General features: G+C 66.6%; 43 protein-coding genes and 1 tRNA gene. 20 read left to right on the plus strand and 24 right to left on the minus strand.

Going from position 1 to position 52,721, the window contains the following annotated elements:
• Positions 1 to 56: 56 nt before the first annotated feature.
• From AB4Y67_RS15895 to AB4Y67_RS15920, 6 genes are all read right to left on the minus strand, one after another.
• A complete protein-coding gene (locus AB4Y67_RS15895) occupies positions 57 to 713 on the minus strand; it encodes a phosphoribosyltransferase (protein WP_441406729.1) in 657 nt (218 codons plus the stop codon).
• A gap of 178 nt (positions 714 to 891) precedes the next feature.
• Entirely contained in the window at positions 892 to 1,719 is an 828-nt protein-coding gene (locus tag AB4Y67_RS15900) for an alpha/beta fold hydrolase (RefSeq protein WP_441406730.1), read from the minus strand.
• A 4-nt stretch (positions 1,720 to 1,723) separates the two neighbouring features.
• The gene (locus tag AB4Y67_RS15905; protein WP_056426240.1) at positions 1,724 to 2,053 is read right to left on the minus strand and encodes a biotin/lipoyl-containing protein; all 330 of its coding nucleotides are present in this window, start codon (positions 2,051 to 2,053) and stop codon (positions 1,724 to 1,726) included.
• Positions 2,046 to 3,134 carry an alpha-ketoacid dehydrogenase subunit beta gene (locus AB4Y67_RS15910; protein WP_441406731.1) on the minus strand — a complete coding sequence of 363 codons (1,089 nt, stop codon included), beginning with the start codon at positions 3,132 to 3,134 and terminating at the stop codon, positions 2,046 to 2,048. The genes AB4Y67_RS15905 and AB4Y67_RS15910 overlap by 8 nt, the downstream gene beginning before the upstream one ends.
• Positions 3,127 to 4,161, minus strand: coding sequence for a thiamine pyrophosphate-dependent dehydrogenase E1 component subunit alpha (locus AB4Y67_RS15915; protein WP_441406732.1), 1,035 nt, complete (start codon positions 4,159 to 4,161; stop codon positions 3,127 to 3,129). Before AB4Y67_RS15915 ends, AB4Y67_RS15910 begins: the two co-directional genes overlap by 8 nt.
• Before the next feature lie 137 nt (positions 4,162 to 4,298).
• The gene (locus tag AB4Y67_RS15920) at positions 4,299 to 5,711 is read right to left on the minus strand and encodes an amino acid permease (RefSeq protein WP_441406733.1); all 1,413 of its coding nucleotides are present in this window, start codon (positions 5,709 to 5,711) and stop codon (positions 4,299 to 4,301) included.
• A 177-nt stretch (positions 5,712 to 5,888) separates the two neighbouring features.
• On the opposite strand from AB4Y67_RS15920, the gene AB4Y67_RS15925 reads away from it, so the two are divergent.
• The 6 genes from AB4Y67_RS15925 (at position 5,889) to AB4Y67_RS15950 (ending at position 12,427) form a co-directional block, all read left to right on the plus strand.
• Entirely contained in the window at positions 5,889 to 6,362 is a 474-nt protein-coding gene (locus AB4Y67_RS15925; RefSeq protein ID WP_441406734.1) for an Lrp/AsnC family transcriptional regulator, read from the plus strand.
• A gap of 186 nt (positions 6,363 to 6,548) precedes the next feature.
• Positions 6,549 to 7,259 carry an NUDIX hydrolase gene (locus tag AB4Y67_RS15930; protein WP_441406735.1) on the plus strand — a complete coding sequence of 237 codons (711 nt, stop codon included), beginning with the start codon at positions 6,549 to 6,551 and terminating at the stop codon, positions 7,257 to 7,259.
• Positions 7,256 to 8,566, plus strand: a complete 1,311-nt coding sequence (gene nadA, locus AB4Y67_RS15935; protein WP_441406736.1) for a quinolinate synthase NadA — start codon at positions 7,256 to 7,258, stop codon at positions 8,564 to 8,566. The genes AB4Y67_RS15930 and nadA overlap by 4 nt, the downstream gene beginning before the upstream one ends.
• Entirely contained in the window at positions 8,563 to 10,317 is a 1,755-nt protein-coding gene (gene nadB / locus AB4Y67_RS15940) for an L-aspartate oxidase (RefSeq protein WP_441406737.1), read from the plus strand. Before nadA ends, nadB begins: the two co-directional genes overlap by 4 nt.
• Positions 10,314 to 11,273, plus strand: a complete 960-nt coding sequence (gene nadC, locus AB4Y67_RS15945) for a carboxylating nicotinate-nucleotide diphosphorylase (RefSeq protein WP_441406738.1) — start codon at positions 10,314 to 10,316, stop codon at positions 11,271 to 11,273. Before nadB ends, nadC begins: the two co-directional genes overlap by 4 nt.
• Entirely contained in the window at positions 11,270 to 12,427 is a 1,158-nt protein-coding gene (locus AB4Y67_RS15950; RefSeq protein WP_441406739.1) for a cysteine desulfurase family protein, read from the plus strand. The genes nadC and AB4Y67_RS15950 overlap by 4 nt, the downstream gene beginning before the upstream one ends.
• 73 nt (positions 12,428 to 12,500) lie before the next feature.
• Here AB4Y67_RS15950 and AB4Y67_RS15955 read toward each other — a convergent pair whose 3' ends face one another.
• Positions 12,501 to 13,004: a GtrA family protein gene (locus AB4Y67_RS15955; RefSeq protein WP_441406740.1), complete on the minus strand. Its 504-nt coding sequence runs from the start codon at positions 13,002 to 13,004 to the stop codon at positions 12,501 to 12,503.
• 4 nt (positions 13,005 to 13,008) lie between these two features.
• Positions 13,009 to 13,683: a DUF1684 domain-containing protein gene (locus AB4Y67_RS15960; RefSeq protein ID WP_441406741.1), complete on the minus strand. Its 675-nt coding sequence runs from the start codon at positions 13,681 to 13,683 to the stop codon at positions 13,009 to 13,011.
• A gap of 85 nt (positions 13,684 to 13,768) precedes the next feature.
• Between AB4Y67_RS15960 and AB4Y67_RS15965 the strand changes: the two genes are divergently transcribed.
• The 3 genes from AB4Y67_RS15965 to AB4Y67_RS15975 all read left to right on the plus strand — a co-directional run bounded on the left by AB4Y67_RS15965 (position 13,769) and on the right by AB4Y67_RS15975 (position 16,859).
• Complete coding sequence (locus AB4Y67_RS15965; RefSeq protein ID WP_441406742.1) at positions 13,769 to 15,118, plus strand: M20/M25/M40 family metallo-hydrolase; 1,350 nt, start codon at positions 13,769 to 13,771, stop codon at positions 15,116 to 15,118.
• Positions 15,119 to 15,147: 29 nt separating this feature from the next.
• Positions 15,148 to 15,969 carry a hypothetical protein gene (locus AB4Y67_RS15970; protein ID WP_441406743.1) on the plus strand — a complete coding sequence of 274 codons (822 nt, stop codon included), beginning with the start codon at positions 15,148 to 15,150 and terminating at the stop codon, positions 15,967 to 15,969.
• An 83-nt stretch (positions 15,970 to 16,052) separates the two neighbouring features.
• Complete coding sequence (locus AB4Y67_RS15975) at positions 16,053 to 16,859, plus strand: transglutaminase-like domain-containing protein (RefSeq protein ID WP_441406744.1); 807 nt, start codon at positions 16,053 to 16,055, stop codon at positions 16,857 to 16,859.
• Positions 16,860 to 16,899: 40 nt separating this feature from the next.
• Here the strand turns inward: AB4Y67_RS15975 and AB4Y67_RS15980 are convergent, their stop codons facing one another.
• Positions 16,900 to 17,841, minus strand: a complete 942-nt coding sequence (locus AB4Y67_RS15980) for an AraC family transcriptional regulator (RefSeq protein ID WP_441406745.1) — start codon at positions 17,839 to 17,841, stop codon at positions 16,900 to 16,902.
• 272 nt (positions 17,842 to 18,113) lie between these two features.
• On the opposite strand from AB4Y67_RS15980, the gene AB4Y67_RS15985 reads away from it, so the two are divergent.
• Genes AB4Y67_RS15985 through AB4Y67_RS16005 form a run of 5 tightly spaced genes read left to right on the plus strand, consistent with a single transcriptional unit; the run spans position 18,114 to position 23,500 of the window.
• Positions 18,114 to 19,463, plus strand: a complete 1,350-nt coding sequence (locus tag AB4Y67_RS15985; RefSeq protein ID WP_441406746.1) for an ABC transporter substrate-binding protein — start codon at positions 18,114 to 18,116, stop codon at positions 19,461 to 19,463.
• A gap of 23 nt (positions 19,464 to 19,486) precedes the next feature.
• Positions 19,487 to 20,455: a carbohydrate ABC transporter permease gene (locus tag AB4Y67_RS15990; protein ID WP_441406747.1), complete on the plus strand. Its 969-nt coding sequence runs from the start codon at positions 19,487 to 19,489 to the stop codon at positions 20,453 to 20,455.
• Positions 20,452 to 21,366 (plus strand): carbohydrate ABC transporter permease, encoded by a 915-nt coding sequence (locus AB4Y67_RS15995; RefSeq protein WP_441406748.1) that lies wholly within the window; start codon positions 20,452 to 20,454, stop codon positions 21,364 to 21,366. Before AB4Y67_RS15990 ends, AB4Y67_RS15995 begins: the two co-directional genes overlap by 4 nt.
• Positions 21,367 to 21,410: 44 nt before the next feature.
• Positions 21,411 to 22,472: an NAD(P)-dependent alcohol dehydrogenase gene (locus AB4Y67_RS16000; RefSeq protein WP_441406749.1), complete on the plus strand. Its 1,062-nt coding sequence runs from the start codon at positions 21,411 to 21,413 to the stop codon at positions 22,470 to 22,472.
• Between the two features lie 29 nt (positions 22,473 to 22,501).
• A complete protein-coding gene (locus tag AB4Y67_RS16005) occupies positions 22,502 to 23,500 on the plus strand; it encodes a carbohydrate kinase family protein (RefSeq protein ID WP_441406750.1) in 999 nt (332 codons plus the stop codon).
• Positions 23,501 to 23,555: 55 nt separating this feature from the next.
• Here the strand turns inward: AB4Y67_RS16005 and AB4Y67_RS16010 are convergent, their stop codons facing one another.
• Both AB4Y67_RS16010 and AB4Y67_RS16015 read right to left on the minus strand, forming a co-directional pair.
• On the minus strand, positions 23,556 to 24,014 hold the full coding sequence (locus AB4Y67_RS16010) for a MarR family winged helix-turn-helix transcriptional regulator (protein WP_441406751.1): 459 nt from the start codon (positions 24,012 to 24,014) through the stop codon (positions 23,556 to 23,558).
• Positions 24,014 to 25,144 (minus strand): LLM class flavin-dependent oxidoreductase, encoded by a 1,131-nt coding sequence (locus tag AB4Y67_RS16015; protein ID WP_441406752.1) that lies wholly within the window; start codon positions 25,142 to 25,144, stop codon positions 24,014 to 24,016. The genes AB4Y67_RS16010 and AB4Y67_RS16015 overlap by 1 nt, the downstream gene beginning before the upstream one ends.
• A 227-nt stretch (positions 25,145 to 25,371) precedes the next feature.
• Between AB4Y67_RS16015 and AB4Y67_RS16020 the strand changes: the two genes are divergently transcribed.
• The gene (locus AB4Y67_RS16020; RefSeq protein ID WP_441406753.1) at positions 25,372 to 26,391 is read left to right on the plus strand and encodes a M20/M25/M40 family metallo-hydrolase; all 1,020 of its coding nucleotides are present in this window, start codon (positions 25,372 to 25,374) and stop codon (positions 26,389 to 26,391) included.
• Positions 26,392 to 26,647: 256 nt separating this feature from the next.
• Here AB4Y67_RS16020 and AB4Y67_RS16025 read toward each other — a convergent pair whose 3' ends face one another.
• The 6 genes from AB4Y67_RS16025 to sbnA are packed head-to-tail and all read right to left on the minus strand — an operon-like array spanning position 26,648 to position 36,691.
• Entirely contained in the window at positions 26,648 to 27,772 is a 1,125-nt protein-coding gene (locus AB4Y67_RS16025; protein ID WP_441406754.1) for a LuxE/PaaK family acyltransferase, read from the minus strand.
• Positions 27,773 to 27,824: 52 nt separating this feature from the next.
• A complete protein-coding gene (sbnB, locus tag AB4Y67_RS16030) occupies positions 27,825 to 28,892 on the minus strand; it encodes a 2,3-diaminopropionate biosynthesis protein SbnB (RefSeq protein WP_441406755.1) in 1,068 nt (355 codons plus the stop codon).
• Positions 28,889 to 29,896, minus strand: coding sequence for a TauD/TfdA family dioxygenase (locus tag AB4Y67_RS16035; protein WP_441406756.1), 1,008 nt, complete (start codon positions 29,894 to 29,896; stop codon positions 28,889 to 28,891). The genes sbnB and AB4Y67_RS16035 overlap by 4 nt, the downstream gene beginning before the upstream one ends.
• A complete protein-coding gene (locus AB4Y67_RS16040) occupies positions 29,896 to 32,508 on the minus strand; it encodes a non-ribosomal peptide synthetase (RefSeq protein ID WP_441406757.1) in 2,613 nt (870 codons plus the stop codon). The genes AB4Y67_RS16035 and AB4Y67_RS16040 overlap by 1 nt, the downstream gene beginning before the upstream one ends.
• Before the next feature lie 2 nt (positions 32,509 to 32,510).
• Positions 32,511 to 35,612, minus strand: coding sequence for a Pls/PosA family non-ribosomal peptide synthetase (locus AB4Y67_RS16045; protein WP_441406768.1), 3,102 nt, complete (start codon positions 35,610 to 35,612; stop codon positions 32,511 to 32,513).
• A gap of 2 nt (positions 35,613 to 35,614) precedes the next feature.
• On the minus strand, positions 35,615 to 36,691 hold the full coding sequence (gene sbnA / locus AB4Y67_RS16050; RefSeq protein WP_441406758.1) for a 2,3-diaminopropionate biosynthesis protein SbnA: 1,077 nt from the start codon (positions 36,689 to 36,691) through the stop codon (positions 35,615 to 35,617).
• 1,363 nt (positions 36,692 to 38,054) lie between these two features.
• Between sbnA and AB4Y67_RS16055 the strand changes: the two genes are divergently transcribed.
• Entirely contained in the window at positions 38,055 to 38,405 is a 351-nt protein-coding gene (locus AB4Y67_RS16055; protein WP_441406759.1) for a hypothetical protein, read from the plus strand.
• A 15-nt stretch (positions 38,406 to 38,420) separates the two neighbouring features.
• Here the strand turns inward: AB4Y67_RS16055 and AB4Y67_RS16060 are convergent, their stop codons facing one another.
• The 7 genes from AB4Y67_RS16060 to bcp all read right to left on the minus strand — a co-directional run bounded on the left by AB4Y67_RS16060 (position 38,421) and on the right by bcp (position 47,748).
• Positions 38,421 to 41,675, minus strand: coding sequence for an efflux RND transporter permease subunit (locus AB4Y67_RS16060; RefSeq protein WP_441406760.1), 3,255 nt, complete (start codon positions 41,673 to 41,675; stop codon positions 38,421 to 38,423).
• 86 nt (positions 41,676 to 41,761) lie between these two features.
• Positions 41,762 to 43,267 (minus strand): malate:quinone oxidoreductase, encoded by a 1,506-nt coding sequence (locus AB4Y67_RS16065; RefSeq protein WP_441406761.1) that lies wholly within the window; start codon positions 43,265 to 43,267, stop codon positions 41,762 to 41,764.
• A gap of 78 nt (positions 43,268 to 43,345) precedes the next feature.
• Positions 43,346 to 45,025 carry an ABC transporter substrate-binding protein gene (locus AB4Y67_RS16070; protein WP_441406769.1) on the minus strand — a complete coding sequence of 560 codons (1,680 nt, stop codon included), beginning with the start codon at positions 45,023 to 45,025 and terminating at the stop codon, positions 43,346 to 43,348.
• A 252-nt stretch (positions 45,026 to 45,277) separates the two neighbouring features.
• Positions 45,278 to 45,952 carry a fasciclin domain-containing protein gene (locus AB4Y67_RS16075; protein WP_441406762.1) on the minus strand — a complete coding sequence of 225 codons (675 nt, stop codon included), beginning with the start codon at positions 45,950 to 45,952 and terminating at the stop codon, positions 45,278 to 45,280.
• Between the two features lie 241 nt (positions 45,953 to 46,193).
• Positions 46,194 to 46,275: transfer RNA gene (locus AB4Y67_RS16080), tRNA-Leu, on the minus strand.
• A gap of 170 nt (positions 46,276 to 46,445) precedes the next feature.
• The gene (locus AB4Y67_RS16085; RefSeq protein WP_441406763.1) at positions 46,446 to 47,111 is read right to left on the minus strand and encodes a GAP family protein; all 666 of its coding nucleotides are present in this window, start codon (positions 47,109 to 47,111) and stop codon (positions 46,446 to 46,448) included.
• Positions 47,112 to 47,274: 163 nt separating this feature from the next.
• Positions 47,275 to 47,748, minus strand: coding sequence for a thioredoxin-dependent thiol peroxidase (gene bcp, locus AB4Y67_RS16090; RefSeq protein WP_441406764.1), 474 nt, complete (start codon positions 47,746 to 47,748; stop codon positions 47,275 to 47,277).
• Between the two features lie 105 nt (positions 47,749 to 47,853).
• Here bcp and AB4Y67_RS16095 point away from each other — a divergent pair, with 105 nt between their 5' ends.
• From AB4Y67_RS16095 to AB4Y67_RS16110, 4 genes are all read left to right on the plus strand, one after another.
• Positions 47,854 to 48,327: a MarR family winged helix-turn-helix transcriptional regulator gene (locus AB4Y67_RS16095; RefSeq protein WP_441406770.1), complete on the plus strand. Its 474-nt coding sequence runs from the start codon at positions 47,854 to 47,856 to the stop codon at positions 48,325 to 48,327.
• Positions 48,328 to 48,484: 157 nt separating this feature from the next.
• Positions 48,485 to 48,625 (plus strand): hypothetical protein, encoded by a 141-nt coding sequence (locus tag AB4Y67_RS16100; protein ID WP_441406765.1) that lies wholly within the window; start codon positions 48,485 to 48,487, stop codon positions 48,623 to 48,625.
• Between the two features lie 831 nt (positions 48,626 to 49,456).
• Complete coding sequence (locus AB4Y67_RS16105; protein WP_441406766.1) at positions 49,457 to 49,777, plus strand: hypothetical protein; 321 nt, start codon at positions 49,457 to 49,459, stop codon at positions 49,775 to 49,777.
• Positions 49,778 to 49,840: 63 nt separating this feature from the next.
• A complete protein-coding gene (locus tag AB4Y67_RS16110; protein WP_441406767.1) occupies positions 49,841 to 52,444 on the plus strand; it encodes an Ig-like domain-containing protein in 2,604 nt (867 codons plus the stop codon).
• Positions 52,445 to 52,721 lie beyond the last annotated feature (277 nt).

Raw genomic sequence — 52,721 nt, forward strand, 5'->3', positions numbered from 1 at the left:
GGCACGGACCGCTCGGTCCGTGCCCTTCTGTCGTTAAGGCGACGCGTCGTTGCTGTTCACGCGGGCCGGGCACCCAGCAGCCGGACGACGTCGTCGTCCCCGACCTGCCGGAAGGCGCGGTAGTAGCTGCCGACGGCGCGGAACTGGCCGGGGATAAACAGGCTGAACACTGCGTCCGCGAGTTGCTGCAGTGACGACTGAGCCTCCAGGGACGCGACGGGAACCCCGACGACGACGGTTGCCGCACCGGCCGCCCGGACGGCCTCGACGGCGGCCCGCATCGTCGCCCCGGTGGCCAGACCGTCGTCGGCCACAATCACGGTTTTGCCGGTCAGGGGATGCCGCGGACCAAGATACGCTGCGGCGCGGCGCCCCAGCTCTGCCCGCTCTGCGCCTTCCACGGCGTCCAGCGCCGACTGGCGGACCCCGATGTCCAGGAGCCGGGCCACCAGGGGACGGTTCAGTACGCGCACCACCCCGCCGCCGGCCGAGGCCAGCGCGCCGAACGCCGTCTCGTCGAGGCCGGGTATCCCCAGTTTTCGGACCGGCAGCACGTCCCAGGGCAGCCGAAGCGATGCCGAGGCCGCGGCCGCCACAGGAACCCCGCCGCACGCGAGGCCCAGCAGCACTGTGTCCGGGCGTCCGCGGAACTGGGGGAGGGCAACGGCCAGAAGCCTGCCGGCCTGCTCGCGGTTTGTAAAGCGCATGCCCATGGCGACCCTCTCCCGGTTTCCGCCCACTCTGCTGCGGCCAGCCTACGTCCGCCGGGGAAAGAGCGCGAGGGAATGGCCGGCCGCGCCCCCGGAAACCAGCGCGGGTTCACTTGACGTCCGTCCGGGTCGATCGGATGGGCTTCAAGTGACCCCGCGTTGCAGGTGAACGGCCGGGAGGCTACACGCCCAGGAAGCTGACGGCCCCCTGCTTGAACGCCCGGCTGGTGATGGCGTTGGTGTGGTTGCGGCCCGGCAGGACCAGCTGCTCCACCATGGCCCCCGCTTTGGCGCCCAGCGCCGCAAGCTCCGGCATGGAGACGGCCCGTTCGTCCTTCTCGCCGGCCACCAGCAGCATCGGCATGTGCGGCACGGCCTCGGCGGGATCGAACGGCTCGCTCTTGATCGCCTCCACGAGGGACAGCAGCGAGAAAATGTTGTTGCTGGGCAGCATCTGGGCCATCTTCAGGAGCCCGGCCGTGGACGCATCGGCAATCGGGGTGCCGTCGGCGAGGTAACGCTGCGCGGCAACGAGGTCGAAGTCGGCCAGCGGATCGGCGACGTTCGGGCCGCCCAGAACCAGCCGGTGCACCAGCTCGTGCTGGGTGGCGCCGAACTCCCAGGCAAGCCTCGAACCGAGGGAATAACCGATCAGGTCGAGTCCGCTGGACGGGTCGCCGTCGCGCAGGGGGCGGACCCCCGAGTCGAACGCGATCTGCAGCAGGTCCGCGCGGATCCTGCTGGGGGCGTAGGAGTCCATGTCCTCGGGGGCGCCGCTGCGGCCGTGGCCGGGCAGGTCCACCGTGATGACACGGCGGCCTGCCTCAAGCAAGGCGGCGATCCAGCCGGTGTCTTCCCAGTTGAGCTTGGACGAGGAGGAGAAGCCGTGCAGCAGCAGCACCGGGCGCAGTCCGGCGTCGGACGCGGGCTCGTGGACACCCACATACAGTTGGGGGTCGGTGCCCTCGACGGTGTGCGAATGCTGTTCGCCGGTGTGTCTGCCGCTCATGGTGTCAGTCCTCATCAAGTACGGCGCTCAGGCGGACCCGGCGCTTTGGTGCCTCTTCCTTCGGGACCGTGCCCACGATGCCGGCGGTGTTGTCCGGCACCTCAAACACAATCAGGGGCTCGCCGACATTGATCTTGTCACCGGGTCCACCGTGGATACGCACCACCTTACCTGCCTGCGGGCTGGGCAATTCAACGGCAGATTTGGTGGTTTCCACCTCGACGAGGGGCTGGTTGCGCTCCACCTGGTCGCCGGGGGCCACGAGCCATTCCAGCACGGTGGCCTCGATCAGGCCCTCGCCGAGATCCGGGAGGGGGAATGAAATTTCAGCCACGTTTGTACTCCAATACTCGCTGGATCCCGAAGAGGATCCGGTCAATGTTCGGGATGTATTCGTCTTCCAGGTCCCCCGAGGGGTACGGGACGTCGAAGCCGGTGACGCGCTCCACGGGCGCCTTGAGCGTGTCGAAGCAGGACTGCGTGATCAGCTGCGCCACCTCGGCGCCCAGCCCGGAGGTCAGTGGAGCCTCATGGACGACGACGGCGCGGCGCGTCTTGCGCACGGAGGCGGCCAGCGCCTCGGCGTCGATCGGCTTGAGCCAGCGCAGGTCCAGGACCTCGACGTCAATCCCGTCCTCGGCGGCGAGCTCGGCCACCTGAAGGCAGCGCGAGACCATGGCGCCCCACGCGACCAGCGTAAGGTGGCGGCCCTCGCGCATGACCTTCGCTCCGGTGGGGGAGCCGCCGTCGGCGAGGTTCACCTCGCCCTTCTGCCAGTAACGGGACTTGGGCTCCATGAAGATCACCGGGTCCGGCCGTGTGGCGGCGTACTTGAGCAGGTGGTACGCCTCATGCGGGTTCGACGGCGACACCACCTTGAGCCCGGGTACGTGCGCGAAGAGGGCCTCCAGGCTCTCGCCATGGTGTTCGGGGGCGCGGATGCCGCCGAAGCTGGGAACGCGCAGGGTGATGGGCATCGGCATGGTGCCCCGGCTGCGGTAGTTCATCCGGGCAATCTGGCAGACGATCTGGTTGATTGCTGGGTAGGCAAAGCCGTCGAACTGGACTTCCGGGATGGGGTGGAACCCGGCCATCGCCAGTCCCACGGACATGCCGAGGATGCCGGACTCCGCGAGCGGGGTGTCAAAGACGCGCTGCTCCCCGTGTTTGGCCTGCAGGCCGTCAGTGATGCGGAAGACGCCGCCGAGCCGGCCGCAGTCCTCGCCGAAGATGACGGCCTTGGGGTTCTCGGCGAGCACCTCGTCGAGGGCCCGGTTGAGGGCCTGCTGCATGGACATCACCGCAGTGGTCGGGGCGGCAGTGTTTTCCGGGGTGCCCCCGGCAAGGGCGGGGGCACTGCTCTCGGCGGTGCTCTCGCCTGCGGCGTCTCTGCCTTCGAGAATCGAGTTAGACATGTTCGGACTCCTCGCGCCAGTTGGCGGCCTGGGCCTGCAGAGCAGGGGTGGTTTCCTGGAAGACCAGGTCAAACATTTCGGTGCCGGGGCGGGATCCGAGGGACTCGATGCCGGTGCGGATCTGTTCCTCCTCTGCCTTGGCTGCTGCGAGGGCCTCGGTGAAGAACGCCTCGTCGGCGATGCCGTCGGCGAGCAGCCGCTGCCGGAAACGCTCCAGCGGGTCGGTGCCGGCGCCGTCGCGCTCCTCGTCGAGCGAGCGGTAGCGGCCGGGATCATCGGAGGTCGAGTGCGGGCCGCGGCGGTAGGTCATCGCCTCGATGAGCACGGGGCCGTTGCCGGCCCGGGCGTGCGCAAAGGCGCGCCGTGTGGCCTCGACGACGGCGACGACGTCGTCCCCGTCGATCTGCAGGGCCGGCATGCCGTAACCGGCGGCGCGGGCAGCGACCGAGCCGCCGGCCACCTGGCGTTCGGTGGGGACCGAGATGGCCCAGCCGTTGTTCTGGACGAAGAACACCACGGGGGCCTTCATCACCGCAGCGAAGTTCAGGGCCTCGTGGACGTCGCCCTGGGAGGAGGCGCCGTCGCCGAAGTACGTCATCGCGACGCCGTCTTTCCCATCCAGCGTCTGCCCGTGGGCCCATCCGACGGCGTGCAGCACCGAGCCGCCCACGACGGCCTGAATCGGGGCGAGCCGGGATTCCAGCGGGTTGTAGAGGCCGCCGTGCCAGGTGGCCTTGTGGGTGGACATGTACGCCACCATGTCCACGCCCATGGTGCGGGCGACGCCCATCTCGCGGTACGTGGGGAAGACGAAGTCCCGGGTGGTGTCAACGGCGTAGCCGCTGCCCACCTGGGCCGCCTCCTGGCCGAGCTCGGGCGCGTAGCCGGGGATGATGCCCTGGCGCTGCCAGGCGATGGCCGAGGTATCGAGGTGGCGGACGGCCACCATAATTGAATAGAGCTCGCGGAGCTGGGCGGGAGTGAGCGGTTCGGCGGCGTCGCCGGAAGCCACGGGGAGTGTGTCCATGGCTGTGACCCTAGTCACCCGCCCGACGGTAGGCAAACAGCTGTTAAATCACTGACCAGACTGCACAAGAGTGCCAGTCCGAGGGGCGTCGGGCTTTGCAATCTGTGCAGTCTGGTCAGGTAGTGCGGCCGGGCTGGTTACTTCCCGGCGTCGGCGGTTTCGGCCCGCTCGGCCGGGGCCACGCTGCGGTTGCGGGTGATACGGGCGCCGATCCAGCACGCCGCGGCGATGCCGGCGACCAGGGCGATGGTGCTGAAAAGCTGCTTGCTGCTGTCCGGGCTGCTGAAGCCGACGGCGAAGATCAGGGCGAGGAGCACGAGCCCGAAGACGGTCAGCCCCGGGAAGCCCTTCATCCGCAGCGGGAGGACGGTGCCCTCCCGGTCCGCGCGGCGGCGGAGGATCAGCTGGGAGACGAGGGCGGAGCCCCAGACCATCAGGCACGTCGAGCCGACCAACTGGAACAGCGCGGGAAGAATTTGCTCCGGGAAAAGCAGTTCCAGCACTGCGGCCAGGAAGCCGAACGCCACGGAGACGCCGACGGCGATCACCGGCACCCGTGACTTGTTGATCTTCGACAGGAACCGGGGGGCTTCGCCGCGTTCGGACAGCGAGAAGACCATCCGGGACGCGCCGTACAGGTTCGCGTTCAGGGCTGAGAGAAGTGCGACGACGGCGACCAGCGTGATGGCGGCGCCGGCGCCGGGGATGCCGGCCACGTCAAGGACGCCGGCGAACGGCGACGCGAGGGCCTCGGAGGTGTACGGGAGGACGGCGGCGATGACGAACACGGAGCCGATGTAGAAGACCAGGATCCGCCACACGACGGTGCGGATGGCCTGGCCCACGCTGTGCTGGGGGTTCTCGGTCTCGGCGGCGGCCACGCTGACGATCTCGGTGCCGCCGAACGCGAAGATCACCACGAAGAGCGCCGTTGCGATGCCGCCCAGCCCCGCCGGAGCGAAGTCCGCGGTGAAGTTGGACAGGCCGGGGGATTCGACGTCCGGGAGCCAGCCGAGCAGCAGGGCGGTGCCGATGCCGAGGAATACCAGGATGGCGGCCACCTTGAGGATGGCGAACCAGAACTCGAACTCGCCGAAGTTCTTGACCCCGGCGAGGTTGATCGCCGTGAACACGACCATAAAGATCAGGGACAGGGCCCAAACCGGGATCACCGGCCACACAGTGAACAGCAGGGCGGCGGCACCGAGGGCCTCGGCTGCGATGACAACCACCAGCTGCAGCCACCAGAGCCAGCCCACGGTCGCACCGGCGGTCCGGCCCATGGCTTTCTCTGCGTAGACGGAAAACGCGCCGCTGTTGGGGTTGGCGGCGGCCATTTCGCCGAGGGCCCACATCACGAGGATGATCAGGGTTCCCGCGACCAGGTATGAGATCAGGACGGCGGGTCCGGCGGCTTGGACTCCGGCCCCCGAACCCAGGAACAGGCCGGCGCCGATGGCGCTGCCGAGTCCCATCATGGTGAGTTGGCGTGGCTTCATGCTGTGGCCCAATTTCAGGCCGGGGCGCTCCGCGGTGGACTTCATCGTCATGCTGGCGAACCTTCGTGTGGTGTGGATCTTGGAGTCCTTATGGGACCTATTGAATTTACCGTGTCTGGGCGGGGCCGGCATGCCCCGGCCCGTGAGAGCATAGTGGCAGTTTGTTGGCTGGGAACGAGTTTTCCGTGGCGGTTTGCCGCGCGGATGCTGCTGCAGGAGGAATATTCGATGGACGTAGATGCCCTGGACGCGAAAATTGTCCGATTCTTCACGGATGCGCCCCGGGCGTCGGTGCTGGAAGCCTCCCGCGTCCTCAAGGTTGCCCGCGCCACCGTGCAGTCGCGGCTGGACCGGATGCAGGACAACGGTGTCATCGGTTCCTGGGTGCCGCAGCCGGATCCGGCGCATTTTGGCTTCCCGGTGGTGGCGTTCTGCTCCCTGACGATCAACCAGGACCTGGGGCATGACGCGGTGGTCGAGGCGCTCGCGGCGATCCCGGAACTGATCGAAATCCACACCGTCTCCGGCAGTTCAGACCTGATGGCCCGCATTGCGGCCCGCTCCAACCCGGACCTGCAGCGCGTGCTGGATGCCATGATCGCCACCCGGACGGTACTGCGCTCGTCCTCGGTGATTGTGCTCAACACCCACTTCCAGGGCCGCACCCTCCCGCTGCTGGAAGCCGCCGCCAACGAAGGGTGAGCAGGCCGGGGCCGGGCGCGTGCGCGGCGGTCACCATGTGAGCTGAAACATTTTGCGCCCAGCCCGGACAGTCGTATCATTAGTTCTAGTCAATTTGACTATAACTACTCCGGCGGTCGGGCCGGAACCATCCGGGCCGTCCCCTCAGAGGCCGGCCTGAAGCCTGAGAATGCGGGGTGAACCACCGTGTACACAACAGCAGCCAACGTCTCCGAACGCCAGACCGCGCCGCCGACGCTGGCCATCTCCACAGTGATCTTCGCCCTGCGCCCCAGTGAGCGTTCCGGACGCCCCACGCTGTGGATCCCGCTGGTGCGCCGGATCCGCGAACCGTTCAAGGGACTGTGCGCACTGCCCGGCGGCCCGCTGACCCATTCCGAATCCCTGCCGGACGCCGCCTCGCGGAACCTGCAGGAGACCACCGGACTGGCGCCCAGCTACCTCGAGCAGCTCTACGCTTTCGGCGGCCTGCACCGCTCACCCACCCAGCGCGTCGTTTCGATTGTCTACTGGGCGCTGGTACAGCCCACCGAGGCCGCGCTCGCGGACGAATCCGAAAACGTCAAATGGTTCCGGGCCGACCGGCTCGGCGACCTGGCCTTCGACCACAACGCGATCATCGACTACGCCCTCTGGCGGCTGCGCAACAAGATGGCCTACGGCTCCATCGCGTACCACCTGCTGGGCGAGTACTTCACCCTGGCCCAGGTCCGGGAGGTCTACGAAGCCGTCCTGGACCGTGAACTGGACCCGGCCAACTTCCGCCGGCAGGTCAAGGCCACGCCGGAGATCGAAGAAACCGACCAGTACCTGCAGGGCGGCAAGCACCGCCCGCCCCGCCTCTACCGCTTTACCGGCCGCCCTGGCCTAGACCCAGACAACAGGAGCACACCATGAGCAGCGTCAACACGGCAATCCAGCTGATCACGCGCGAACAGGCCACCAGCAGTGCCAACGGCCGGGCAACAGCCTCCACCTGCAGTCCGGCGCTCGCCCGCGGCCCCTGGGACTACGATCTCGCCGAGGCCCTCGCCGGTGTGCCCGCCTACGGCCCGGGCGCCTCCTCCGCCGACGCCGCCCCCGCCTCGACCCCCCGGCAAGGCCAGCTCCCGGAGGAGTACAAGCTCGCCGGCGCCGCCGAACTCGACGCCCGGATCCGGGCCGCCAAAGCGGCGCTGGGGGACCGCGCCGTCGTCCTGGGGCACTTCTACCAGCGCGACGAAGTCATTGAATACGCAGACTTCGTGGGCGACTCCTTCCAGCTCGCCAACGCCGCGCTGACCCGCCCGGATGCCGAGGCGATCATCTTCTGCGGTGTGCACTTCATGGCCGAAACCGCGGACATCCTGTCCCGGCCCGACCAGGCCGTGATCCTGCCCAACCTCGCCGCCGGCTGCTCCATGGCGGACATGGCGGACATCGACTCCGTAACCGAGTGCTGGGAGCAGCTGGAGGAACTGTTCGGCACCGAGCCCGACGCCGACGGCCGGGTCCCGGTCATCCCGGTCACCTACATGAATTCCTCCGCCGCACTCAAGGGCTTCTGCGGCGAGCACGGCGGCATCGTCTGCACGTCCTCGAACGCCTCCACGGTGCTGGAATGGGCGTTCGAGCGCGGCCAGCGTGTGCTGTTCTTCCCGGACCAGCACCTGGGCCGCAACACCGCCAAGGCCATGGGTGTGCCGCTGGAGCAGATGCCCATGTGGAATCCGCGCAAGGACCTCGGCGGCAACAACGAACAGGCCCTGCTCGATTCCCGTGTGATCCTGTGGCACGGCTTCTGCTCGGTCCACAAGCGCTTCAACGTGGGCCAGATCGAGAAGGCGCGCGCCGAGTTCCCGGGCGTTCAGGTGATCGTGCACCCGGAATGCCCCATGGAGGTGGTGGACGCCGCCGATTCCGCGGGCTCCACGGACTTCATCAAGAAGGCCATCGCCGCTGCCACCGAACCCACCACGTTCGCGATCGGCACCGAGATCAACATGGTGAACCGGCTTGCCGCGGAATACCCGCAGCACACCATTTTCTGCCTGGACCCGGTGATCTGCCCCTGCTCCACGATGTACCGCATCCACCCGGGCTACCTCGCCTGGGTCCTGGAAGCGCTGGTCCGGGGCGAGGTGGTCAACCGGATCACGGTGGCGGACGACGTCGCCGTCCCGGCGAAGGTTGCCCTCGAGCGGATGCTGGCGGCGCGGCCGTGACCAGGCGGCTGGTAGTGGTCGGCAGCGGCATCGCCGGTCTGTACGCCGCGCTGCTGGCGTCCGACGCCGTCCAGGACGGCGGGCTGGCCTGCGAGGTGGTGCTCCTGAGCAAGGGAACCCTCGAGCAGAGCAACACCTTCTACGCCCAGGGCGGCATCTCGGCCGTGCTCACGCCGGGGGAGGCCGCGCCGGGCGATTCCGTGGCGGCCCACATCGCCGACACCCTCGCCGCCGGCGCCGGGCTCAACGACCCCGAGGCCGTGCGGGTGCTGTGCACCGAGGCCGTCCGGGATATCGCCGGCCTGCAGCGGTTCGGCGTGCACTTCGACGCCGGACCCTCCGGCGGCCCGGCGCTCGGCCTCGAGGCGGCACATTCCGCCGCCCGCATCCTGCACGCCGGCGGCGACGCGACCGGCGCGCGCATCACCCGCGCCCTCGTCGCCGCCGTCGTGGAGCGGACAGTCAACGGCCGGCTGCGGGTCGAGACCGGCGCGTTCGCCACCGAGTTGCTCACCGAACTCCCCGAAACGGGCCCGGCGGCGGGCGCCGCCAGGGTGACCGGCGTCGCCTACCTGGCCGACGGTCAACCCCGGCAGTTGGACGCCGACGCGGTGCTCCTGGCCACCGGCGGTGCCGGACGGCTGTTCGCCCGGACCAGCAATCCGTCCGTCGCCACCGCAGACGGCCTGGCCCTGGCGTGGCGGGCGGGCGCATCCGTCCGGGACCTGGAGTTCTTCCAGTTCCACCCCACCACGCTGGTGGCGGACGAGGTCCCTGGAGGTCCGCCGGCATTGCTCATCTCCGAGGCGGTCCGCGGCGAAGGCGCCGTCCTGCTGGACGCCGCCGGTTACCGCTTCCTGCCGGACTACCACCCGGACGCCGAACTGGCCCCGCGCGACGTCGTCTCCCGCAGCATTGCCCTGCACCTTGCGTCCACGGGCGCGCCGGCGGACAGCCCCGTCTTCCTGGACGCCCGGGCGATCGATGCCGCCCGCGGGCCGGGCTTCCTGGCCCGGCGTTTCCCCACTATCGACGCGGCCACCCGCGCCGCCGGCTACGACTGGACCAGCCAAACGCTCCCGGTGTCCCCGGCAGCCCACTACTGGATGGGCGGCGTGTCCACCGACCTCTGGGGACGCACGTCCGTGCCGGGGCTGTACGCCGCCGGCGAAGTCGCGTGCACCGGAGCGCAGGGCGCCAACCGGCTGGCCAGCAATTCACTGCTGGAGGGGCTGGTCTTCGGGCGCCGGGCTGTGGAGGCGTTCCTCGGTGGCGAAACGGGCCGGGCGTCGGCTGGGACGTCGTCCGACACCGACTTCGCCGGGGAAGAAGTTCCACCGGCGGCTCCCGAGGCTGGTGTGAAGTCCGAGGCTGGTCCCATCCCGTTCTCGCGCGACGCTCTGCGGCGGTTGATGACTGCGGACGCCGGGGTGTTACGCAGCGGGGAACAACTGCGGGAGGCGGAGGCCACCCTTGCGGCCTGGGCCGCCGTCGTCCGCCCCGGGATCGTGACGGACGCAGCGAATCAGGGGGAGCACGAGGACCGGAACCTGCTGCTCGCCGCGCAGCTGCTGGTGGCCGCGGCCCGGCACCGGACCGGCTCCGTTGGCGCCCATTACCGTGCGGACGCAGCCACCGCGTCCACTGTCCCCGCCGTGCTCGCGGCGCCCGCCCGCTCCACCCCGCCGGCCGGCACGTACGGCCACCGCCACGCCGCCCCCGCACGTCCGAAACAAAGGATCTCCTCATGACAGCACCCGCCGCAGCCCGCCCCGCCGTCTCTCCGGTAGCCGCGCTCGCCGGAACCCTGCCCGCCGCCGCCGTGGACGCCGTGCTGCGGGCCGCCCTGCTGGAGGACGCCCCCTACGGCGACATCACCTCGCAGACGCTCATCCCCGCGGACGCGCGGGCGACGGCGGTCCTGGCCGCCCGCGTTCCCGGCGTGCTGAGCGGCGGGGAGGTGTTCGCCGCGGCGATGAAGCTCACGGACCCCGGGGCCGACGTCGAACTCCTCGTGGCCGACGGTGCCGCCTTTGCCGCCGGAACGGCGCTCGCGAGGGTCAACGGGAACGCCCGCGCCGTGCTGCTCGCCGAGCGCGTGGCACTCAACCTCGTGCAGAGGATGAGCGCGATCGCCACCACGACGGCGGAGTTCGTCGCCCTCGTGGACGGCACCGGCGCGCGCATCACCGACACGCGGAAGACGACGCCGGGCCTGCGCGTGCTCGAACGGTACGCCGTCCGCTGTGGCGGCGGCGCCAACCACCGTTTCGGACTCTCGGACGCCGTGCTGGCCAAGGACAACCACCTGGCCGTCCTGACCGGGGGAGACCCGGCGAAACTCACCGCCGTGCTGCGGGAGGCCAAAGCGCGTCTGGGGCACACCACCCACTTTGAGGTGGAAGTGGACAACATGGACCAGATCGGACCGGTGCTGGCGGCCGGGGTGGACACCATCATGCTGGACAACTTCACGCTGGCGGACCTCGCCGCCGGGGTCGCCCTGGTGGGCGGCCGCGCCCGGGTCGAGGCCAGCGGGAACGTCAACCTGGCCACAGTGGCTGGCATCGCCGCCACCGGCGTGGACGTCATCTCAATCGGCGGACTCACGCACAGCGTTGCGGCGCTGGACCTGGGCCTCGACCTTGAGCTGGGCCTCGACAGCGAACGGAACAGCGACCAGACGGCTGGCCAGGCGGCGCCATGATCTTCCTCGACGCCGCGGCCACCACACCGGTCCGCCGCGAGGTGCTCGAAGCGATGTGGCCGTACCTCAGCGGGGACTTCGGAAACCCCTCGAGCCACCATTCGCTCGGCGACTCGGCCGCCGCGGCGCTCGCCGGGGCACGGGCAGCGACGGCAGCGGCGCTGGGCTGCCGAGCGGGCGAGGTGGTCTTCACCTCCGGGGGCACGGAGGCGGACAACCTGGCCGTCAAAGGCATTGCACTGGCCCGGCGCGCGGCGGACCCGCGGCTGGACCGGGTGGTGATCAGCGCCGTCGAACATCCCGCGGTGGAGGAGTCCGCCCGCTACCTGGAACGGGTGCACGGCTTCGCCGTCGACATGGTGCCGGTCGACTGCTATGGGCGCGTCACCGACGAGGCCCTTGCCGCCGTGCTCCGGCCGGAGACCGCGCTGGTCAGCATCATGTACGCCAACAATGAGGTGGGCACGGTCCAGCCGATAGCCCGGCTGGCGTCGCTGGCCCGCGCGCAGGGCATTCCGTTCCACACCGACGCGGTGCAGGCCGCCGGGTGGCTGCCTCTCGACACAGCATCACTGGGCGTGGACGCCCTGAGCATCTCCGGCCACAAACTCGGCGCCCCGAAAGGAAATGGGGCCCTGTTCGTGCGGAGCCGGACCCGGCTGGAACCCGTGATCCATGGCGGCGGGCAGGAACGCGGGCGCCGGTCGGGGACCGAGAACGTGGCCGGGGCCGTGGCCCTCGCGACGGCGCTCACGCTCGCCCGGAGCTCGCAGGGGGAACGGGCGGCGCACGTCGCCGTCCTGCGTGATGACTTCATCCGCTCGGTGCTGGCGGGCGTTACCGGCGCGGTGCTCACCGGCCATCCGGGCGAGCGGCTGCCCTCGGTGGCGTCGTTCTGCTTCCCGGGGACCAGCGGCGAATCCGTGCTGCTGGAACTCGAACGGCTGGGGGTCATCTGCTCCAGCGGTTCGGCCTGCGCGGCGGGCTCAGACGAGCCGTCCCCGGTGCTGCTGGCGATGGGTATAGCCGCAGAGGCCGCCCAGACCGCGGTCCGCTTCAGCTTCGACTCCACGATCACGGCCGCCGAGCTGCAGGAGGCGGCGGCCGCGGTCCGCACCGCCGTCGGCAGTGTCCAGGCCCTCGGCACGCCCTGACCCCGGGTTGCCCTGTCACTTAATGCTGTTCCGGGGCCCTCAGAGGGACGATATCTGACAGCGCAAACCTCTTTTAGCGGTGACGGGCGCGGCGGAAGATCCAGTGCCGCAGCAGCGTAAACCGCACCGCCGTGGCCGCGAAGCCGGAGAGCGTGGTGGTCCAGAGTTCGTCGGCCACGGTGGCGTCGGGGTTGATCCAGTGCAGGACGCCGAGGCTGCCGCCAGTGATCAGCAGCGCTACCAGGATCACGATCAGCCCGTTGAGATGGTCGCGCCTGAGCCGGTGCCGGTCGGTGATCTTGAAGGTCAGCCGCCGGTTCAGCGCTGTGTTCATCAGCGACGTGAGGATAAGGGCTGCCGCGTTGGCCGGCTGCGAGCCGAGATACGGCCGGAGGAAGGCGTACAGCGCCAGCGACGTTGCCGTGCAGACAATCCCGACGGCGGTGAACCTCAGCAGTTGCCGGACCAGGGGGTAGCGCAGGACGCCGCGGTGCCGGCGGCGGGCCGGAGAGCCGGCAGGGGCAGGGTGGACGGCGACGGCGGGCGCAGGGGAGCGCTGCTCGAGCTGGGCATCCATCCGCTCAGTACAGTTCGCCGACGGGGATTTCCACGGCGAGGCGGTTCGACGGGCCGGCGAGGGGACATGCCCACGCCTCGTTGTACGCACAGGAGGCGTTGTAGGCGAAGTTGAAGTCCACCACGAACTCGGCGTCCGGGCCGGATCCCTGCACGCCGTGGAAGGCGCCCTTGATGGTGTCCAGCAGGTAGCGGCCCGCACCGTAGGTGCCCCCGGGCTGCCCGGCCGTCGCATCGCGGAACGGAACAAAAATGCCGCCGCCGTAGCCGTGGAGCTTCCACACGGCGAGCTGGCCCATCTCCGGCAGATCGAACGTGCCCAGCCGGACAAAACGGACCAGGCCGTCGGTCCCGGTCTCCACGTTCATTTCCCGCCCGGCACCCTCGCCCGTCAGCGGAATGTGGAAGCGGTAGATCGGGTCGTAGTCCGCCGTTTTCAGCCCGCCGAAGGTGGACTTGGCGGCCGTCGTGAGGGGCGACGCGGGGTGGGTGCCGAACATCCGGTCCCGCTCCTGGCGCCAGTATGAATGCGCCTCGGCCGGATCCTCCGCCGCCAACTTCCGCACGTTGGCGTAGAGCGCGAAGGTCCGGAGCCGCCAGTCCGCAATGTCGACGGCGGAGATGCCCGCCACGCTGTCCTGGGCTCCGAAATCCGTGGAGCCAAAATCCTGATCCGCCATGTGCCCAGCGTATCCCGCTTTCCCGCCGGAGAATCGCGCCGCCGAAGTCCGGCCAAGGGTCCGGTGCGGCCGTAGACTTTCGCGCATGCAGACCACCACTGCGCGGCCCGTCGGCCGCGCCGCCGCCGCCCTGGCCGAACTGGTGCGGTTCCGCACCGTGTCCTCCCGGACTGCCAGCGAAGTGGACACCGGCGAGTTCGAAGCATTCATCGCCGCGCTGGCCCGGCTGTATCCCGCCGTCCACGCCGTCCTGGACCTCGAACGCGTCAACGGCCAGGCGCTGTTGTACCGCTGGCCGGGCACCGGTCCGGACCCCGTTGCGCGTCCGTCCGTGCTGATGGCCCATTACGACGTCGTCCCCGCCGGCGATCCGGAAGCGTGGACCCGGCCGCCGTTTTCGGGGCACAACGACGGCACCTATCTGTGGGGCCGCGGCACCCTCGATGACAAAGGCCAGCTGGTCGCCGTCATGGAGGCGGCCGAATCCCTGCTCGAAGCAGGGTTCGCCCCCGCCCATGACCTCTACTTCTCCTTCGGCAACAACGAGGAGACCGCCGGGGCCAGCGCGGCCGCCGCGGCGGAACTGCTGGCGGGGCGTGGAGTGAGGCCCTGGCTGGTGCTGGACGAGGGCGGCGCCGTGGCCGGCGGGGCGTTCCCCGGCGTGACCCGGCCGGCCGCCGTCGTCGGCGTGGCCGAAAAGGGGATCCTGGACGTGGAGCTGCTGACCCGGGACGCCGGCGGCCACGCTTCCACACCTCCCCGGATGGGCGCGACGGCGCGGCTGGCGCGCGCCATCACGCGGATCGAACGCCGCCCTTTCCCGCAGTCGCTGCCGGACGTGACCGTTGAGATGCTCCGGCGTTTCGGCCCGCACGCCCCGGCGCCGCTGCGGGCCGTGTTCGCCAGGTTGTCGCTGTTCCGCGCCCCGGTGACCCTGCTCTTCGGCCGGATGGGGGGCGAGACCAACGCCATGACCCGCACCACCGTAGCTATCACCACGCTGGAGGGCAGCACGGGGGCCAACGTCCTGGCCGCCACCGCCCGGGCGAACGCCAACATCCGGGTGGCCGTTGGGGAAACCGTCGAGGGGACCGTGGAGCGGCTGCGGAAGATCATCCGTGACCCCAGGGTGGAGCTGCGCGTGGTGGAAGGCAGCGACCCCTCCCCGGTGTCGCCGCACTCCGGGGCGCCATGGGACCTGCTGGAGGGCTGCATCACCGGAGTGTTCCCGGAGGCGCTCGTCACCCCGTACATCATGATGGGCGGCACGGATTCTCGCCGTTTCACCGGGATCTGCGGCGCCGTGTACCGCTTCGCCCCGTTCTCCATGGACGCCGAGGCGCGGGGCTCCATCCACGCCGTCGACGAGAAGATCGCGCTGGAGACGCTGGAGCGCGGCGTCAGCTTCTACGAAACGCTGATCCGGGAACTCTGAGCGGCCCCAAGTCCCGCTACGCTGGCACCATGACAGGGACGGACACCTTCCGGCGGGCCTCGGCCCGCCGCCTCCGAATCACCGCCGCGCTGGCGCTCGCCGCGGCCGCACTGTCGGGCTGCAGCAGCGACACAAAGGGCACCCCCGCCTGGACGGCCGGCAGCAGCCCGGGCGCAAGCGGGGCACCCTCGGCGGAACCGTCCGTGGGCGGCACCACCCCGGCCGCCTCGCCCGGATCCACCGCCCCCGGCTCAGCGGACGCCGGCTCGACGGCGTCGGCCTGGAAGGTTTTCACCGATCCGGCGAAGAACGTCAGTTTCGAGCTGCCGCAGGAATGGATCGCCCAGTCGGTGGCCCCAGCGGAGGGAACTATGCCCGGCGCTCTCAAGATTGAGGTCAAGGACGCCGACGGCGGCTACCTCGCCACCCTGCAGACCGGACTTCCGCCGCAGCCCGCCGCGGCCTGCGCGGACGACGCCGCGAAACCGTACGTCGTGGTCAGCAGCGTCCCGGTCGACCTGCCGCATCGCGGCGGGGAAGGCACCATAGACCCGCGTGTGGTTTTCCGGGTGACCCAGGGCTACAAGTATTTCGGGTCCTACGGCATCACCAACATCGTCGGTGGCACGGAAGGAAAGGCCTGCACGCTGCAGAACCTGGTGCGCGGCCCCGAGGGCAAGGGCGACTACTCCTTTGGTGACCTGACGGAGCTGAAGGCCTTTGCCCCCGACCAGAAGGTTGCCCCCGCCAAGGCGTTCGACACCCTCGACCAGGCAGCCAAATACGTCAACGAAGGCTCGCAATTCGCCAACGTCCAGCGGATGCTAATGTCTCTGAAGATCAAAAACTAGTCCGCACCGCCCGCACCGCCCGCACCCGGCCGGCCGACGGCGGCGGCGACGCCACCAGCCGTACCCTCACACCCCGGAGATACATGCAGCGCTCTGTAGCCGCCCGCCTGGCCTTCAAGACCGTGGCCGACACCAAGGTCGCCCTGGCCGTGTCCGTGGCTCGAAACCCCGGCTACAGCAGCTTCCTGGAGTCGCTGTCAGTGACGGCCGGCGGCGAGGATGTCCCGCTCACCGAGCTCTCCGACCACCACGGCGGTCGCTTCCACTACATGGAATTCGCTGAACCCACCGAGGTGCTCGTGGACTACGCGGCGAACGTTTCGGGGTTCGCGCTGCCGGAGGAACCACGGCTGATGGAACTCATCCGCTACGTCCGGCCCAGCCGCTATGCCGAGTCCGACCGGCTCCTGCCCACGGCCTACGCGGAATTCGGCGGACTGCAGGGCGAAGAGCTCGTCAACGCGGTGCGCAACTGGGTCTTCAGCGAGCTCCGCTACATCAGCGGATCCTCACGCGGGACCGACGGCGCCGTCGAGACGCTGCTGCACCGGCGCGGGGTCTGCCGCGACTTCGCCCACCTGGCCATCTCGCTGCTGCGCGCCAAAAACGTTCCGGCCAGGCTTGCTGCCGTGTATGCCCCCGGACTGAGCCCTATGGACTTCCACGCGGTGGCCGAGGCCCACCTCGACGGTGCCTGGCACGTCATCGATCCCACGGGCCTGGCCCCGCGGGAGAGCATGCTGCGGATCACCGCCGGCCGGGATTCGTCGGATACCGCGTTCCTGTCGACCGTTGGCGGCAGCCTGTCGCTGACCCAGCTCCAGGTGACTGCCGTCGTCGACGGCGAACTGCCGGACGAGGATCCGGCGAAGCTCGTCACCCTCCACTAGGGTTTTCCGCTGGACAAGCTGCGCTCCCGATTGGGCATGATCACGGCTGGACGCGCTGGCGGTAGTGGCGCGGGGTCTCGCCTGCGTCGTTGAGGAAATGCCGGTTGAAATTGGACAAGTTCGAGAAGCCCACCTCGTAGCAAATGTCGGAAATGGCTTTGTCGCTGTGCTCCAGCAGGCGGCGCGCATGGGCGAGCCGAAGTTTGCGGACCAGGTCACTGAAGTTCTGGCCGGTGGCACGTTTGAAGTACTTCGAAAATGTCGGCTCCGACATTCCCACCAGCGCAGCGGCCCCGGACATTTTGACGCTGCCGGCATGGTTGCTGAAGACGTACTCCAAGACAAGGTCCACCACGGCCGCGGCTTGGCTGTCCAGCTGCGGCCGGAACCATTCGTCGGCCAGATAGCGCCGGTCCTCCTGCGGCGCACGGGCAAGTATCGCCAACAGTTCGAAAAGATGGTGCAGCCGCTCCAGCCCAGTGGACGTACCCATCGCGTTGATGGCGGCGGCGGCAGCCTCGGCTGACGGCCCCAGGAACTCGATGCCGCGGGAGGACTGTTCCAGCAGGGGCCGGATCTCGGCCATTTCCGGAATGATTGATGCCGCCTGTTCAACCCATTTGCCGTCGAACTGGATGAGGGCGTCCCTGCCCTCGAGGATTTCCCCGGGCTCCAGGTCGCTGACCCAGTCGTGCGGCAGCCCCGACCCCACCAGTGCCACGTGTCCGGCCTCAAACGTGCCGATGTGGTCTCCCACGATGAACTTCCCGGTGCCCTTCCGGATCAGGTGCAGTTCGTATTCGGGATGGTAGTTCCAGCGTGCCACCGGACTGGGATAGTCGTGCTCATGCCACCGGACCGAATGGTTTGGGTCTTCCGGGATGACCTCACGGTTGGCGCGCATCCCCAGTAGCCGTTCTGCAAGCCTGGCCGCCGCACTGTCAATGGGGCCTGAGCCGGCGCCGGGGTCGGCTGCGTTCATCGTGGTTCTCCCTGCCTTCGGGTTATGAAATATGGACGGGCTCCGGGCCGCCTGCTCCCAGAGTAGCGCCTGCGCGGGCACCGCTCGGGAAAATTAGTATCAGAAAATGGCAACCATGGCGCTAGTTGTGCCCTGTCCCACAGGCCTAATCTTGAGGAACATCAGCGCGGCACCCCGGCTGCAAAGCCCGGTCCCGCATTCGGCGCCGCACCCCGACACAGCAGTCGGAGTGCAGGGCGCATTGCATCCCCCGAAGAACAAAGGAGTCCTTAATGCGCGCAAAAACACGCGTCGCCGCGTTGGCCGCAGGTGCCCTGTGCGTGGCGCTCAGCGCCTCGGCCTGTGCCGGTGCCGGCGGAGGAAATTCCGCTGGCGACCCGAACGCCATCAATGTCCTGATGGTGAACAACCCCCAGATGGAGGACCTGCAGCGGCTCACGGCCGATAACTTCACCAAGGAGACCGGCATCCGGGTCAACTACACCGTCCTGCCGGAAAACGACGTCCGTGCCAAGATCAGCCAGGAATTCTCGAGCCAGGCGGGCCAGTACGACGTGGCGTCGCTGTCCAACTACGAGATCCCGTTCTACTCCGCCAACGGCTGGCTGGCTCCTCTGGACCATGTGGCCGCGGATGCCGGGTTCGACCAGGCGGACATCCTGCCGGCCTACACGGCGTCGCTGACCGGCAAGGACGGCAAGCTCTACGGCGAACCGTTCTACGGGGAATCCTCCTTCCTGATGTACCGGAAGGACATCTTCGAGGAGAAGGGCCTGATCATGCCGGAGAAACCCACCTGGGACGAGGTCGCCGCCCTGGCCGCCCGGGTGGACGGCGCGGCCCCGGGCATGAAGGGGATCTGTCTGCGCGGCCAGCCTGGCTGGGGCCAGGTCTTCGCACCGTTGACGACTGTGGTGAACACCTTCGGCGGAACCTGGTTCGACAAGGACTGGAACGCACAGGTCAACAGCCCCGAATTCACCGCGGCGGTCGAGTTCTACACAAAGCTGGTCCGGGAACATGGTCCGGCGGGGGCCGCCCAGGCCGGGTTCACCGAGTGTCTGAACAACATGAGCCAGGGCAAGGTTGCCATGTGGTACGACGCCACCTCCGCGGCCGGCGCCCTGGAAGCCGAGGCCTCCCCGGTGAAGGGCAAGATCGGCTACGCCCAGGCCCCGGTGGAGGAAACCAAGTCCTCGGGCTGGCTGTGGACCTGGTCCTGGGCTGTGCAGGCGGCCTCCAAGAAGCAGGATGCCGCCGGGAAGTTCATCGCCTGGGCGAGCTCGAGGGAGTACGAGGAACTGGTTGCGTCCAAGCTCGGCTGGTCCAAGGTCCCGTCCGGCAAGCGCATCTCTACTTATGAGAACACCGAGTTCCAGCAGGCAGCACCGTTCTTCAAGGCCGAACGTTTCGCCATTGAGAACGCCGATCCAAAGAACCCCGGCGTCCAGCCGCGTCCGGCCGTGGGCATCCAGTTTGTCGGGATTCCCGAGTTCGCCGCCCTTGGCACCAGGGTCTCCCAGGGTGTCAGCTCCGCAATCGCCGGCCAGGGTACTGTCGCCGACGCGGTGGCCAAAGGCCAGGAAGCCGCACAAAAAGTCGGCGACAAGTACAAGAAGTAACAACCCAACCGCAGGAGAACATCATGACAAACGCAACGGCGCGCGTCTCCCGGCACGGGAGCAGCACAGCCAAACCTTCCAGGGACACCAAGGCGCGGGAACGGGCTGTGGCCTGGGTGCGGCGTGCACCGCTGCTGCCGGCCCTGATCTTCCTCATCATCGTCACCCAGCTCCCGTTCGTGGGGACCCTGGCCATCTCGTTCATGAACTGGAACAGCATGAGCCCGGACACCACCGGGTTTGCCGGGTTCGAGAACTACGTCCAGGTTCTCACCGACCCCTACTTTCAGCAGGCGATCATTACCACCATCGTCATGACCGTCTCGGTGGTCCTGGCCAGCCTGCTCCTCGGCCTCGGACTCGCTCTGCTCCTGGACAAAAAGTTCATCGGCCGCGGACTGGCCAGGACCCTGCTGATCGCACCCTTCCTCGTGGTGCCGGTGGCTGCGGCGCTCATCTGGAAGCACGCCATCCTCAACCCCGTCTACGGCCTGATCAACGGCACCCTCACCTGGGTCTGGTCACTGTTCGGCAGCGACAACCCGCCGCAGACTGACCTGCTGACCTCGGCGCCCCTGCTGGCCATCATCATCTCCCTGGTCTGGCAGTGGACCCCATTCATGATGCTCATCCTGCTCGCCGGCCTGCAGTCCCGTCCCATGGACACGGTCGAGGCCGCCCAAATGGACGGCGCCACTCCCTGGGCGATCTTCCACCACCTCACCCTGCCGCACCTGCGGCAGTACCTCGAACTCGGCGGGCTGCTCGGAGCCATCTACATCGTGCAGAATTTCGATGCCGTCTTCACCCTCACGTCGGGCGGCCTGGGCACGGCCAACCTGCCTTACGCCATTTACGAGACGTTCTACTACGCCAACGAATACGGGCTGGCGTCCGCCGCCGGCGTCGTGGTGGTCATCGGCACCATCATCGTGGCGACCTTCGCACTCCGCACCGTATTCTCGCTCTTCAAGAAGGAGGCAGCACGATGAGCACGCTCACCCCCACCGAGCCCCGGGCATCTGTCACGGGCCCCGCCCGCCCCACGGGTTCCCGGCGCCGTCGCAAGTCCCGAATGGATCCCACCCGGAACAACACGGCTGCCGGGGTCGCGGCCTGGCTGCTGGCCCTGATGTTCGCGGTACCGGTGCTCTGGATGATCCTGACGTCCTTCCACTCGGAGGCGGACGCCGCGACCAACCCGCCCTCCATCTTCGCCCCCCTGACGCTGGACGCCTACCAGGAGTTCTTCGGGGCAACATCCGGGGTCAGCCCGTGGCCGTCCCTGATCAACTCCGCCACCGCCTCGATCTTCTCCACCATCTTGGTGCTGCTGCTGGCCATCCCCGCCGCCTACGCGCTGTCCATCCGGCCGGTGAAGAAGTGGACCGACGTGATGTTCTTTTTCCTCTCCACGAAGATGATGCCCGTCGTTGCCGCGGTCCTGCCGCTCTACCTCGTCGCCAAGAACATCGGCGCGCTGGACAACATCTGGTTCCTGGTCCTGATGTATGTGTCGATGAACCTGCCCATCGCCGTGTGGATGATGCGCTCCTTCCTCGACGAAGTGCCGGTCGAAATGCTGGAGGCCGCCCAGATTGACGGTGCCGGCCTGCTGCTGACGCTCCGCAAGGTGGTCGCCCCCGTGGCGATGCCCGGCATTGCCGCAACCGCCCTGATCTGCTTCATTTTCAGCTGGAACGAATTGCTCCTGGCCCGGGTCCTCACCGGAGTCGTGGCCGGCACCGCCCCGGTCTTCCTCACCGGCTTCGTGTCAGGCCAGGGCCTGTTCCTCGCCAAGGTCTGCGCGGCCGCCGTCGTGGTCTCCCTGCCGGTGCTCTTCGCTGGCTTCGCCGCCCAGGACAAGCTCGTCCAGGGACTCTCCCTCGGCGCCGTCAAATAGCCAGCCCCCGCTTCTTCGATTCGTCCAGCATAAGGAATTCTTCGATGACAACCTCAACCGCACAGCCCCGCACCCCCGGACACCCGGAGGTCCCCGCCACGATGCGCGCCGCCGTCCTCAAACGCCAGGGCGAGATGGCTCTGGAAAACCTGGCCGTCCCGGACCTTGACGCGGACCAGGTCCTCGTCCAGGTCGCTGCCGTCGGCGTCTGCGGCAGCGACGTCCACTACTACGAGCACGGCCGGATCGGCGACTACGTCGTGGACCACCCGCTGATCCTCGGCCACGAGCTCTCCGGCCGGATCGCCGCCGTCGGCAGCGCCGTGGACACCGCCCGCATCGGCCAGCGGGTCGCCGTCGAACCCCAGCGGCCCTGCCGCACCTGCAAGCAGTGCAAAGCCGGCCGGTACAACCTGTGCCCCGACATCGAGTTCTACGCCACCCCGCCGATCGACGGCGCCTTCGCCGAATACGTCACCATCCAGAGCGACTTCGCCTACGACATCCCGGACAACGTCAGTGACGAGGCCGCAGCCCTCATCGAACCGCTCTCCGTCGGGCTCTGGGCCTGCGAACGCGCCCAGATCAAGCCCGGAAGCCGGGTCCTGATCGCGGGGGCCGGCCCCATCGGCATCATCGCCGCCCAGGCCGCCCGGGCATTCGGCGCCACCGAAATCTACATTTCGGACATCGCCGCGGACCGGTTGGCGTTTGCCCTCGAACACGGTGCCACCCATGCCCTGAACGCCAGGACGGACAGTGCTGAAGGGCTCGACGTCGATGCGTTCATCGACGCGTCCGGCGCCCCGCAGGCCGTCCGCTCCGGAATCAAGGCCGTTGGACCGGCCGGCCGGGTCATCCTGGTGGGGCTCGGGGCCGACGACGTCGAACTCCCCGTCTCGTATATCCAGAACCGGGAGATTTGGCTCTCTGGAGTATTCCGCTATACGAACACGTGGCCGCTGGCCATCCAGCTGATCGCGGACGGGAAGGTGGACCTGGACATCCTGGTCACCGGAAGGTTCGACCTCGCCGACTCCGAAGACGCGCTCAAAGCCGGCAGACAGGCCGGCCAGCTCAAAGCCGTCGTGTACCCGGGCCGCTAACGAACTCCACCCACTGCCAGGAAGCAGCCATGCCAGCACATGAATTGAGGGTGGTCGTTATCGGCGAGTCCCTAGTGGACATCATCAGCGACCCCCGCCGGCCTGAGGCGGTCCAGGTCCACCCGGGCGGCAGCCCCCTCAACGTGGCGGTGGGGGCTGCCCGCCTGGGCCTGCGGACGAGCCTGGTGACCCACTATGCCGATGACCGRCACGGCCTCCTGATCGAAGAACACCTGACTACAAACCGGGTCCAGGTGATCAACGGCGGAACCACGCCGACGTCGACGGCGCTCGCCACGCTGGGTCCCGACGGTGCCGCCGACTACACCTTTTCCATCAGCTGGGAAATCAACGGGAACGCCCTGCCTGCCCTGGCCGCCGTCGAAGGTTCCACCCACGTCCACACAGGATCGATTGCTGCTGTGCTGCCGCCGGGGGATCGGGGCACGCTCGCCCTCGTGCAGGCGGCCCGCGAGCACGCGACCGTCAGTTACGATCCCAACTGCCGGCCGGGCATCAGCCCCGATGCGGCCGTGGCGCGCCAGAAGGCTGAACTCTTCGTAGCGGCGAGCGACGTCGTCAAAGCCAGCGACGAAGACCTTAACTGGCTCTACCCGGACCGGACCCCGGAGGAAACCCTGGAAGCCTGGCTGGCGCTTGGCCCGGCGGTCGTAGCAGTGACGCGGGGTGCCGCGGGGCCGGTCATCCTGTCTCGGAACGGGCGGGTGGAGATGGTGGCCGAATCCACCACCGTGGCGGATACCGTGGGCGCCGGCGACTCCTTTATGGCAGGCCTCATCGCCGGACTCGCCCAACTGGGCGCCCTCGGGGCGAAGGGAGGCAGAACACGGCTGTGCAGCCTGACACCTGAGGACTTGAAGGCCTTGGTTGCTTATGCCAACCGCGCGGCAGCGATCACCTGCTCCAGGCGGGGTGCCAATCCGCCACGGAAGGACGAACTGGGTCCGTTGACGTGGCCTTCGACGGGCGGGGGTTCCAGGCCGGAACATCAGCGGCGGCACAGCTGACGCAGCTAGTGGGCGTGGAGGTAATCAGCGTTGAGGCACCCGAGGAAGCCGCGGCTCAGCGTGCCGCCACGGAGGCCCGCAGCTTCTCCGTCAGACGCAGCAGCTCCTGCTGCTCGGCCACGGTCAGCGCCGGAACCACCAGGGCGGCGATGTCCCGGACGTGCTCCCGGCCGATCTGCTTCTGCAGCTCCCAGCCCGCCTCGGTGAGCCTGACCAGGACGCCGCGCCCGTCGTCGGGGGAAGGCATCCGCTCCACCAGGCCGCGCTTTTCAAGCCGCTCCACCAGCCGGCTCAGGCTGGACTGGCTCAGCAGCACGTGGTCGTTGAGCTCGTTCTGACGGAGCCAGCCGGACGGACAGCGCGACAGCGTAAACAGCACGTCGTACTCGTTGATGGCAAGGCCCTTGAAGGCCGGGCCGGCCTGCAGCCTGCGCATCACCGCCACCTGGGCGCGGAACAGGGATTCCCAGGTTTCCGCGGCCAGGCGCACCGGTGATTCGGTCTTCGCGGACATCACGCGCTCGTAGTGCCGGCGGGGCCGGCGGATTCGCTGACGGACTGCGCGGCTGCGGCGAGTGAGGCTGCCACGCGTCCGGCGTGGGTGGGCGGTTCGGGGACGTGGGCGGGGGTCTTGTCGGCGTATTCCTTGCGGAGGACCGGCAGGACCTCTTCGCCGAACAGGTCCAGCTGCTCCAGCACGGTCTTCAGCGGCAGGCCGGCGTGATCGATCAGGAACAGCTGGCGCTGGTAGTCGCCGAAGTACTCGCGGAAGGTCAGGGTCTTTTCAATGACTTCCTGCGGGCTGCCGACGGTCAGCGGGGTCTGTGACGTGAAGTCCTCCAGCGACGGGCCGTGGCCGTAGACCGGGGCGTTGTCGAAGTAGGGGCGGAACTCCTTGACGGCGTCCTGCGAGTTCTTCCGCATGAAGAACTGGCCGCCGAGGCCCACAATGGCCTGGTCTGCCTTGCCGTGGCCGTAGTGCTCGWAGCGCTCGCGGTAGAGGCCGATCAGCTGCTGGTAGTGCTCCTTGGGCCAGAAGATGTTGTTCGCGAAGAAGCCGTCGCCGTAGTACGCGGCAACTTCGGCGATCTGAGGCGTGCGGATGGAGCCGTGCCAGACGAAGGGGGCGACGCCGTCGAGCGGGCGCGGGGTGGACGTGAAGTTCTGCAGCGGCGTGCGGTGCTTGCCGGACCAGTTGACCGTGTCCTCGTCCCAGAGCCGGCGCAGCAGGGAGTAGTTCTCGATCGCGAGTTCGATCCCGTCCTGGATGTTCTTGCCGAACCAGGGATAGACGGGGGCGGTGTTGCCCCGGCCCAGGACCAGGTCCACGCGTCCGTCCGAGAGGTGCTGGAGCATGGCGAAATCCTCGGCGATCTTCACCGGGTCATTCGTGGTGATCAGCGTGGTGGCCGTGGACAGGATGATGCGCTCCGTCTGGGCGGCGATGTAGGCCAGGGTGGTGGTGGGGGAGGAGGAGAAGAAGGGCCGGTTGTGGTGCTCGCCGATGGCGTAGACATCCATGCCGATTTCCTCGACCTTTTTGGCGATCGCCACGGACGCCTTGATGCGTTCGTGCTCCGTCGGGGTGCGGCCCGTGGTGGGGTCGGTGGTGATGTCGCTGACGCTGAATACGCCGATCTGCATGATGTGCCTTTCCGTGGCCGGAGACTTCCGGGAGCTGTTCCTACTATAACCGATTTACATGCATTTGCATCTATCGACCGGTACAACGCCCGCCACGGCCAAATATTCCCTTGGCTGTGCGGGGCGGGCCGGAGGCCACCAAATGAGGGACGGGAGCCGTTGCCACCCGGGCAAAGTCTTCCTCTGGAACGGTCTGGACGTTATCTTCGGGTATGGAGGATGTCCACATGATGAAAAGGCCCGGAACGGCTGCGGCCGCAGCCATCTTGCTCGCAATCAGTCTTGTGCTCTCTGGCTGCACTGCCTCGCGGCTGAATCCTGCCGGTGGTGCGGATCCGAGGGCGTTGCTGGCGGAGTTCAGCGGCCGGGGCATGATGGGCCATCTTGAGGCGCTGCAGCGGATTGCCGATGACAACGGCGGGAACCGCGCGGCGGGCACGTCCGGCTATGAGGCATCCGGCCGGTATGTTGAGGAGCAACTGCGCGCCGCCGGGTACACCCCGGTCCGGCAGACGTTCACGTACCGGGGTGACGGCAGGAACCGGAAGCAGGTGGAGAGTTTCAACATCCTGGCCGACACCGGCGGCAGTGCCGATCACACCGTGGTGGTGGGCGGGCACCTGGACTCCGTGGAAGAAGGCCCCGGGATCAACGACAACGGCAGCGGCGTCGCGGCCATCCTTGAGACGGCGAAGTGGATGAAGGAGAACGGGATCAGCCCGGCGAACCGGGTCCGGTTTGCGTTCTGGGGCGCCGAGGAGAATGACCTCGACGGTTCCCGGCATTACGTCAACGAGCTGAGCAAGGCCGAGAAGGACCAGACGGCGGCCTACCTGAACGTGGACATGGCAGCCTCGCCGAACGGTGTACGGTCCTTCCACGACGGCGACGGATCGGATGTCGGGGATGCCGGGCCGAAGGGCTCCCAGGAGATCGAGGAGGTCTTTTTCCGGTTCTTCGAAAGCAACTCGCTGCCGGCGGAAACAACGCCCTTTGAGGACGGCGACTCCGATTACGACCCGTTCCTCAGGGCAGGCATTCCCGGCGGCGGGCTGTTCACCGGCGAGGAGGGGAAAAAGACCAAAGCCCAGGTGCAGGCCTACGGCGGGGTGGCCGGCAAGGTCCTCGATTCCTGCTACCACAAGGCCTGCGACACCACCAGCAACGCCAACGCCGACCTGCTCAAGGAAATGTCCGCCGCAATGGCCTACGCCACCGCCACCTACGCCCTGGCCCCACGCGGCTGACATCCAGCTCCAGCAGAACGGCTACAGCACCACGCCGCTTCGGCGGGCCCTCGTCGGTCTCGGCCCGGCTCACCCAGGTCCGCAGTGCCTCGGGATTCACCCCGAGCTGCTCGCCGATCCGGCGGAACGCACCGGTCCTGGTCGCAGGGTCTTTCCTTGCATCAATGGCCATCCGCGTTGCGCGCTCACGCAGCTCATTTGGGTACTTCCGTTGTGCTGGCGTGGGAATCATCCTTCCGGGTAATCGATGTCTCCATCAAACCCGGTGCGATTCAGTAGTGCCCGAACTGACGTAGCGCTCGATGCTGACTGGGCAGTGGCCAAGCCCGCCGCCCTGCCCGCGGCGGCGGAAGTTGATGACCTGGCCGGTTCTGCCGCACCCGCAGGTGCCGGTCTCGACGTCGCCCATGTCGTCGGTGAGGAGGAAACCGGGGTAGCTGGTGCTGAGGGCGTCCAGTACGGCGATGGTGCCGGTCTCTCCCGGGGCGATCTCCTTGGCGCTTTGGGCAGGGTCCCGGATGGAGATGTAGCACCATGGCGGAACGTGTTTGCGATGCAGGTGGCATTCGACAGCGAGCATGTTCGACTCGATCATCCCGTACATGTCGCGCACGTTCACCGGAAGCACGCCGAGCAAGTCGTGGCACCGTTCCCGAAAACTCTCATTAGGGATGGCCTCGGGTGTGTGCCGCTTCCAGCCCCCGAGAGTGATGATCATGCTGAACGGGTCCAAGCGCACACTGATATCCTCCCGCTCAAGGAACCGGAGGAGCCGGTCGATGAGGAACGGCGGACTGACGATGTGGCGTGTCATATGTCCCTCCCAACGTCGCAGGTGCTCCAGGGCCTCCCCGGCGTCGAACGCCTGGTCGGCAACGAGATATGCGTGGTGGTCGAAGACGCTGTTCAGGATGTTTAAGTCCTTGAGCAGTCCCATCTCCGAGGCTTCCGGGTCCGACGGGTTCAAGAAAAGTCCCGCGCCCCCGGACAGGTTGAAGAACTCCCGGTAGGTGCCGAGCATGGCGACCAGCGCCAGGGTCATTGTCTCGCTGTTGCGGGGGATGACGGAGGGGACACCGCGGGTTCCGCTGGAGCGGGTCTCGGTCTCGACGTCGGCCAGGGAGCAAGTAAGCAGCACCTTGGCGTCGGGACGCTTGAACATGCCGACCGGCAACAGTGGCAGGGATCGCAGGTCGTTGATGTCCTTGATCGTGGCGGGGTCGACTCCCAGGGCGTCACACTGGGCGCGGTAGAAGCCGTTTGCGGCCTGGTGGTAGATCGCGGCGTCCCGTAGGACGTCGGTGACCGACCCGGCCCAGTCCTCAGGGGACTGGACGTAGGCCTTGGACACATTTCCCAGCATCTGCGGTAGGGAGAGCATTGCGTCACTCCTCAGTGAGTGCGAATCGATGAATGCGGTCTGCGCCGCAGGGTCAGCCGTACCGACGCAACTCGGAAAAGAAATCCTCGACCACCCGGAGCTGGCCACTGCCGGCAAGTTCGTCGTAGACGTACTTGCCGACTGCCAGGTCGAGCACGCCCAGTCCGAACGGCGAGAACACAATAGGGCGGTCGTCCGTCAGCGAGACCCTGCCTTCCATGACGTCGGCCAAGGTGCCGTCCACGAAGTCCCTGTTGCCGACCTTCTGCTCCGCGAGGTGGGCCGACGTCCCGGCTTTCAGGCAGTGGTCGACGTCGTCGAGGATGTTGGTGGACGCCAGCAGGATCTCAGGGGCCAGATCGCGCAGGGACACGTGCAGCACCAGCGGGTTGTGCGCGAACCACGTCGCATCGTGTACGTGCGGCTGGCCCGCCACCGTGGCGAACACGACGAGGTCGCTGCTTCTGATCAGCTGCTCGGGGCCGTCGTGCACGGTCACCCGGGCACCTGTACCGCTGCGCTCGAGATAGCCCTTGAAACCCTCCTCACTCTCACCCGAGAGGTCGAACACCCCGATCTCGTCGAAAGACCAGCCGGCGGCTTTCAGGAAGGTGTGGATGTAGCGGGCAATGAGGCCAACGCCCAGGAACCCTATGCGCCGGGGACGCCCGCGTCCCCGGCTGAGCCAGTCGGCAGCAGCGGCGGCAGATGCAGCGGTCCTGGAGGCGCTGATGATGGAGCCCTCCATGCAAGCCAAGGGGTACCCCGTTGCCTGGTCGTTGAGAATCAACACCGCAGAGGCGCGCGGAATTCCAGATGCCACATTTTCCGGGAAGCTGGAGACCCATTTGATGCCGTCAACCTCTACTTGTCCGCCGACCGAGGCCGGCAGGGCGATGATGCGCGAGGTTGGCCGGTCCGGGAATCGCAGGAAGTAAGACGGGGGGTTCACCGAATCTCCGGCTGCATGCACGCGGTAGGTCTGCTCGACCAGCTCGATGACCTCCTTTTCCCGTCCCTGAAGCACCTGCTGAACCTGGGCCCCTGAGATGACCGCGAAGGGCGGAACCGTCTTCGGCTCAGCGGCCGCTGCGGCAGGGGAACTGGCAAGCTCTGTCATCGTGCACCGTCCTGGTTGTGGGTGTCGAGATCGAAAATGTTGCGCGGCTCGGCCATGCCGACAAGAATCTCCCGAGGCCCCTCATAGGCCTCGCGGCTATGCGCCATGCGGACGTTGTCGACCAGCATGAGGTCCCCCGTCTCCCAGGGGGTGCGGAGGGTATGGGCCTCATATACCTCGTTCAGGAGGGCAATGATTTCCTCACCGATCGGCTCTCCGTTGCCGAAACGGGTGTTGAACGGCAGCCCATCAGGACCGTAGACGTCCACCAGGTATTCCCGCACCTCGGGTGCGGTTGTCCATTCGCTCAGGAACGCAACCTGGTTGAACCAACAGGGTTGGCCAGTCGCCGGGTGCCGAACCACGGCAGGGCGCCGTTGCCGGGTGCGCAGCTCCCCATCGGGCTGCCACTCGAGCTCGATCTCGTGCGCCCGGCAGTAGCTCTCGACATCCGCGCGGTCTGAGACCCCGAACGCCTCCTCATAGGAGGCACCGATGTCCCCGTTGTAGCTGCGGGCGAGCAGCCACCCCTGGCTTTCGAACCGACGGACGATGTCCGGCGGCAGGGCATCGAGCACGGCACTGGCGTCCGCCACACCGGTCACCCCACCGACACTGGGTGCCTGAAGGCAGGCGAAGAGCATCAGGCCGGGGAACTCGAGCGCGTAGCTGAGCTCGTGGTGCATGCACATCGGCTGGTTCGCGGGCCATGCCAGGGATGAGTACACGCCGTCCAAGTAGGGCTGCCTGGCGGCGAAAGCCTCCCGGTCCGGCATGAGGCGGCCCGAAACCAGCCGGTGGAAGGTATCGGCCACTTCGGCTGGATCACGGAGGCCGAGACCGCGGACCAGGACGGCGCCGTGCTCATTCACCTCCGCACGCAGCGCCTCTCGGTTCTCTTCGGCCCACAGCACGGGGTCGTGGCCGTTCTCGACGATGAGCAGCGGCACCCGGCCGGCTTGGCGTTCCACGTCGAACTGGATCCTGGGTGTAGGAGACGACATCAGAGGTCCTTTCGTTTCATGGGTAGCGGATGGGAGAGGCCAACCGGTCCTCCTGCCGGGGCGTTGGAGTCGGGCTCCGCGACGGCTCCCGCCGTCCGCGGGTCCGGCGGAACGGCTGTGTCCGCGGGGGACGAGGCTTCGAGCAGGGTCGCCAGGTCTGCCAGGATGGGCGTCTGCATGATGTCCTTGATCGACACTGCGCGCTTGAGCAGTACCGCGAGCTTCACCGCGGACAGCGAGGTCCCGCCCAGTGCAAAGAACGAGTCCTGCCCGCCGATCCGGCCCATCGGCAGGCCGAGCACCGTCGCCCATGCCTCCGCAAGCCGCTGCTCGGCCGCCGAGAGGGCTTCCGTGGCGGTGCCGGCCTCGGGCATGACCTCGCGCGCCATGCGGGTCAAAGCCTTCCGGTCGATCTTCCCGTTGCCGGTCAGGGGCAGGCTCTCCTGCCACCTGTACGTCGAAGGAACCATGTAGCCTGGTACCCGGGCAGCCATCTCGCTGCGGATTTCGTCGACCTCGAGCGGCCGGTTGCCGGAGTAGAACGCCACCAGGAACTTGGACTGCCCGGCGCCCTCACCGACGACGACGGCGCCGTCGCGGACGGCGGGAACCCGCAGCAGCGCGTTTTCGATGTCGCCGATCTCGATGCGGAACCCGGAGATCTTGACTTGGTTGTCCCGCCGCCCCAGGTACTCCAGCTTGCCGTCCGGGGACCAACGGCCGTAGTCGCCGGCCCGATAGAGTCGCGCGCCGTCCACGTAGGGGTCGGTGGAGTAGGCCAGCGCGGTGCGCTCCGGGTCGTTGATGTAGCCGCGGCCCACGCACACTCCGGAGAAGGCGATCTCGCCCGGTGCTCCAAGCGGCACAAGGCGCTGCCGCTCGTCGAGGATGTGGATCCGGACGTTCGGTATTGGCGGGCCAAGTGGCACAGAGCCGCCCGGGGGCGCTGCACTCAACACTTCGTGGTTCGTGTCGTCGGAGGTTTCCGTGAGTCCGTAAGCGTTGACCAGCTTGACGTCCGGCATCACGTCGAACCAGCGGCGGACCAGCTCGCGCTTTAGAGCCTCCCCTGTGGCCGAGACGCAGCGGAGGTGCGGCAGGGCGCGAGGCCTGCCGCCCAGGTACGCCACCACGGCGTCCAGATACGACGGAACGACTTGGAAGACCGCCACCGCGCCCAGTTCCACCGTGTCGATGAACCGCTCAACGTCGAGGATCCGGTCCTGCCCGACGATGAGTGTGCGGCCGCCGACGAGCAGCGCCGAAACCAGTTGCCACAGCGAGATATCGAAGCACTGGGGTGCGGTCTGGGCGACGACGTCCCCGGGGCGGATCCCCAGGTCCTCGATCTTGGCGTACAGGTGGTTCACCATGCCGTCGTGCTCGCACATCGCGCCTTTCGGCTCGCCAGTGGACCCGGAGGTGAAATAGACGTAAGCGAGCTGATCGGGACGAATCTCCAGGCCGAGGTCGTCCACGGGATGCCCCTCGGCCTCGATGTCCTCGAACAACAGCTTCGTCACTGCAGGCATTGCTTCCAGCGCCTCATCGAGGGTGGTGGTGCTGCCGCCTTCGGTGAGCACCACCCGGGCCCCGGCCCGCGTGAGCGTTCTGGCGATTCGGTCGGCCGGAAAGTGCGGCTCGATCGGCAGATATGCGCCTCCGGCTTTGAAGATGCCGATCACAGCGGCCATCCACTCCAGATCCCGTTCGGCGACGACTGCCACGATGTCCTCCGCGCGCAGCCCGCGCGAAAGCAGACCACGGGCTATCCGGTTGGCGCGGGCGTTTAGCTCCGCGTACGTCCACTCCCGGGCGTCCTGAACGGCCGCGATTTGTTCGGGACGCTGCCGAACGCGCTCCTCGAACAGCTCGTGGAAGCGCCGCTGGGGCCGGGGCCGCTCGGGCCCGGCGAGCTGCTCAATCTGGAAGCGCCGCTCCTCCTGGCCGACTAGGTCGGTGTCCAAGGGATCCGCCCCCGGGTCCGCTACCACGCTACGGAGCGCGGCGAGGTAGTAGCTGGCGATGCGGCGGGCGGCATCTGCGTCGAGAACATCCCCGCGATACTTCAAGCGAAGCACCTCGCCGATGGTCGCGTGTCCGACCGAAATACCGAGCACGATGCCCTCCGGCAGCTCGGAATCGTCGTCCCGAAGACCGCCGAACACCACTTCGTAGCCCGGGGCGGACGGCTCGTGACTAGCCTGCCCGGGGGTGGACTGTTCCGTACGGGGCCGGATCAGGCGGCCGTTCGCATCGGAGACGAGGGCTCGCCAGGACCGGTGCGCCAGATCAAGGGTGCACTGCCAGGTCCCGAACGCGTCCTTGCAACCGGTCGTGACCTCTGTTTCGCCGGACAACGCGTGGAGCACTCTCGAGTGCGCCGCCAGCCAGATCGAGGATGGAACCACCTGCAGGCTCTGGGCCAGCGTCCGCACGGCCTCGAACAGGTCCTGTGGCACAGCCACTTCGATCCGGCCCTGATCAGGCTGGCGCTCCTGCGTCCACCTGGGAATCACCGTCAGCGCGGCACCCGCGGGCGCGGTTCGGTCTTTGCCCGGGCCCGACGAGCTGCCAGCGGTGCGGCAGGTCAACGCAGAGGTGGTGGTCATGATCAGGCCCTTTCCAGCGCGAGGGGGGACATTGCGGCGTCTCGGGCCTCTTCGGCCGGGTTGCCGGCCCACAGGGATCCGCGGGTGAGAGTGGTCCCCTTCATGACGAAGGAGTCGGCGCCGACGACCGCGCCGTCTTCGACGGTAACGCCGTAGTGGACGAACGCGGAGACGCCGAGGGTGACATCGTCGCCAACAACGATGCGGTCCGACTTGAACATGCCGTCTTCCTGGGAATGGGATTGGAGGGTGGTGCCGGCGTTCAAGGTGCAACGGGAACCGATCGTGACCAAGGTCCGCTCGATAATGCCGCAGCCGTCATCGAAGACCCGGCTTCCGATCCGTACGCCGAGCAAACGCCAGACCAGCGGCTTGAACGGCGTCCCGTTGAGGAGGCTTGCATATCGGCTCTGCAGCGACATCTTCCAGTACTGCTCGTGCCACCAGAAATAGGGGTTGTAGATGGAGCAGAGCTGGGGCTGAAGCGGTTTCAGTCCCCTCCCGAGATGCTCGATGCCGATGGGGACCAACAAGCCAACCACGAGCATCAGGACAAAGGCCGCGCTGAGGGCAAGGAAACTGAACTGATCGGACAATTCGAGGGCGGCGAACATGATGATCATGGCCAGTGTGATGTTGAGCCACCGCACCAGCATCAAGAGGGCCATCGTGCGCAGGTTGTACCTGTTCTTGGCTGCCAGGTTCCGACGGAAGTGCGCACGTTTTGAATACTCCTCGGGGAGGGCGTCCCGGAGGACCGAGCGGGGGATCTCGAACGGCGGTGACCCGAGCAGACCTACGTCGTGGCGCAACGGTCCGTCGAGGGGGACCATCACCTTGGTCGCGAGCAGGCAGTTGTCCCCGGTCCTGGCCCCGGCAGGGAAGAGCACGGCGTTGCCCAGGAAGTTGTGTGCGCCGATCGCCGCCCGGCTGACCTTGAACGACGTCGCCGAGAAATCGGTGTTCATAAACGACACCCCGTCGGCGATCATCGTGCCGCTGCCTATCGTCGAAAGGAACGGGCTGTCGTGTTTGAACCCCGTGCCCAGGTTCGAGCCGGTCTGCTGGACCTGCGGCTGCTTGTACCCGATGGCCCGCGCGTAGTGCACGACGTACGAGCTGTCGCCGAACAATCCCGTCAGCATGGGCCTGTTGGTCATTCTCAACACCGCCCGCTCCGCCGCGTGCCGCAGGCCGAACAGCGGATACACCGTGTCCGGCTTGACGGCGAGTTGAACCACCCGCGGGACGGTGGTGACGATGAGCAACGATACGACCGTGCCACCGAAGACAGCAAGAGCGGCATAGGCAATGGCGTCGGCGTAGAAGACCCAGTTGGTGAACGCGAACGCCTGCGTCCCCAGGAGTGCCGCCACGTTGGGGTTCGCCATGACGACCAACACGACAATCTGGCTTAGCAGAATGCGGCCAAAGCCAATCGTGCTGATCAGCTGGGAGGTGGCGAACCATCCCCGGCGCCAGGGCGAGTAGGGCCTGGCCTCGACTCCGCCATAATCCACCTCAGTGCGCCTGCCGGGCGACCCGTGCCACCGTTCGCCGGCGGGCACGGACTGGCCGGTGTACAGGGTGGACCGGTGGCCCAACTGCGACCCATCTCCCAATGCGGTGCCGATATCCAAAACGCTCCCCTCGCCGACGATTACGTCCCGGCCCAGCGTCAGCGCGCCCAGCTGGATGACGCCGCCGTGGGCGCGGTAGCCGTTCAAAACCGCGTCCTTGCGGATGACCGTCCCTTCCCCGATCGTGAGGAGGTCGGTGCAGACCGGCAGGCGGTTGGTCATGATCGTCACGTTGCGGCCCACCTTGGCGCCCATGGCCCGCAGGTAGAAGGTGGTCAGCGGAGACCCCCTCAGTAGCACCAGCGGGGAAGTTCGCATCAGGGTCTTTACCAGCCAGAACCGGAAATAGGCCAAGCTCCACAGTCGGATTTCGCCGGGGCGGAAACGCCCAAGGATGATCCACTTTGCCGCCACGGGAAGGATGCACATCAGCACGAACACTACCGCGGCATAGGCGGTCGACCGGAGGTAGATCACCCAGAATTCTGTCCCCTGGCCCGGCCCACCCTCCGGGTACACCCACTTGTACCAATTGACCGTGAGCAGTCCGGCGAGCACGCAGTAGCCGAGGTAGACGAGTACCTGCAGGGCGCCACAGATGACGTACTCCCAGGTCCGGGCGTCCATGGGCGCCGGAGCCTCCGGCACCGAAGCCACGGCCGGTGAGGGCTCCTGCAAGCGGTCCTGTTGCGGAGGAACCTGCAGGGCCGCGGCGAGGGCAGAGACGCTCGGGTTACTGTAGACATCCTTAATCGAGACCGTCGGTAGGTCCGGCTGCTTACGCATGCGGGCGCAGAACTTCGCCATGACCAGCGAGTCCGCGCCCAGGTCCTGGAAGAAGTCGGCGTCCATCGGGACCTGCTGCATGCCGAGTACGTCAGCGAGCACCTCGGCCAGCCGCTCCTGCACCTGAACCGTCGCCGACACCTCCTCGGCCGGTACCAGGGCCGCGGCCAGCGCGGAGATTGTTGGGTTCTGGTAGATGTCCTTAATGGACACGGCAGGCAGGTCCGGCTGCTTGCGCACGCGGGCGCAGAACTGCGCCATGATCAGCGAATCCGCGCCCAGGTCCTGGAAGAAATCGGCCTCCACTGGCACATGCTCAATGTCCAGCACGCCGGACAGCACCTCTGCCAACCGGTCCTGCACCTGGATCTGAACCGTCACCGACGCCACTTCCGCCGGTGCCAGAGCCGCGGCCAGCGCCGAGATCGTTGGATTTTGGTAGATGTCCTTGATCGACACCGCTGGCAAGTCCGGCTGCTTGCGCACGCGGGCGCAGAACTGTGCCATCAGCAACGAATCCGCGCCCAGGTCGTAGAAGAAGTTGGCGTCCACGGGGACGTCGTCCTTCTCTACCACCGACGCCAGAAGATCCGCCAGCCGGCGCTCCAAGGCAACGGCGGTACCCTTGGCCGGAGCGGCCGGAGAGCCGTTCCCGGCCGGAGCCGCGGTTACATCAGGAATGGGGAGATCGATAGAAGATGTGGAGCGCGGAGCGCCCTGCAGGTTATCGAGGCGCATTTTCACTGCACGAAATTCCTTAAGGCGGCGGTTGCGGCGTAACCGGCCACCGCTTCACGTGCCGGGTGCTGTGGCTCCGACACCGGGTCGGACCGTCGGCCCGGAGCCCCTACCAAATCGTCGGCGGTTGCCAGCGCTTCGGCGCCGAAATGATCGTGCACCCAGTCGGGGTTGTAGACAGTGTCCAGGTAGGGTCGGCCCATGTCCGGGGAAATGGCAACCGCCGTCAGGTCCTGTGCGTCGTGTTCGGTGAGCCAAGACGCGGCGCCGTGGACCACGGTCCCGGTGGAGCCACCGAGCGTGAAGCCGGCAGCGGCGAGGCGGTGGCAGGCGCGCACCGTGTCCAGTTCTTCGACCATCACCACGTCATCGATCAAGGCCTCGTCGAGCTGCGGCGGCCGCACGCTCATGCCGAGTCCCGGGATCAGGCGGGCGGCGGGCTGGCCGCCGAACGAGACCGATCCTGCGGCATCGACCGCGACAATCCGGACATCCGGCCGGTGCTCACGGAAGTACCGCGCGCAACCCATCAAGGTCCCCGTTGTCCCTGCTCCCACGAACAGCACGTCCAAGTCGGGGAACTGATTGGAGATCTCGGGGGCAGTCCAGCGGTAGTGCGCTCCCCAATTGCCTGGATTGGTGTACTGGTTGAGCCAGATGTACCGCTCGTCGGACGCACACAGGTCCCGCACGTGGTTGAGCCGGGCTCCGAGGAAGCCGTCGACGGGATCCGGTTCGGTGACCAGGTCCACCTGTGCCCCGAGCGACTCCATGAGTTGCCGGGTTGGCGGGTTACAGCGCGGATCGATCACACACACGAAGCGGTACCCCTTGCTGGCAGCGATCATGCTGAGCGCGACGCCGAGGTTGCCCGATGAGGACTCCACGAGGATGGAGCCAGGGCCGATCAGCCCCTCCCGCTCGGCGCGCTCGACCATCTCCCGCGCGGGCTTAAGCTTGATTGAGCCGGCGAAATTGAACCCCTCAATCTTGAGAAAGAGGCGGCAGCCCAGCACCCCCTCCAGGTCGACGAACAGGCTCTGCTCGTTATACAGGTGCGGATCCCTGATGATCGGCATGATCTCCCTCGTTCCCTGTCATGAGCGTGGTCAGGGAGGGGGAGGCTCCTGCCAGCTTGTGTGTGACGGGTGGCGGACATCTTCGTCCGGACCCTTCTACTATTCAAGGAATGCCGCGCAAAGCGGCACAAACGGAATACTGCGGCCGCCGCTATTTCCCCCAGCAGCAATACCTGGCTTCCCCACCGCGGATACTCCGAAATGCAGTTTGGGGCTTCAATCCTCTGTTTCGACAGTAGCCACGTTTAGTGGCCTACCGCAATGACTTCGAGCACCTGTATCCGCCCTCCCCGGGTACCTGTATCCAAGCCCCGAGTACCTGCTTCCAGCACTCGCGGCCCCGATAATACCTAGCGTAGGCGCCCGTTCCTCGTCCTCAGATGGCGAACCTCCCAGGCTGCCGCCCGCCTTCTCAGTGAGCCCTACCAGCGCTAAACCGGGAGAAGCAGTGACGGTTACATCTTGATAGATCCATAAGCGTCAGGCGCATCGTGAGAGAAACCGCCATAGGTAATCGAAGGGCGGCGTGGGGAAGACGTCCGTCATCCTCGGGCCGGCCACCGGGCCTCGCTTGATCGGGAAAAAGGTCCTGGTCGCCGATCTGGCCTAGCTCCCCAAGCAAAGGCAACTGCTGAACGTGGAACAGACGTCCGTGCTCCGCATTTGCCGCTTAGAACCGCGATGCAGGACTCAATGAGCAGCAAATCCCCCTTAGAAAACGAACATTAGGGGAGCGGTGGTCCTAACCGAGAAGTTCGTTTCCCACGCTCGCTACGTGGACGCAGCAAAGTGATGGCAGTTGAGAGAGAATCATCTATCCATGCGCCAACGTCAAGACGCCGTCGACGTCTCGACCTCCAGAGCCCTGGAGGCGGTTCCTCCGACTTCTGCCGCTGACACTACGCGTTCTGAATTACGCCAGGCCAACGTGAACCCTGGGGCCGCTGCCAGGGGACCAGGGCCGGGTCGCCCCAAGGAGCAAGAAAAGGATGGAGCCCTTCTCATCGAAAATTGACATCGCGCTCCGTGACGAACTGGACTCCTACATAGGGCCACGTCATTCAGCGAGGCAGGTAACCCGGCGTTCCGACCCCAATCCACAAACTACCCGGATGGCAAATACCTTGCCGCCATCAACGTGATGCGGACATGGGCCACTGAACTGTCCTCCGCCGAGCGCACCGTGGGTGCTGACGAGATAGAGAGGTGGGCGTTCGGTGCCGGGGAGGGAAGGCGGAAGCGCCAGGACCGCTGCCGTCGGCGGAGTCGCTTGGTCCGGTCCGCGATGAGTCGGGCCTCCACGGCTTCCCTGTCTCCAACATGGTCGAGGCTCTTTGCGAGGGCTTCCCGACGTTCTGCTGAATTGGAAGACGGCACGTTCAAGACCCACTACATCTTGATTGGCAACGGCTGCACCCTCGGCGTGGATTGCTGGGTCAACTACGGTGTTCGGATGCGCGACGGTTCCTCCCTGGGGGCCGATGCCATGCTGATGAAAGGCGAGGATAACCCGGAAGGCGCGACGTTCTCCGGCAATCCTGCCCGCGAGGTCGTGGTCCCGGCAGCCCGCTCCCAGCGCCCGGTGGAGATCCCCGGCGGACCCCGGCACCGCAGCGACGAAGCGGCCGCCGGAACCCCGAAGCCGGCCCACGGAGTCCACGGGAAGCCGCGGCCCGCGCACCGCCAACGCAAATCGGCCCTGACAGGATCCTAGAACCGGGCCCGGGGGCTACCGCGATCCTGTCGGCAGGCGGGCGTCCTCGGGAAGGTCGTCGGGGAAATCGTCGGGGATGGCCCCCGGGGCAGCCCTGCGGCCACGGGACGGAGCCGGAGCCGAGGCGGTCCCGGTGCCGTCGGCAGTTTTGGCCAGCGCCTTCCGTTCGCGGCGTCCCTCGACCAGCCGGTACAGCACCGGCACCAGGACCAGGGTCAGGGCAGTGGAGGAGATGAGGCCGCCGATCACCACGATGGCCAGCGGCTGTGAGATGAAGCCGCCGCCGCCGGTCAGGCCCAGCGCCATCGGAGTCAGTGCGAAAACTGTCGCCAGCGCGGTCATCAGGATCGGCCGGAGCCGTTGGCGAGCGCCGTGCGTGATCGCGTCCGCCACGCTCATTCCGGGCTCGCCGTTCCGCGGCTGGCGGTACTGGTTGATGAGGTCGATCAGCACAATGGCGTTTGTCACCACGATGCCGACGAGCATCAGCATGCCGATCAGGGACGGAAGCCCAAGAGGCACTCCGGTGACGAGCAGCAGCCCGATTGCGCCGGTGGCCGCGAAGGGCACCGAAACCAGCAGGATCAGCGGCTGGACGAGCGACTTGAACGTCGCCACCATGATCACGTAGACGATCGCGATGGCCGCCAGCAGCGCCAGGCCGAGCTGGCCGAACGATTCGGCCTGCTGGGTTGTGGCRCCACCGATCTCGGCAGTGACGCCCGGCGGCAGTTGGACGGTCTTGAGCCGGGACTGCACCTCGGTGCTCAAGGCGCCGAGGTTGGCGCCCGACGGCATGACGGACACCCGTGCGGTCCGCTGGCCGTTGCTGGCGGTAATGGACACAGGGACGTCTACCTGCTCCACGGAGGCGATGCTGACCAGCGGCACGGGACCGGCCGCCGTCGGCAGCGGGGTCTGCCGGACGGCGTCGATGCTCGTGAAGCGGGTGCCTTCGCCGATCTTGACCGGGAAGTCGTTGGTCTCGATGCGCACTGTTCCGGCCGGGATCGGGCTGATGGTGGAGGCGAGCACGCCGGCCACCTGTTCCTCGGTCAGGCCGGCGGCCACCGCCTTGGCCCGGTCCACTTTGACCTGGACCACCGGCTGGCTGGCGGCCAGGTTGGTGGCCACCTCTGAGGAGCCAGGGACGCCGTCCATGGCCTTGACCATGGCGTCGCTCGCGGTCCGGAGATCGGCGGTGGTGGCGGCCTTGAGGGTGATGTCCACGGTCGAGGACGTGCCAAAGCCGCCTTGCTGCGAGCCCACGGTGATCTTGCCGGCGTCGGGGATCCCGGCCAGTTCGCTGCGGACGGTTTCCTTGAGTTTGCCTTGGTTGGCCTTCGCCTCGGTCACCACGGTGAAGCTTGAGTTCGAGGCACCGGCGGACAGCAGCGCGGAGAATCCGGTCTGGGCGTTGCCGGTGGTCACCTGGACGTCCTTGACGCCGTCGATCTCCCGCAGCACCTCTTCGACCTTGACCGCCGAGGCGCTGGCCTCGGCCAGGCTGGTGCCGACCGGGAGGGCCTGCCGGACGGTCATGCTGTTCTCGCCGGAGCTGCCCAGCAGGTCGGTGGCCAGCAGCGGGGTCATGGCGGCGGTGCCGCCGAGGACCAGCAGGGCCGCGATCAGGGTCACGACCGGATGCTTCTGGGTTTTGGTCAGGACCGGCAGGTAGCCGCGCTGCAGGACGGTGCGCTGCTCTGCCTCGTGGGCCTTCGCCGCGATCTGCCGGGCAGTGGGTTCACGGCCGGCGGCCGCTGTGGCAGTGGTGTCTCCGGCGCCGGCCGCCTTGTCGGCCGGGTTCCGCAGGAACCAGTACGCCAGCACCGGCACGATCGTCAGCGAGACGAGCAGGGAGGACAGCAGGGCGATGGTGACCGTCAGCGCGAACGGCCGGAACAGTTCGCCTGCCAGGCCGGCCACAAAGGCAATCGGCAGGAAGACGGCCACGGTGGTGAGGGTCGACGCCGTGATGGCGCCGGCGACTTCGCGGATGGACGTCTGGATCGCGGTGATCTTCGCCTCGCCGTAGCTCAGATGGCGTTTGATGTTCTCGATCACCACGATGGAGTCGTCCACGACGCGGCCGATCGCGATGGTGAGCGCGCCGAGGGTCAGGATGTTCAGCGAGTAGCCGGTGGCCGAAAGCCCGATAAACGTGATCAGCAGGGATAGCGGGATGGAAACGGCCGTGACCAGGGTGGCGCGGACCGACATCAGGAAGAGCAGGATCACCGCGACGGCGAAGCCCAGGCCCAGCAGGCCCTCGGTGGTGAGGTCCTTGATGGATTTTTCGATGAACGGCGCCTGGTCGAAGATCGGGGTGAATCGGGCGTTGGAGCCAAGTTCGGCCTCGAGCTGGGGGAGGGAGTCTTTCACCGCGTGGGAGATGCCGACCGTGTCACCCTCTGGCTTCTTCGTGACGGACAGGGCGAGGGTTTCCTTGCCGTTGGTCCGCGTGATCGAGGTGCGGGCGTCCTCGGCGATGCTGACGTCTGCGACGCTGCCGATGGTTGCGGCATTGCCGGTGCCGCCCAGTGGGAGCGCCTTGATGGCGTCGAGCGAGTCGACCGGGCTGCCGATCTGCAGCGACAGCGTCTTGCCCTGCTCTTCGATGGTGCCGGCCGGCACGAGGGCCCCGTTGTTCTTGAGCGCCGCGCTAATGGATTGGATGTTCGCGCCGGAGGCCGCCATGGCCTCGGGGCGGGGGAGGATCTTGATGTGCTGCGTGGCGCCGCCGGTCACCTCGGCGCCGCGGACGCCGTCGAGCTTCTGCAGCCGCGGGACGGTGAGCCGGGCCAGATCGGCGTTCAGCTCGCTCAACGGCTTGTCGGAGGAGACCGCGAGGAACACGATCGGGAAATCGCTGATGCTGCCGGCGATGGCCTGGGGCTGGACGTCCTCCGGCAGCGACGGCTTGGCGTTGGAGATGGCCCGGTCGATCTGGTTCCGGGCGCGGTCCAGGTTCGAGCCATAGGTGAACACCATGCTGATCTGGGACACGCCGTTGCGGGACGTGGACGACGTCGACTCCAGGCCCTCGACGCCGTTGAGTGCCGTTTCCAGCGGGCTGCTGATCTGCTTGTCCACGACTTCGGGCGAGGCGCCCGGCATCGAGGTGATGACCGTGATCTGCGGGAACTCGATGGACGGGATGAGCTCCTGCTTGAGCGAGGACATCGTGATCACGCCGAAAACCGACGCGAAGACGGTGATCAGCGCGATCAGGGCCCGGTTGGCCAGCGACAGCTTTGCGAGCCGGAACATCTCATGGTCTCCTGATGGGTCGACGGACGTACTTCAACGGAATCTAGCCTGAAATGGATCGAGCCTGCCGTAACCCGGAGCGGGCGTCAGTTGCGCGCGGCGTTGACCGGTTCCAGCTGCAGTGCCTTGGCAGTGTCGGCTTCGAGCTTGGCGGCGAGGTCCGGGTTCTCGTTGAGCTTGACGCCGTAGCCGGGCATCATCTCCTTGAACTTGGACTGCCAGCCCTTGAACTGCTTCGGGAAGGACTTCTGGAGCAGTTCGATCATGATCGGCACCGCGGTGGACGCGCCCGGGGACGCACCCAGCAGGGCGCCGATGGATCCGTCGCGGCCGGCGATGACTTCGGTGCCGAACTGCAGCACGCCGCCCTTCTTCGGGTCCTTCTTGATGATCTGGACACGCTGGCCGGCGGTGATGAGCTCCCAGTCGCCGTCCTTTGCCGCGGGGTAATACTCGCGCAGGGCCTCGACCTTGGCTCCGTGCCGCTTGGCGACCTCTTTGACCAGGTACGCGGTCAGATCCATGTTGTCCTTCGCCACGGCCAGCATCGGGACGATGTTGGAGGGCCGGATGGACAGCGGGAGGTCCAGGTAGGAACCATTCTTCAGGAAGTTCGTGGAGAAACCGGCGTACGGGCCGAACAGCAGGGAGCGCTTGCCGTTGACGTAACGGGTGTCGAGGTGCGGAACGGACATGGGCGGGGCGCCCACGGATGCCTGGCCGTAGACCTTGGCGCTGTGCTGGGCCGCGAGCGTCTCGTCGGTGCAGCGGAAGAACTGGCCGGAGACAGGGAAACCGCCGTAACCCTTGCTCTCCGGAATGCCGGAGGCCTGCAGCAGGTGAAGGGCGCCGCCGCCGGCGCCCACAAAGACGAACTTCGCGCGGATCGAGCCGTGCTCGCCGGACGTGGGGTGCTTGATCGCCAGGTCCCAGCCGCCGCCGGGGGCGCGCTTGATGCCTGAGACGTCGTGGCCGTAATTGACCTCCACACCGTTGTTGCCCAGGTAGGTGGTCAGCTCACGGGTCAGGGCGCCGAAGTCGACGTCGGTCCCTTCCGCCGCGCGGGTGGCGGCGACGCGCTGCTTCGGGTCGCGTCCCTTGACGATCAGCGGAGCCCACTTCGCGATCTGGGCGTGGTCCTCGGAGTATTCCATCGACCGGAACAGCGGGTTCGGCTTGAGCGCCTCGTAGCGCGTGCGCAGGAACTTGGTGTTGTCTTCGCCGATCACAAAGCTCATGTGCGGAACCGTGTTGATGAAGCCCTTGGGGGAGCCGATCATGCCGTTCGTGACGAGGTGGGACCAGAACTGGCGGGACAACTGGAACTGCTCGTTAATGAGGAGCGCCTTCGCGGGGTCCACGGAGCCGTCTTTGGCAGCGGGGGAGTAGTTAAGCTCACACAGCGCGGCATGTCCGGTTCCGGCGTTGTTCCAGGGCCCGGAGCTTTCCAGGCCGGGCTCGTCCAGCTTCTCGAACAGGGAGATCGTCCAGTTCGGCTCGAGCTGCTTCAGGAAGGCACCGAGCGTGGCGCTCATGATGCCGCCGCCGATCAGGACGACGTCGGCATGTTGGGTCTTGGAAATGAAAGTCACAATCAGTCTCCGATAGCAGCGGGTCTGGCTGTCACAGAATATCCCGCACGGGCCTCTTACTGAAATTGGGTCCGTCCGTCAAGGCTTTAGCTCCACCTTTGTGAAAACTTCATTCAGGACGGGCGACGCCGGATACTTCAGCACGCGGTCGGAGAGGGCAAGCGCGGAGATCGGGAAAGCGATCGGCACGGCGGGGACCGTGGCAGCGATCTGAGCGTTGATGGTCTGGTATTCCTCTGTCCGCTCCTTGCCGTCCGGCAGGCCGCGCGCGCGGGCGATCTTGGAAAAGACCTGTGGGTCCTGGTAGCCGAACTCGCCGGTGTTCTCGCCGAAGAGCGGGCCCACAAAGTTGTCCGGGTCGGCGTAGGAACCGTTCCAGCCCAGCAGATGGAGGCCGTGATCGCCGGGTGAGGTGACCTTCTGGAGGTAGCCGTCGGACCACTCGACGGGCACAGGCTTGATGTTCAGCCCGACGGCGGTCAGTTGCTTGCTGATTTCCGCGTAGACCTTTTCCGGGGTCGGGAGATAAGGCCTGGTGACGTTCAGCGGGTAGTAGAACTTCAGTTCCTCGCCCTGGTAGCCGGCCTCGGTGAGCAGTTCCTTGGCCTTCGCCGGGTTGTGGCCCAGGGCGGGGGCGTTGTTGTTGAACCCGCTGAGCTTCGGCGGGACGAACTGCGTCGCCTGGGCCGTGTTGTCGATGAAGAACTTGCGGATCAAGGTGTCCTTGTCCAGCGCCATTTCGATGGCCTGGCGGACCTTGACGTTCTGCAGGATGGGCACTTCCTGGTTCATGCCCAGGTACATGACGGAGAACGGATCACGCTGCACGATCTGCTGGCCGCGCTTGACGAGCTGGTCGAAGTTGCCGATTGTAACGGCGTCGTAGGCGTCGATCTTGCCGTCGAGCAGGGCCTGCATCCGGGTCTGGGTGTGATCGTAGGTGACAAAGTTGATGGTGCCGATCTGGCCCTTGTCCCCCCAGTAGTCCTTGTTGCTGGCGAGAGTGATGCTGCCCGGGTCCCAGGAACTGAAGACGTACGGACCGGTTCCCACGGGGTGGAGCCCGTAGGCGGAGACGGGCTGGCCGTCGCGGCTCTGGTTCAGCTCGTCGGCGTTTTCGGAGGCAAGTGCCTGCGGCGAGGAGATGGCGAAGGCGGGCAGCGTGAGGGCCTGCAGGAAACCGGTGAAGGGCTGGGTGAGTTCGATCGTGACGTTGTCCGGGGCTGCGGCGGTGCATCCCTTGTAGATGGAGAGGGACGCCTGATCCGCGTGGGCTTTGAATACGCCCTTGAAGGTTGTCCCCGGAGCCTGCTGCCGAAGCGCACTCGAGAAGTTGAACCAGCGGTTGAAGTTGCTGCAGACGGCCGCGGCGTCGAAGGCCGTCCCGTCCTGGAAGGTGACCTTCTCGCGGAGCTTGAATGTGTAGGCGCGGCCGTCCCCGCTCGTGGACCATTGGGTTGCCAGCAGCGGCGTGGGCTGTCCCGTGGTCTGGTCCACGCCGACCAGTCCCTCAAGGACCTGGCGCGTGATCCGGTAGGACTCGATGTCGGAGACCACTGCCGGATCAAGCCCGAGCGGCTGCGAGGCGGTGCCGAACGTGAAGACGGCGCTGGGGCCGGAATCTGTGGGGCTTGCCGAGGCGGTGGCGGAACCCGGGCCGGGGCCGGGTGTGCCCGTGCAGGCGGCGAGGGTCAGGAGCACGGCCACGCCGGCTGCGATGCGGCGCACTGCACCGGCCCGCGCTCCACGGCCCTGCATGTTGCGGGGGCGCACGGTACGGCTGGGCACTGTACTTCTGGGCACTCGGAAATCACCTCTGGGGAACTGGATGGACCGCCGGCTGCGGAACAGCCTCATTCTAGTTGACCGGCCCGGGGGATCCCTGTGAGCCGGCCGCGCCCTCGTCCAGGCAGGAAAAAACGAAGGCCCGCACCAGCGGTGCGGGCCTTCGTTTCTCCTAGTTGGTCCAGTGAGTCAGGCTGGGACCGCAGCAGGAGGGCTTGGTGCTGCCTACTTCGGCATCAGGACCGAGTCGACCATGTAGACGGTGGCGTTGGCTGTCATGACGCCGCCGCAAACAACGTTGGCGTCGTCGACCTTGAGCGCGTCCTTGGTGCCGGTGACGGTGACGGAACCGCCCTGGACCGTTTTATGGGTGCCGACGATCTGGTCCGGGCTGATCTTGCCCGGAACAACGTGGTAGGTCAGGATCTTGCTGAGCAGGGCATCGTCCGTCTTCAGCGTTTCGATCGTGGCGGGGTCGATCTTGGCGAAGGCGTCATCCGTCGGTGCGAAGACCGTGAATTCGCTGCCGTTGAGGGTGTCCACCAGGTCGACCTTGGGGTTGAGCTTGCCGGAAACAGCGGCGGTCAGCGTGGTGAGGATCGGGTTGTTGGACGCCGCGACGGCTACCGGGTCGAGGGCCATCCCGGAGACGGAGCCGGCGCCGCTCGGGACCTGTGCGGCGTAGCCTGCGCAGCCGGCACCGACGAGGTTTGCGGCCGGATCCATGGCTGCTGCCGAGCTGGCGGACGGCGACGGTGCCATGCTTGTTTCCATCGGCTTGGAGGCCGGGGCCGAGGAGGCGGGTGCCGTGGTGGCTGCTCCGCCACAGGCCGTGAGGCTGAGCATGGCCGCAGCAGCGATTCCTGCAACGGAAAGAGTCGTGCGCTTGATGGTCTGCATTTCGGTTTCTCCTTTGTTGTGCCGATCGTTGCCAGCGGCGCTTTTGCCGCTCTGGCCCTTGTCCGACTTGTTGGGCACCGACCCTTGGTTGGTGTCTCAATGGGTATTCGGGGACTCCGGGGAAACGGATGGGTGCGGGATTAGAAAATCTTTTCGCAGGTCCCATTGACGGCCCAGCAGGCTCAACAGAGTCGCGGTTAAACGAAAGAGTCCCGGTCCGAAGACCGGGACTCTTTCTGTGTGCGCAAGGGGGGACTTGAACCCCCACGCCCGAAGGCACAGGAACCTAAATCCTGCGTGTCTGCCAATTTCACCACTCGCGCGCGGCGCCCGCACCTGGCCGGCCCAAGGACCGGCGTGGCGGATGCCAGGCTCCATTGTACATTTCACGGCACACGCTTCGGCGACAGGCTTCGCCGTGGAACCCGGCGCCGGCCACCGCCGTCGGGAATACCGGAACGATCGGCCGCTGGTTTAGAACCGGGGTGAAAGATTAGATGCCGGCCATGCCCTTACCGATCATGACTGCGCCAATAATGGCAAGTACGGCGGCGATGATGACGTTGTAGTAGCGAACCAGCCAGGTCTTGGCCGGTTCCAGTACGCGGCGTACTGGAGCGCCGAGCAGGAGATAAGCCGCTACCGGCACCACCACGGTGACCGTGGCGAGTGCCGTATAGATGAGCAGGGCGGCGGCAGCCATACCTGGCGGGATGCTGGCGCTGCCGATCACAACGCCGGCCGCGATGCCGAAGATCAGTTCCTTCGGATTGATCGCGGTCACCAGAAATCCCGTCCGCAGGGCCTTCGCGGGCGTTATGCCGGCCAGGGCCTGCATCCACCCGGGAGTTTTCGGTTCGGCGGCGCCCTTGGGCCGCGAACGGAGCTTGGACAGCGCCAGGACGATGAGTGTCACGCCAAGGACGAGGCGGATGACTGCGCCCAGGCGTGTGCCGCCTGACGCCTGGGTGGCAAAGTCGGACAGGGCAGCCACGGCAAGCACCGTAACGAGGACCGCGAGGACCCTGCCTAAGGCAAAGCCCAGGCTCCGGCCCCGTCCATCCGGGGAAAGGATCATCAACAGCACGGCGATCAGCGGGAGCGGACTGGCCGCCATTCCGATGGCCTGCGGCACCAGCTCGGCGATCAGTTCAAGCACGCTGCTCCATCCCGTGACGCCAGAGAGGCGTGGACCTGCAGCGAATGTACGGTGGCGGACGGCCAGGACGCATCACCCGCAGGGGATGAGCGCGAAGCCCGGAACCCGACCCCCGAGGGGAGTCGCGGCTGGCGCTGGGTCCGGGCTGCGAATGATTCGCCGGCTAGGAGTCGATTTTGAGGTCCCTGCGGAGTTTGGCGACATGTCCGGTGGCCCGGACGTTGTACTGGGCAGCCGCGACTTTCCCCTCGGGGTCGACAACCACCGTGGACCGGATGAGCCCTTGGTAGGTCTTGCCGTAGTTCTTCTTCTCGCCCCATGCGGCGTAGGCCTCTGCGACGGCGTGGTCAGGATCGGACAGCAGGGGGAAATCCAGGCCTTCTGCGGCTGAGAACCTGGCGAGCTTGTCCACGGGATCGGGGGAGATGCCCACCACCTCGTAGCCGGCACTCTTCAGGGATGCCAAGGAGTCCCTGAAGTCGCAGGCCTGTTTGGTGCAGCCCGGAGTGGAGGCCGCCGGATAAAAGTAGACCACTGTGCTGCGGCCCAGGAAGTCCCCAAGCGAGACGTCCTGCCCTTCCGAATTTTTCAAGGTGAAGGCGGGCGCGGTGTCGCCGGCGATGAGTCGTTCAGGCACGTTGTGCTCCTTTTCTGGGCTGTCTCAGGTGGTGATATTCCAGCCTAGTGAGCGTTGGTGCGCCGGCCGAATCGTGTGATCGCTATACTCGTTGGTATGCCTGATATGGATCGCTGGCCCACTGGGCGCCTATTGTCCACGGCAGCACGCCTTGTTGAACACTCCTGGAACGAGAAGCTGGGAGCTATTGGCCTGACCCATGCCGGTGTCATCGCCATGGAAGTGCTCTCCGTCAACGGCCCCATGACGCAGGCCCAGCTGGCCCAACTGGTGCGCGTCCAGGCGCAGACCATGGGAAAAACACTGAGCCGGCTCGAAGCCCACGGACACATCTCGCGGCAGCGCAGCGCCTCGGACCGCCGCAGCCACGTTGTGTCCCTGACGGAGCGGGGCCGCGAGGCCGTTGTCGAGGCCGCGGACATGGAGCGTTCCGTGCTCGCCGCCGCCTCGATTGACCCGGACGTGCTCAGGCAGGAGCTCCGGGCGGTTGTCACGGAACTAGCAACCAGGATTTCCTCAACCGATGCAAAGTCGATCGTCAGCACTCCGGAGCCAAGCCTGCCCGTCGAGGCCAACTAGGGCGTCGTCCAGATCACAAGGAGTGTCCACGCTGGCTGTCCGCCACGTGCACCGTCCGGTACGGGTTGGGCCCGGCAGGGCTGGCGGCGGGGTAACAGCTTCCTTCCCCGCCGTGTCCCTCAGCAGACCGTGCGCCCGCTGCGCATAGGCTCAAGGCATGGACTCGAACCTGACTATGGAACTGGAAGGGCAGACCTCGATCAACGAGCTGCTTGACGAGCCTGTAGGTGTGTTGCCGGTCCAGCTTGCGCTGCCTATCCACTTTCAATTGGCCGCCGCGGCGCGGCGGGAATCCTGAAGCAGCGGACTTCCTCCATCCCGGATCGGGCCTTTCGTTGCGGTCTGAGCGCCGTGTGTTTTGGGTAAAAAGGAAACCCCGTTCATTATTCTATGAAATCTGGCCAGGGGCCTTCTTTTGTCGTGCGCTCCCGGGACTCGAACCCGGACGCCATTTATTGCGAGGTCGATTAGTATCCTGATCCATTAGCCCCGCGGGACAGCTGGGAGCATTGGGGTGCAGAATAGGTGACCCGTCAATGTCCCGTGCCGGCAGGGGGGGTATTTGCTGTTCGATGCAGTTGTCATCCAACAGCGGAAATTTCCGCCGGCCCGTTGGTCATATTCTGGAGAATCACGGAGCGCGCGCCGAAAATTTGATATTCGGCCGAATTCACTTAGTGGTTCGCAGATATCAGGCCCGCGCGGGCCCTCCGTCCCGGCTCTGCGCTTCCTGGAGGGCTTCGCCATGCACTCAGGCGGGGCGATGGGCTGAACATTGGCCGCCTGAAACCCGACAACACCCCGACCGCTCGACGCAGGCGGACCTAGGCAGGCTAAGTGACGAAGGGCCGTATATTCCCGGTTCTTTCCGAGTGGATATAGCGGGGGAAGCAAGTAGAGCCTACTCGTGACACCTCTTGGGGCGGAACATAGGCTCTGCGGCACGGGGAATGGCTTAGAGAGCTGGGGCCACAACCAGGCTACGACCGGACCAGCCCTAGTGTTGCGCTTCAATAAAGTGCGACGTCGTCTGATATTCGGTAATTGTCATGAAGTGGTGATGCATTTGTCCCAGCTTCCAATTTCCCTCTCCGGGCTGACCATATCGTCACCGGGAGCGCCAGCAAGCGTGGTTATTCCAACCCGAAAAGAAGCGATCAACCTCTCCGGCGTCATTCGCCGCATGCCCTCGCACGTGGACGAGTTTGTCATCGCAGGTGGGCGCTCCCATGATCACACCGTCGACGTTGCCCGTGCGCGGGAAATCGGCCGGTTTCTTTCCCCGCTCCAACATGACTACGACTTCGCCAAGGGCTCGCGTTATGGCGCCGGGGGCGGATCCAAGGATCTGACCTGGTGGCGGAACGCTGGCAGCCGGGCGCTGACACGGGTGGCCCAGATCGTGTATCGCTGCGACTACGGTTCGCTCACGTCTCCACAATCCAGCTGAGCGGGACAGCTCCCCGAGGTGGACCGTCAAAATTTCACAGATTTAATGTCGGAAGGAAAAAACATGAGCAACCATCATGCGTATGCGGCGGGACGGTTTGCGGCGGTATCCATGCGGTCGAAGCTGCGCAGGGTGGACGGGACTTCCTGGCTTGGCATGAGGCGGGGAGGTGACCGCTCGGCCGGTCCTCGTCCAGGCAGGTCGCGGAACCGGCGGCTCCGTCCGCTGCTGGCGTCGCTGCTGGCAGCGCTGCTGCTTGCGGCAGGTGTTGTGGTGGTGGCGCCGGGTCCGGCGTCGGCTGCTCCGGGTGATGTTGGGATTGAGGGTCTGTCGCATACGGGGACGGGGACGCCGACCGGTACGAAGCGGGCAACGAGTGCGTTGTGGTTCAACGACGGCTCCTGGTGGGGGAACTTGTGGGACACCTCCAGCTCGGATTTTCATATCTTCCGGTTCAACACCGCGACGAGTTCGTGGGTCGACACGGGTGTGGCGACGGACACACGGGCGAACACTCATCATGACGTGCTGTGGGACGGGACGACCCTATATGTGGCGAGCTACAGGTTCGTCAACGACGGCGTGCCGGCTGAGCCGAACTTCCCGACGACTATGCGCCGCTACAGCTACAACCCGAGCAACAAAACGTACACGCTGCTGGGTTCTTCACAAATCAACAACCAGCGCGTAGAGACCCTGACCATCGACAAGGACTCGACTGGCCGGGTGTGGGCCACGTGGCAGCAGGGCAACAAGATCTTTATGAACGTCACCAACACCGCCGGCGTGACGTGGGGGACGCCGTTCCAGCATCCTGCGTCGTTGAGCAACGTGTCTGTGGACGACATTTCGGCTGTGATCGCGTTCGACGGGAAGATGGGTGTGATGTGGAGCCGGCAGGTCGGTGACGCCACCGACGGCATGTACTGGAGCTTCCACGTCGATGGAGATGCCAACACCACCTGGTCCACTGCGGTGGCGGCGGTGAAGGGGCAGCGCAGCGGTGACGACCACATGAACCTGAAGTGGCTGGACTCCTCGGGTGGTCGTGTTTTCGCCGCTATCAAGACGTCGTTCACCTCGGCGTCCCAGCCGCTGATCCAGCTGTTGGCCTTGAGTGGTACGACGTGGACGGCACACACGATCGCGACCGTGTCGGAGTGCCCGAACCGGGTGCTCGTCCTCATTGATGAGGGGACGCAGAGGCTGCGCACCTTCGCCACTTATCCGAAGCCGAGCGGCACGACGAATGCCGGTGTCTGCACCAGCTCGGGGGGTGCGATCTACGAGAAGTCCACGCCGTTGAACAACATCAGCTTTACGACCACGAAGACGGCTCGTATCGTGGACGCCGACCAGTATGTGCACAACGTGACGTCGACGAAGCAGAACCTCAACAGTACGCGGGGCACGGCCAACAGCGGTCTGCTGGTGCTGGCCGATGTGAACGCCACAAGCCGGTACTGGAGCTTCTACGAGCAGGGCAGCGGTGGTGGGGGCGGGGATACGACCGCCCCGACCGTGACGGCTACGTCCCCGGCGGCCGGTGCCACTGGCGTGGCGGCTTCGACAAATGTGACCGGGACGTTCTCGGAGGCGATGAATCCGTCGACGATCACGTCGACCACGTTCAGATTGACGACGGGGCCGACGACGGTGCCGGCCGCCGTGTCGTACACAAACAACGTTGCGACGCTGAACCCGACTGCGGATCTGGCGGCCAATACGACGTACACGGCAACCATCGATGGCGGCTCAACTGGAGTGAAGGACGTTGCCGGTAACGCGTTGGCGTCGCCCAGGACGTGGACCTTCACCACAGCTTCCGCCGGGGGTGGGGATACGACCGCCCCGACCGTGACGGCCACGTCTCCGGCGGCCAATGCCACTGGGGTTGCGGTTTCGGCGAACGTGACCGGGAATTTCTCGGAGGCGATGAATCCGTCGACAGTCACGTCGGCCACGTTCAATCTGACGGATGGGTCGACGGCGGTGCCTGCCGCTGTGTCATACAACAGCACAAACAACGTTGCGACGTTGAACCCGACTGCGGATCTGGTGGCCGGTAGGACGTACACGGCAACGATCACTGGTGGCTCCGCTGGGGTGAAAGACGTTGCAGGTAATGCGTTGGCGTCGAACAGGACGTGGACCTTCACCACAGCCGGAGGCGGCGGCACAACGGAGACCGTCACGCTGACGGCCACCGCTGACAGCTATGTGACGAGCGCGGCGACGGGGACGAACTTTGGTACGAACGTCATGTTGGGTGTGGACAACAGCCCAGTGGAGGTCACGTATTTGAAGTTCGATCTGTCACCGTATGCGGGCCGGACACTGGAGGGTGCGACTTTGCAGCTGCGTACCGCCGGGAGCGGGTCGACGGGTACGCAGAACGTCAAGCTGGTCGCTAATGACAGCTGGACCGAGACCGGGATCACGTATCTCAACCGTCCGACGCCGCTGGGCACCACCCTCGGCACGTTTGGCCCGACGGCGACCAACACCAACTACAGCATTCCGCTGACTATCAGCGGACTGACAGGTGAGCTCGGCCAGCTGCTCTCTCTTGGTATGGACTCCAGCAGCAGTGACGGCGTGGACATCAACTCCAAGGAGGCCGGCAGCACGCTCGCGCCGAAGCTGGTGCTCACACTGAGGAACTAGAGGAACCAGGCGGACGGTGTCGGCACGGCCGACACCGTCCACACCATCCGACCGAAACCACCCAGACAGGGGACGACCATGCAGACCAACACCAGGAAACTGCACTTCGATATCCAGGCCATGTCATTACGTGTCTCGCGGGGTGCGCGATGACGAGGACGCTTGATGTGGCCAGCCGCACGGAGGGGCGTTGGAGGGCCCGTGATGTGTGGTGTGTGGTGGCGGGTGTTGTGGCGTTGGCGCTTGCGGTGGGGGCTGCTTCGACGGTGGCGGTGCC

The sequence above is a fragment of the Arthrobacter sp. YAF17 genome (assembly GCF_052113365.1).
Taxonomy (GTDB): Bacteria; Actinomycetota; Actinomycetes; order Actinomycetales; family Micrococcaceae; genus Arthrobacter.

Bases quoted from the DNA above. Each gene is read 5' to 3' on its own strand.
- AB4Y67_RS15895 (WP_441406729.1), bottom strand. From the start codon at position 713: ATGGGCATGCGCTTTACAAACCGCGAGCAGGCCGGCAGGCTTCTGGCC.
- AB4Y67_RS15900 (WP_441406730.1), bottom strand. From the start codon at position 1,719: ATGAGCGGCAGACACACCGGCGAACAGCATTCGCACACCGTCGAGGGC.
- AB4Y67_RS15910 (WP_441406731.1), bottom strand. From the start codon at position 3,134: ATGTCTAACTCGATTCTCGAAGGCAGAGACGCCGCAGGCGAGAGCACC.
- AB4Y67_RS15915 (WP_441406732.1), bottom strand. From the start codon at position 4,161: ATGGACACACTCCCCGTGGCTTCCGGCGACGCCGCCGAACCGCTCACT.
- AB4Y67_RS15920 (WP_441406733.1), bottom strand. From the start codon at position 5,711: ATGACGATGAAGTCCACCGCGGAGCGCCCCGGCCTGAAATTGGGCCAC.
- AB4Y67_RS15925 (WP_441406734.1), top strand. From the start codon at position 5,889: ATGGACGTAGATGCCCTGGACGCGAAAATTGTCCGATTCTTCACGGAT.
- nadA (WP_441406736.1), top strand. From the start codon at position 7,256: ATGAGCAGCGTCAACACGGCAATCCAGCTGATCACGCGCGAACAGGCC.
- nadC (WP_441406738.1), top strand. From the start codon at position 10,314: ATGACAGCACCCGCCGCAGCCCGCCCCGCCGTCTCTCCGGTAGCCGCG.
- AB4Y67_RS15950 (WP_441406739.1), top strand. From the start codon at position 11,270: ATGATCTTCCTCGACGCCGCGGCCACCACACCGGTCCGCCGCGAGGTG.
- AB4Y67_RS15955 (WP_441406740.1), bottom strand. From the start codon at position 13,004: ATGGATGCCCAGCTCGAGCAGCGCTCCCCTGCGCCCGCCGTCGCCGTC.
- AB4Y67_RS15960 (WP_441406741.1), bottom strand. From the start codon at position 13,683: ATGGCGGATCAGGATTTTGGCTCCACGGATTTCGGAGCCCAGGACAGC.
- AB4Y67_RS15965 (WP_441406742.1), top strand. From the start codon at position 13,769: ATGCAGACCACCACTGCGCGGCCCGTCGGCCGCGCCGCCGCCGCCCTG.
- AB4Y67_RS15970 (WP_441406743.1), top strand. From the start codon at position 15,148: ATGACAGGGACGGACACCTTCCGGCGGGCCTCGGCCCGCCGCCTCCGA.
- AB4Y67_RS15975 (WP_441406744.1), top strand. From the start codon at position 16,053: ATGCAGCGCTCTGTAGCCGCCCGCCTGGCCTTCAAGACCGTGGCCGAC.
- AB4Y67_RS15980 (WP_441406745.1), bottom strand. From the start codon at position 17,841: ATGAACGCAGCCGACCCCGGCGCCGGCTCAGGCCCCATTGACAGTGCG.
- AB4Y67_RS15985 (WP_441406746.1), top strand. From the start codon at position 18,114: ATGCGCGCAAAAACACGCGTCGCCGCGTTGGCCGCAGGTGCCCTGTGC.
- AB4Y67_RS15990 (WP_441406747.1), top strand. From the start codon at position 19,487: ATGACAAACGCAACGGCGCGCGTCTCCCGGCACGGGAGCAGCACAGCC.
- AB4Y67_RS15995 (WP_441406748.1), top strand. From the start codon at position 20,452: ATGAGCACGCTCACCCCCACCGAGCCCCGGGCATCTGTCACGGGCCCC.
- AB4Y67_RS16000 (WP_441406749.1), top strand. From the start codon at position 21,411: ATGACAACCTCAACCGCACAGCCCCGCACCCCCGGACACCCGGAGGTC.
- AB4Y67_RS16010 (WP_441406751.1), bottom strand. From the start codon at position 24,014: ATGTCCGCGAAGACCGAATCACCGGTGCGCCTGGCCGCGGAAACCTGG.
- AB4Y67_RS16020 (WP_441406753.1), top strand. From the start codon at position 25,372: ATGATGAAAAGGCCCGGAACGGCTGCGGCCGCAGCCATCTTGCTCGCA.
- AB4Y67_RS16025 (WP_441406754.1), bottom strand. From the start codon at position 27,772: ATGCTCTCCCTACCGCAGATGCTGGGAAATGTGTCCAAGGCCTACGTC.
- sbnB (WP_441406755.1), bottom strand. From the start codon at position 28,892: ATGACAGAGCTTGCCAGTTCCCCTGCCGCAGCGGCCGCTGAGCCGAAG.
- AB4Y67_RS16035 (WP_441406756.1), bottom strand. From the start codon at position 29,896: ATGTCGTCTCCTACACCCAGGATCCAGTTCGACGTGGAACGCCAAGCC.
- AB4Y67_RS16040 (WP_441406757.1), bottom strand. From the start codon at position 32,508: ATGACCACCACCTCTGCGTTGACCTGCCGCACCGCTGGCAGCTCGTCG.
- AB4Y67_RS16045 (WP_441406768.1), bottom strand. From the start codon at position 35,612: ATGCGCCTCGATAACCTGCAGGGCGCTCCGCGCTCCACATCTTCTATC.
- sbnA (WP_441406758.1), bottom strand. From the start codon at position 36,691: ATGCCGATCATCAGGGATCCGCACCTGTATAACGAGCAGAGCCTGTTC.
- AB4Y67_RS16070 (WP_441406769.1), bottom strand. From the start codon at position 45,025: ATGCAGGGCCGTGGAGCGCGGGCCGGTGCAGTGCGCCGCATCGCAGCC.
- AB4Y67_RS16075 (WP_441406762.1), bottom strand. From the start codon at position 45,952: ATGCAGACCATCAAGCGCACGACTCTTTCCGTTGCAGGAATCGCTGCT.
- AB4Y67_RS16095 (WP_441406770.1), top strand. From the start codon at position 47,854: ATGGATCGCTGGCCCACTGGGCGCCTATTGTCCACGGCAGCACGCCTT.
- AB4Y67_RS16100 (WP_441406765.1), top strand. From the start codon at position 48,485: ATGGACTCGAACCTGACTATGGAACTGGAAGGGCAGACCTCGATCAAC.
- AB4Y67_RS16110 (WP_441406767.1), top strand. From the start codon at position 49,841: ATGAGCAACCATCATGCGTATGCGGCGGGACGGTTTGCGGCGGTATCC.